This is a genomic window from Actinoplanes sp. NPDC024001, assembly GCF_040638955.1.
In the GTDB taxonomy this organism is placed as follows: Bacteria; Actinomycetota; Actinomycetes; order Mycobacteriales; family Micromonosporaceae; genus Actinoplanes.
In genome coordinates, this window is sequence record NZ_JBEZZB010000015.1 from 1 (window position 1) to 56,330 (window position 56,330).

General features: G+C 69.3%; 51 protein-coding genes, 2 tRNA genes and 1 pseudogene (1 of these 54 running past the window's edge). 32 read left to right on the forward strand and 22 right to left on the reverse strand.

Annotation, left to right across the window (positions count from 1 at the left end; all coding sequences use genetic code 11):
• Positions 1-110: 110 nt before the first annotated feature.
• Positions 111-935, reverse strand: coding sequence for a WecB/TagA/CpsF family glycosyltransferase (locus AB0F81_RS08255; protein WP_360192934.1), 825 nt, complete (start codon positions 933-935; stop codon positions 111-113).
• Positions 936-1,203: 268 nt separating this feature from the next.
• Positions 1,204-1,286, reverse strand: a tRNA-Leu gene (locus AB0F81_RS08260).
• Between the two features lie 265 nt (positions 1,287-1,551).
• On the opposite strand from AB0F81_RS08260, the gene AB0F81_RS08265 reads away from it, so the two are divergent.
• The 7 genes from AB0F81_RS08265 to pknB all read left to right on the forward strand — a co-directional run bounded on the left by AB0F81_RS08265 (position 1,552) and on the right by pknB (position 10,347).
• Positions 1,552-2,346, forward strand: a complete 795-nt coding sequence (locus AB0F81_RS08265; protein ID WP_360193146.1) for a DUF3662 and FHA domain-containing protein — start codon at positions 1,552-1,554, stop codon at positions 2,344-2,346.
• A gap of 5 nt (positions 2,347-2,351) precedes the next feature.
• Positions 2,352-2,834 carry an FHA domain-containing protein gene (locus tag AB0F81_RS08270; protein ID WP_196412347.1) on the forward strand — a complete coding sequence of 161 codons (483 nt, stop codon included), beginning with the start codon at positions 2,352-2,354 and terminating at the stop codon, positions 2,832-2,834.
• The gene (locus tag AB0F81_RS08275; RefSeq protein ID WP_360192937.1) at positions 2,831-4,213 is read left to right on the forward strand and encodes a BofC C-terminal domain-containing protein; all 1,383 of its coding nucleotides are present in this window, start codon (positions 2,831-2,833) and stop codon (positions 4,211-4,213) included. Before AB0F81_RS08270 ends, AB0F81_RS08275 begins: the two co-directional genes overlap by 4 nt.
• 75 nt (positions 4,214-4,288) lie before the next feature.
• Complete coding sequence (locus AB0F81_RS08280) at positions 4,289-5,743, forward strand: FtsW/RodA/SpoVE family cell cycle protein (RefSeq protein ID WP_360192939.1); 1,455 nt, start codon at positions 4,289-4,291, stop codon at positions 5,741-5,743.
• Entirely contained in the window at positions 5,740-7,242 is a 1,503-nt protein-coding gene (locus tag AB0F81_RS08285) for a penicillin-binding transpeptidase domain-containing protein (protein WP_360192942.1), read from the forward strand. Before AB0F81_RS08280 ends, AB0F81_RS08285 begins: the two co-directional genes overlap by 4 nt.
• Before the next feature lies 1 nt (position 7,243).
• Positions 7,244-8,584 (forward strand): serine/threonine-protein kinase, encoded by a 1,341-nt coding sequence (locus tag AB0F81_RS08290; RefSeq protein ID WP_360192945.1) that lies wholly within the window; start codon positions 7,244-7,246, stop codon positions 8,582-8,584.
• Positions 8,581-10,347 (forward strand): Stk1 family PASTA domain-containing Ser/Thr kinase, encoded by a 1,767-nt coding sequence (gene pknB, locus AB0F81_RS08295; protein WP_360192948.1) that lies wholly within the window; start codon positions 8,581-8,583, stop codon positions 10,345-10,347. The genes AB0F81_RS08290 and pknB overlap by 4 nt, the downstream gene beginning before the upstream one ends.
• 55 nt (positions 10,348-10,402) lie before the next feature.
• On the opposite strand, the gene AB0F81_RS08300 is transcribed toward pknB, so the two are convergent.
• From AB0F81_RS08300 to AB0F81_RS08315, 4 genes and pseudogenes are all read right to left on the reverse strand, one after another.
• Positions 10,403-11,053 carry an aminodeoxychorismate/anthranilate synthase component II gene (locus AB0F81_RS08300; protein WP_360192950.1) on the reverse strand — a complete coding sequence of 217 codons (651 nt, stop codon included), beginning with the start codon at positions 11,051-11,053 and terminating at the stop codon, positions 10,403-10,405.
• Between the two features lie 4 nt (positions 11,054-11,057).
• Positions 11,058-11,339, reverse strand: coding sequence for a hypothetical protein (locus AB0F81_RS08305; RefSeq protein WP_360192953.1), 282 nt, complete (start codon positions 11,337-11,339; stop codon positions 11,058-11,060).
• A 4-nt stretch (positions 11,340-11,343) separates the two neighbouring features.
• Positions 11,344-12,120, reverse strand: a pseudogene (locus AB0F81_RS08310) (class E sortase); the annotation flags it as partial.
• A gap of 2,366 nt (positions 12,121-14,486) precedes the next feature.
• Positions 14,487-15,260, reverse strand: a complete 774-nt coding sequence (locus AB0F81_RS08315) for a DUF881 domain-containing protein (protein WP_360193149.1) — start codon at positions 15,258-15,260, stop codon at positions 14,487-14,489.
• A gap of 230 nt (positions 15,261-15,490) precedes the next feature.
• Here AB0F81_RS08315 and AB0F81_RS08320 point away from each other — a divergent pair, with 230 nt between their 5' ends.
• Positions 15,491-15,757, forward strand: coding sequence for a cell division protein CrgA (locus tag AB0F81_RS08320; RefSeq protein ID WP_360192956.1), 267 nt, complete (start codon positions 15,491-15,493; stop codon positions 15,755-15,757).
• Positions 15,758-15,936: 179 nt separating this feature from the next.
• Positions 15,937-18,090, forward strand: coding sequence for a (Fe-S)-binding protein (locus AB0F81_RS08325; protein WP_360192959.1), 2,154 nt, complete (start codon positions 15,937-15,939; stop codon positions 18,088-18,090).
• Between the two features lie 50 nt (positions 18,091-18,140).
• Here the strand turns inward: AB0F81_RS08325 and AB0F81_RS08330 are convergent, their stop codons facing one another.
• Complete coding sequence (locus AB0F81_RS08330) at positions 18,141-18,848, reverse strand: GPP34 family phosphoprotein (RefSeq protein WP_360192962.1); 708 nt, start codon at positions 18,846-18,848, stop codon at positions 18,141-18,143.
• Positions 18,849-18,934: 86 nt separating this feature from the next.
• On the opposite strand from AB0F81_RS08330, the gene AB0F81_RS08335 reads away from it, so the two are divergent.
• The 7 genes from AB0F81_RS08335 (at position 18,935) to AB0F81_RS08365 (ending at position 27,201) form a co-directional block, all read left to right on the forward strand.
• Positions 18,935-20,269: a hemolysin family protein gene (locus tag AB0F81_RS08335; RefSeq protein ID WP_360192965.1), complete on the forward strand. Its 1,335-nt coding sequence runs from the start codon at positions 18,935-18,937 to the stop codon at positions 20,267-20,269.
• Positions 20,262-21,302, forward strand: a complete 1,041-nt coding sequence (locus AB0F81_RS08340) for a hemolysin family protein (RefSeq protein WP_360192968.1) — start codon at positions 20,262-20,264, stop codon at positions 21,300-21,302. Before AB0F81_RS08335 ends, AB0F81_RS08340 begins: the two co-directional genes overlap by 8 nt.
• Before the next feature lie 67 nt (positions 21,303-21,369).
• On the forward strand, positions 21,370-22,260 hold the full coding sequence (locus AB0F81_RS08345) for a hypothetical protein (protein WP_360192970.1): 891 nt from the start codon (positions 21,370-21,372) through the stop codon (positions 22,258-22,260).
• Positions 22,261-22,422: 162 nt separating this feature from the next.
• Positions 22,423-22,554, forward strand: a complete 132-nt coding sequence (locus tag AB0F81_RS08350; RefSeq protein ID WP_360192973.1) for a hypothetical protein — start codon at positions 22,423-22,425, stop codon at positions 22,552-22,554.
• A gap of 1,357 nt (positions 22,555-23,911) precedes the next feature.
• Positions 23,912-25,507 (forward strand): hypothetical protein, encoded by a 1,596-nt coding sequence (locus AB0F81_RS08355; RefSeq protein ID WP_360192976.1) that lies wholly within the window; start codon positions 23,912-23,914, stop codon positions 25,505-25,507.
• A gap of 321 nt (positions 25,508-25,828) precedes the next feature.
• Complete coding sequence (locus tag AB0F81_RS08360) at positions 25,829-26,695, forward strand: hypothetical protein (protein ID WP_360192979.1); 867 nt, start codon at positions 25,829-25,831, stop codon at positions 26,693-26,695.
• A gap of 275 nt (positions 26,696-26,970) precedes the next feature.
• Positions 26,971-27,201: a GntR family transcriptional regulator gene (locus tag AB0F81_RS08365; RefSeq protein ID WP_360192982.1), complete on the forward strand. Its 231-nt coding sequence runs from the start codon at positions 26,971-26,973 to the stop codon at positions 27,199-27,201.
• Positions 27,202-27,216: 15 nt separating this feature from the next.
• Here AB0F81_RS08365 and AB0F81_RS08370 read toward each other — a convergent pair whose 3' ends face one another.
• Positions 27,217-27,735 (reverse strand): GNAT family N-acetyltransferase, encoded by a 519-nt coding sequence (locus AB0F81_RS08370; protein ID WP_360192985.1) that lies wholly within the window; start codon positions 27,733-27,735, stop codon positions 27,217-27,219.
• Positions 27,732-28,511 (reverse strand): GntR family transcriptional regulator, encoded by a 780-nt coding sequence (locus tag AB0F81_RS08375; protein ID WP_360192988.1) that lies wholly within the window; start codon positions 28,509-28,511, stop codon positions 27,732-27,734. Before AB0F81_RS08375 ends, AB0F81_RS08370 begins: the two co-directional genes overlap by 4 nt.
• Positions 28,512-28,720: 209 nt before the next feature.
• Between AB0F81_RS08375 and AB0F81_RS08380 the strand changes: the two genes are divergently transcribed.
• The 8 genes from AB0F81_RS08380 (at position 28,721) to AB0F81_RS08415 (ending at position 36,483) form a co-directional block, all read left to right on the forward strand.
• Complete coding sequence (locus AB0F81_RS08380) at positions 28,721-28,966, forward strand: DUF6284 family protein (protein ID WP_360192991.1); 246 nt, start codon at positions 28,721-28,723, stop codon at positions 28,964-28,966.
• Positions 28,966-29,709 carry an ABC transporter permease gene (locus AB0F81_RS08385; protein WP_360192994.1) on the forward strand — a complete coding sequence of 248 codons (744 nt, stop codon included), beginning with the start codon at positions 28,966-28,968 and terminating at the stop codon, positions 29,707-29,709. Before AB0F81_RS08380 ends, AB0F81_RS08385 begins: the two co-directional genes overlap by 1 nt.
• Before the next feature lie 294 nt (positions 29,710-30,003).
• Positions 30,004-32,178 (forward strand): cell division protein FtsK, encoded by a 2,175-nt coding sequence (locus AB0F81_RS08390; protein ID WP_360193152.1) that lies wholly within the window; start codon positions 30,004-30,006, stop codon positions 32,176-32,178.
• A 142-nt stretch (positions 32,179-32,320) separates the two neighbouring features.
• Positions 32,321-32,569, forward strand: coding sequence for a hypothetical protein (locus AB0F81_RS08395; RefSeq protein WP_360192997.1), 249 nt, complete (start codon positions 32,321-32,323; stop codon positions 32,567-32,569).
• Entirely contained in the window at positions 32,566-32,904 is a 339-nt protein-coding gene (locus AB0F81_RS08400; protein WP_360193000.1) for a hypothetical protein, read from the forward strand. Before AB0F81_RS08395 ends, AB0F81_RS08400 begins: the two co-directional genes overlap by 4 nt.
• 35 nt (positions 32,905-32,939) lie before the next feature.
• Complete coding sequence (locus tag AB0F81_RS08405; RefSeq protein WP_360193002.1) at positions 32,940-34,889, forward strand: DUF3987 domain-containing protein; 1,950 nt, start codon at positions 32,940-32,942, stop codon at positions 34,887-34,889.
• A gap of 143 nt (positions 34,890-35,032) precedes the next feature.
• A complete protein-coding gene (locus AB0F81_RS08410) occupies positions 35,033-35,293 on the forward strand; it encodes a helix-turn-helix domain-containing protein (RefSeq protein WP_360193005.1) in 261 nt (86 codons plus the stop codon).
• Positions 35,294-35,295: 2 nt separating this feature from the next.
• Complete coding sequence (locus tag AB0F81_RS08415) at positions 35,296-36,483, forward strand: site-specific integrase (RefSeq protein ID WP_360193007.1); 1,188 nt, start codon at positions 35,296-35,298, stop codon at positions 36,481-36,483.
• 90 nt (positions 36,484-36,573) lie between these two features.
• On the opposite strand, the gene AB0F81_RS08420 is transcribed toward AB0F81_RS08415, so the two are convergent.
• Together AB0F81_RS08420 and AB0F81_RS08425 are read right to left on the reverse strand one after the other, a co-directional pair.
• A tRNA-Gly gene (locus tag AB0F81_RS08420) sits at positions 36,574-36,647 on the reverse strand.
• Between the two features lie 56 nt (positions 36,648-36,703).
• Complete coding sequence (locus tag AB0F81_RS08425; RefSeq protein WP_360193010.1) at positions 36,704-37,210, reverse strand: pyridoxamine 5'-phosphate oxidase family protein; 507 nt, start codon at positions 37,208-37,210, stop codon at positions 36,704-36,706.
• Between the two features lie 75 nt (positions 37,211-37,285).
• Here AB0F81_RS08425 and dcd point away from each other — a divergent pair, with 75 nt between their 5' ends.
• Positions 37,286-37,864 (forward strand): dCTP deaminase, encoded by a 579-nt coding sequence (dcd, locus tag AB0F81_RS08430; RefSeq protein WP_360193013.1) that lies wholly within the window; start codon positions 37,286-37,288, stop codon positions 37,862-37,864.
• A 12-nt stretch (positions 37,865-37,876) separates the two neighbouring features.
• Here dcd and AB0F81_RS08435 read toward each other — a convergent pair whose 3' ends face one another.
• Positions 37,877-38,347: a YcxB family protein gene (locus AB0F81_RS08435; RefSeq protein ID WP_360193016.1), complete on the reverse strand. Its 471-nt coding sequence runs from the start codon at positions 38,345-38,347 to the stop codon at positions 37,877-37,879.
• A gap of 130 nt (positions 38,348-38,477) precedes the next feature.
• On the opposite strand from AB0F81_RS08435, the gene AB0F81_RS08440 reads away from it, so the two are divergent.
• Positions 38,478-38,762, forward strand: coding sequence for a YciI family protein (locus tag AB0F81_RS08440; RefSeq protein ID WP_360193154.1), 285 nt, complete (start codon positions 38,478-38,480; stop codon positions 38,760-38,762).
• Here AB0F81_RS08440 and AB0F81_RS08445 read toward each other — a convergent pair.
• Positions 38,759-39,301, reverse strand: a complete 543-nt coding sequence (locus tag AB0F81_RS08445) for a phosphoribosyltransferase (RefSeq protein WP_360193019.1) — start codon at positions 39,299-39,301, stop codon at positions 38,759-38,761. The genes AB0F81_RS08440 and AB0F81_RS08445 overlap by 4 nt on opposite strands.
• A 124-nt stretch (positions 39,302-39,425) precedes the next feature.
• Here AB0F81_RS08445 and AB0F81_RS08450 point away from each other — a divergent pair, with 124 nt between their 5' ends.
• Positions 39,426-40,556, forward strand: a complete 1,131-nt coding sequence (locus tag AB0F81_RS08450) for a PP2C family protein-serine/threonine phosphatase (RefSeq protein ID WP_360193022.1) — start codon at positions 39,426-39,428, stop codon at positions 40,554-40,556.
• Positions 40,557-40,560: 4 nt separating this feature from the next.
• Here the strand turns inward: AB0F81_RS08450 and AB0F81_RS08455 are convergent, their stop codons facing one another.
• Complete coding sequence (locus AB0F81_RS08455; RefSeq protein ID WP_360193025.1) at positions 40,561-40,716, reverse strand: hypothetical protein; 156 nt, start codon at positions 40,714-40,716, stop codon at positions 40,561-40,563.
• Positions 40,717-40,999: 283 nt separating this feature from the next.
• Between AB0F81_RS08455 and AB0F81_RS08460 the strand changes: the two genes are divergently transcribed.
• Positions 41,000-42,856, forward strand: a complete 1,857-nt coding sequence (locus AB0F81_RS08460) for an acyl-CoA dehydrogenase (RefSeq protein WP_360193027.1) — start codon at positions 41,000-41,002, stop codon at positions 42,854-42,856.
• 98 nt (positions 42,857-42,954) lie between these two features.
• Here the strand turns inward: AB0F81_RS08460 and AB0F81_RS08465 are convergent, their stop codons facing one another.
• Entirely contained in the window at positions 42,955-43,467 is a 513-nt protein-coding gene (locus tag AB0F81_RS08465) for a histidine phosphatase family protein (RefSeq protein WP_360193029.1), read from the reverse strand.
• Positions 43,468-43,579: 112 nt separating this feature from the next.
• On the opposite strand from AB0F81_RS08465, the gene AB0F81_RS08470 reads away from it, so the two are divergent.
• Positions 43,580-43,861 (forward strand): DUF6458 family protein, encoded by a 282-nt coding sequence (locus AB0F81_RS08470; RefSeq protein ID WP_360193032.1) that lies wholly within the window; start codon positions 43,580-43,582, stop codon positions 43,859-43,861.
• A gap of 38 nt (positions 43,862-43,899) precedes the next feature.
• Here the strand turns inward: AB0F81_RS08470 and AB0F81_RS08475 are convergent, their stop codons facing one another.
• On the reverse strand, positions 43,900-44,574 hold the full coding sequence (locus AB0F81_RS08475; RefSeq protein ID WP_360193035.1) for a hemolysin III family protein: 675 nt from the start codon (positions 44,572-44,574) through the stop codon (positions 43,900-43,902).
• A 78-nt stretch (positions 44,575-44,652) separates the two neighbouring features.
• Here AB0F81_RS08475 and AB0F81_RS08480 point away from each other — a divergent pair, with 78 nt between their 5' ends.
• The 3 genes from AB0F81_RS08480 to AB0F81_RS08490 are packed head-to-tail and all read left to right on the forward strand — an operon-like array spanning position 44,653 to position 46,848.
• A complete protein-coding gene (locus AB0F81_RS08480) occupies positions 44,653-45,258 on the forward strand; it encodes an allophanate hydrolase subunit 1 (RefSeq protein ID WP_360193037.1) in 606 nt (201 codons plus the stop codon).
• Positions 45,255-46,088: a biotin-dependent carboxyltransferase family protein gene (locus tag AB0F81_RS08485; RefSeq protein ID WP_360193039.1), complete on the forward strand. Its 834-nt coding sequence runs from the start codon at positions 45,255-45,257 to the stop codon at positions 46,086-46,088. The genes AB0F81_RS08480 and AB0F81_RS08485 overlap by 4 nt, the downstream gene beginning before the upstream one ends.
• Positions 46,084-46,848, forward strand: a complete 765-nt coding sequence (locus AB0F81_RS08490; RefSeq protein WP_360193157.1) for a 5-oxoprolinase subunit PxpA — start codon at positions 46,084-46,086, stop codon at positions 46,846-46,848. Before AB0F81_RS08485 ends, AB0F81_RS08490 begins: the two co-directional genes overlap by 5 nt.
• Here AB0F81_RS08490 and AB0F81_RS08495 read toward each other — a convergent pair.
• The 6 genes from AB0F81_RS08495 to AB0F81_RS08520 form a co-directional block, all read right to left on the reverse strand.
• Entirely contained in the window at positions 46,836-47,720 is an 885-nt protein-coding gene (locus AB0F81_RS08495; protein WP_360193042.1) for a CU044_5270 family protein, read from the reverse strand. The two genes, AB0F81_RS08490 and AB0F81_RS08495, sit on opposite strands and share 13 nt — an antisense overlap.
• Positions 47,713-48,285: an RNA polymerase sigma factor gene (locus AB0F81_RS08500; RefSeq protein ID WP_360193045.1), complete on the reverse strand. Its 573-nt coding sequence runs from the start codon at positions 48,283-48,285 to the stop codon at positions 47,713-47,715. Before AB0F81_RS08500 ends, AB0F81_RS08495 begins: the two co-directional genes overlap by 8 nt.
• A gap of 55 nt (positions 48,286-48,340) precedes the next feature.
• Positions 48,341-50,125, reverse strand: a complete 1,785-nt coding sequence (locus AB0F81_RS08505) for an NHL domain-containing thioredoxin family protein (RefSeq protein WP_360193047.1) — start codon at positions 50,123-50,125, stop codon at positions 48,341-48,343.
• 58 nt (positions 50,126-50,183) lie between these two features.
• Complete coding sequence (locus AB0F81_RS08510) at positions 50,184-53,531, reverse strand: hypothetical protein (RefSeq protein WP_360193050.1); 3,348 nt, start codon at positions 53,529-53,531, stop codon at positions 50,184-50,186.
• A gap of 1,150 nt (positions 53,532-54,681) precedes the next feature.
• A complete protein-coding gene (locus AB0F81_RS08515) occupies positions 54,682-54,822 on the reverse strand; it encodes a hypothetical protein (RefSeq protein ID WP_360193053.1) in 141 nt (46 codons plus the stop codon).
• A 198-nt stretch (positions 54,823-55,020) separates the two neighbouring features.
• On the reverse strand, positions 55,021-56,330 hold the 3' portion of the coding sequence (locus tag AB0F81_RS08520) for a dihydrolipoamide acetyltransferase family protein (protein ID WP_360193056.1). 109 nt of this gene lie beyond the right edge of the window; the window shows 1,310 of its 1,419 coding nt (coding positions 110-1,419); its start codon lies beyond the right edge, outside the window — the gene reads right to left on this strand; it ends in the stop codon at positions 55,021-55,023.

The window sequence follows — 56,330 nt, forward strand, 5'->3', positions numbered from 1 at the left end:
GGGTGCCGATCAGGATGACGTCCACAGCGATGTCCACATCGACAGCGTTCACCGGAACGGCGCCGAACGAAACCGGGCAAAGCCCGGAACGAATCCCGTAGGGGTAGCCGTCACACGGCGAAGTCGTGCACCGGCTCGGTGGCCGGTGCCGGCGGGGTGGCCTTCCACACGCCCAGCTTCTGCGCGGCGAGCCGGCTCAGGTAGGCCGGGTTCAGCAGCACGTACCGCTTCCACAGGCGCTTGGGCTCCAGGCCGAGGCGCCACAGCCACTCCAGCGCGTACTTCTGCATCCACGCGGGCGGGTTCTTCAGCAGGCCGGCGTGGTAGTCGAAGGCGGCGCCGACGGCGAGCAGCGGCATGTCCAAATACGGCCGCATCGCGTAGGTGAAGATCTCCTGCCGCGGGCAGCCGAGGCCGACCAGCACGACCCGGGCACCGGACGCCTTGATCCGCTCGGCGATCTCGGCGGCCTCCCCCGGCTTCGAGCTGCGGAACTTCGACGCCTCCACCCCAGCGATCTTCAGCGCCGGGAACATTCCCTGCAGGGCCGGGACCAGCCGATCCAGCGTGGGCTGTGTCGACCCGTACAGATAGACCGGCAGACCCTCGGCCGCCGCCTGCTCGACCACCTTAAGTGTCAGGGTTGGCCCGTAGACCCGGTCCTGCAGCCCAGCACCGTGCAGCAGATTCAGCGCCCACCGCACCGGCTGCCCGTCCGGCGTAACCAGATCGAACGAGTTGAGCCGCGCGTTGTGCGCGCGATCCTGCACCCCGGTCATCACCCCGTGCACCGCGAGCGCCGTAACCGCGAACGGCCGGTGCTCCCGGGCCGCCTCGATGATCTGCGCGGTAGCGGTCGCGTAATCGGTCGCGTCGACGAGCACGCCGAGCACGTTGCGCTTACCCCGAGCGGTACCGGTAGGTGTGACGGACACCGACGACTCTCCAGCCCTGATGACAGTAAGGCGGCGAGCATAGCGCCACCCTCAACTCGACCCGACCGAGTGACAGGTGGATCTTCCACCCCCACGACGGATCTTTCTCCGTACCAAAAAGGTGTTAGACGCCCCACACAAGGGTGACGGAAGATGCCAAGCGCACCCACCGCAACGTGGGGGGTTCGGGGGGCTCGGCCCCCCGGCTAGCATGACGAGGCGCCCCCGGTCCGCGCTTTTTGCGGACAGAGGGCGCCTCGGCGACTCGTGGGGATGGGGGGAGTTGAACCCCCACGTCCTTTCGGACACACGGACCTGAACCGTGCGCGTCTGCCATTCCGCCACATCCCCATGTGACTTGCCTTCAAGATCATATACATGACCTCGTTGGCTTGAAGCGGGCCGGTCGGGCCTGCTTCTAGTTACTGGCTGCGACAGACTACGCTGTCGCACGTCACTAAGCGAGAGCAGTACCAAGCTTGTTGGAAAGCCCAGCGAGTTGATATCGCCCCGCGACGCAGGAAACATTAGCACGGCGTCGAGGGGCGTCATACGAGGGTCAGAAGTGCCGGCTGCTCTTGGGCTACGGATGCGCAAGCGGCCGCCGGATACCATCATGTCCTCGGAACCCGAGGAGGAGCCGGTGAGCGTGCTGCAACGCTTCGAAAAGCGATTGGAAGGCCTGGTCGAAGGGGCCTTCGCGAAGGTGTTCAAGGGTGTCGTGCACCCTGTGGAGATTCTGAATGCCATGCAGCGGGAGGCCGAGGCGCACAAGGCCATCCTCGCCGGTGGCCGCACTCTCGTGCCCAACCGCTATGTCATCGACCTGTCGCCCTATGACCACAGTCGGCTGGCGCCCTATGCGGCGGCACTGGCGCAGGAGCTCGCGCAGTCGCAGGCCGAGTTCATCGGTGAGCAGGCCTGGACCGTCTACGGCGACGTGATCGTCGAGATCGAGCGCGGGGACGGGCTGGACACGGGCATGTTCCGGGTCACGGCCGAGGTCTACACCGGTGGCGAGGTCGCCCCGGTGCAGCAGCCGGCCTACGACGCCGGCCCGCAGTACTCGCCCTATGACCAGCAGGGCGGCTACCAGCCGCACGGCGGTCACGGTGGCCATGGCGGGCCGCGCAGTGTGGGCCTGGTCTCCGGTGACGGGCGGACCTACCCGCTGCAGATGGGCTCGACCGTGATCGGCCGCGGCGACCAGGCGAACCTGCGCCTGCCCGACGTCGGCATCTCGCGCCGGCACGCCCGGCTCGACTACGACGGCAACCAGGTGGTGCTGACCGATCTGGGCTCCACCAACGGCACGATGGTCAACGGCCAGCGAGTGTCGGCCGTGGCGCTGAACCCGGGCGACATGATCCAGCTCGGGACCACCACGCTCACCTTCCGAGTGGACGGCTAGCGACCTTGCCCGAATTCGTCCTCACCGTCGCCCGTTTCGGATTCCTGATCCTGCTGTGGATATTCGTGTTCACCGTGGTCGGGGTCATCCGACGGGATCTCTTCGCGGGTTCCCGGTCCAAGAGCATCGTTGCCAGCCCTCGGGGGGTGGGTGGTGCGGTGCTCCAGGGCCGGCCGGCGAAGGCGAAGCGCGGTAAGGCGGCGCGGCAACTCGTCGTGACCGCCGGCCAGTTGGCCGGCACCCGGATCACGCTCGGTGAAGCCCCGATCACGATAGGGCGCGCCGAGGATTCGACGCTCGTCATCACCGACGACTTCGCGTCCGCCCGGCACGCCCGTCTGGTGCCGCGCGACGGGCAGTGGTTCGTGGAGGACCTCGGCTCGACCAACGGCACTTACCTAGATCGCGGTAAGGTCTCCGGACCCACTCCAGTCCCCCTTGGCGTTCCGATCCGGATCGGGCGCACTTCTCTCGAGTTACGGCCATGACCCTGACCCTGCGCTATGCCGCTCAGAGCGACCGCGGTCTGATCCGAGACCTGAACCAGGACTCCGTCTACGCCGGGCCGCGGCTTCTTGCTGTCGCGGACGGCATGGGCGGCATGGCCGCCGGTGACGTCGCGTCCAACATTGTCATCGCCGCCATGGCGCCTCTCGACGACGACGTCCCCGGTGACGCCCTCGTCGATGCCCTGCGGCACGCCGTCGGTACTGCGAATCAGCAGTTACGCGACACCGTCGACGCCAACCCACAGCTCGAGGGCATGGGCACCACGCTGACCGCGGTGCTCTTCTCGGGCAGCAAGTTCGGCATGGTGCACATCGGCGACTCCCGGGCGTATCTGTTGCGCAACGGCGAGTTCTCGCAGATCACCAAGGACGACACCTACGTTCAGATGCTCGTCGACGAGGGCCGGGTCAGTCCGGAGGAGGCGAGCAGCCATCCACAGCGCTCGCTGCTCACCCGGGCGCTGGACGGCCGCGACATCGACCCGGAGTACTCGGTCCGCCAGGTGCTCAAGGGCGACCGCTACCTGATCTGCAGCGACGGCCTCTCCGGTGTGGTGAGCGGGGAGACGATCGCGCAGACCATGCGGGAGCTCACCGACCCGAAAGCGTGTGTCGAGCGGCTGGTGCAGCTCGCGCTCCGCGGCGGTGGCCCCGACAACATCACCGTGGTGATCGCGGACGCGATCGACGACATCGTCGAGCAGTCGCCGATCGTCGGCGGGGCGGCCTCAATCGACCGCGGGAACACGACGGTGGCGGACAGCTCCACGTCCGCGGCCCGGGCGGCGGCGCTCAAACCGCCGCCGCGGCCGGCCCAGCCGGAGCCGGCCACCAACGGCTACGAACCGGAGCCCGCGGGCCACCCGGTGCGAACCACCCTGATGGTGCTGCTGCTCCTCGGCGTGCTCGGTGGCGGCCTCTGGGCCGGCTGGCAGTACACCCAGGATCAGTACTACGTGGGCGCGACCGAGGCCGGTCAGCTCGCCATCTTCCGGGGCGTTCCGGGGCAGATCGCCGGCCTGGACCTGTCGACCGTGAGTGAGACCAGCGCGGTCCAGCTCGACGACCTGACCACCGTCGCTCAGGATCGTGTCAAGCAGGGCATACAGGCCGACAGCCAGGCCGATGCGAAGAACGTGCTCGCCGACTTGACGAGCGAGGAACCGTCGAACCCGAATCCGAACCTGAAGCCGGTCTGCGTCCCGGGCGGAACCACCCCGAGCACCGCTGCGTCGAATCCCGCGGCGCCGCTGGCGTCCGGCGCCCCCGTCTCGAGTGCCCCCGCCACCCCGAACGCCCAACCGACCGCGAGTGCTCCGAGCGCCGACGACCCGGCCCTGTGCCGGACCGTCAACTGAGCACGGCCTACACGTCTGGGGATTTTCTTGACCGCGCCCGCCGTACCGGCTCCCACGCCCGCCTCCACGGGCGAGATGTCGCGTATCCCGACGGGATGGAAGACACGCCGTAACGCCGAGCTGGGTCTGCTCGGGTTCGCCATGCTGATCGTTCTGGTCTTCGGCGCCACGGTTGAGTTGCACCAGTTCGAGTCGCTGCAGCCCAACTTCTGGGTTCCGGCCGCGTTGCTCAGCGTGCTGTTCCTGAGCCTGCACGTGGTGGTGCGGTTCGCTGCGCCCTTCTCCGACCCGGTGCTGCTTCCCTCGGTGGCCCTGCTCAACGGGATCGGCGTGGCCTTCCTGCGCCGTCTCGACATGGCGCGGGCGATCGCTCAGGACAAGCCGATCCCCGGCATCTTCGCGGACACCGGCGGGCGTCAGCTGGCCTGGACGCTGCTCTCGCTGATCCTGGCCGCGGTGCTGCTGCTGGTGGTCCGGGACCACAAGATCGTCTCACGGTACGCGTACACGCTCGGCCTGGCCGGCATCGTGCTGATGATGATCCCGGCGGTGCTGCCCGCCAGTATCTCCGAGGTCAACGGCGCCAAACTGTGGATCCGCTTCGGCGGCGTCTCGATCCAGCCGGGCGAGTTCGCGAAACTGGCCCTGGTCTCGTTCTTCGCGTACTACCTGGTCCGCAAGCGTGAGGTGCTGTCGCTGGCCAGCCACCGGTTCCTGGGCATCGACTTCCCGCGCGGCCGGGACCTGGGCCCGGTCATCACGGTGTGGCTGTTCAGCCTGCTCATCCTCGTCTTCCAGAAGGACCTCGGCACCGCCCTGCTGTACTTCGGGCTGTTCGTGGTGACCCTCTACGTCGCCACCGAGCGCGCCAGCTGGCTGATCATCGGTTTGCTGCTGTTCTTCGGCGGCGTCTACGTGGCCTACCTGCTGGGCGCCTCGGTCGGCGGCCCGTTCGCGAACTTCTACGATCGCGCCGAGGTCTGGCTCAACCCGTTCGACGCGGAGAACTACGACCGAGTCGGCGGCAGTTACCAGCTGGTGCAGGGCCTGCTCGGCCTCGGAACGGGCGGCCTGTTCGGCAGCGGTCCGGGTGCCGGGTCTCCGGGTGAGGTGCCCGAGGTGCGCACCGACTTCATCTTCGCCGGGCTCGGCGAGGAGATCGGCCTGTTCGGCCTCTCCGCCCTGCTCGTGCTCTACCTGCTGATCGTGGAGCGGGGTCTGCGCGCGGCCCTCGCCGTGCGCGACTCGTTCGGCAAGCTGGTCGCCGGCGGCCTGGCCTTCACCCTCGGGTTGCAGGTATTCGTCATCCTCGGCGGTATCACCGGGCTCATCCCGCTGACCGGTCAGACCACTCCATTCCTCTCCGCCGGTGGCTCCTCGCTGATGGCGAACTGGCTGCTCATCGCCATGCTGTTGCGCATCTCCGACGCGGCTCGCCGCCCGGCCACCAGCAGTGGACCGGAACGGTCCGGGCCGAAGAAGGCACCCGCCCAGCTACACGGCGCCATGACGGAGGTGATCAAGCCGTGAACGCCCCTCTCCGCCGTGCCGGCGTGGTCGTCCTCGTCCTGTTCGGGATGATCTTCGCCAACCTCAACTGGATCCAGGCGTACAAGGCCGACGAGTACCGTACGCACGCCCGCAACGACCGCGTGATGATCGCCGAGTACGAGCGGCCGCGTGGCGTGATCGAGGCGAACGGCCAGTACCTCGCCGAGAGCAAGGAGACCACCGACAACCTGAAGTACCTGCGCGTGTATCCGAAGAAAGAGATCTACGCGCCGGTCCTCGGGTACAAGCCGGTCGGTCTCGGTGCGGTCGGCATCGAGGCGATCGAGAACGAGTTCCTCAACGGCCAGAGCGACAAACTGCTCGCCGACCGGATCAGCCAGATGTTCACCGGTGAGGAGACCAGCGGCGGCAACGTGCTGCTCTCGCTGAACACCAAGGCTCAGGAGGTCGCCTGGAAACAGATGACCAACAACGAGCGCGGAGCGAAGCGGGGTGCCGCGGTCGCCATCGACCCGCGGACCGGTGCGATCCAGGCAATGGTCTCGATGCCGAGCTTCGACCCGAACCCGCTGGTCACACACGACCAGGCAGCGGCGAAGAAGGCGTACGACAAGCTCAACGGCGAAAAGGATCAGCCGCTGCTGAACCGTGCGGTGGCCGCGACGCAGCCGCCCGGCTCGGTGTTCAAGGTGATCGTGTCGGCGGCGGCCCTGCAGAACGGCTACGACCTCACCTCCGAGATCGAGGCGGGCGCCGTCTACCGCGAGGGCGGGGCGACCATCCGCAACTCGGCCGACGAAGTCTGCCCCGGTGGCCGGATCACCCTGAAGGACGCGCTGCGGACCAGCTGCAACACCGGCTTCTCCCGGCTCGGTGTCGCCCTGGGCGCGGACAAGGTCAAGCAGACCGCGCAGGCGTTCGGCTTCGAGGACGAGGGCCTCAAGGCCGGCAACCTGGAGACCGGCGAGGGCCTCTCGGTCGCCGCCAGCCGCACCGGTGCCATCGCGAACCCGGACGGCAGCACCGACACCGCCGCGCTCGCCCAGTCCTCGCTCGGCCAGCGCGACGTCCGGATGACGCCGCTGCAGGGTGCGCTGATCGCCGCCACGGTGGCCAACAACGGTGAGCAGCAACGGCCGTATCTGGTGCAGAAGCTTCTCGGCCCGGACCGGCGGACCCTCTACACCGCGGAGCCGCAGACGCTGCGCGAGCCGATCTCGGCGGACGTCGCGACGAAGCTCAAGGAGATGATGGTCAGTGTCGTCGAGGACGGCACCGGCCGGAACGCGCAGATCGACGGCTTCGAGGTCGGTGGCAAGACCGGCACGGCCCAGAACGCGGAGGGCGCGGACAACCACGGGTGGTTCATCGGCTTCGCATTCAACTCCAAGGGTGAGGCGGTTTCGGCCGTCTGCGTCATGCTGGAGAACGTGCCCGGTAGCCGCAGCCCGAGCGCCGAGGCTGCCCGGATCGCCGGGCACATCATGAAGGCCGCGGCGGGCCGGGGAGGGGACTGACATGATCCGCCCGGGGGTCACGCTCGGTGGGCGGTACCGCTTGGAGGAGCGGATCGCCGGCGGCGGCATGGGCGACGTCTGGCGCGGCACCGACGAGGTGCTGGGCCGTACCGTCGCGGTCAAGATCCTGCTGCCCGCGCTCCTCGACGAGCCCGGCTTCGCCGAACGGTTCCGCGGTGAGGCGCGGACCATGGCGACCATCAACCACCCGGGTGTGGTCGACGTCTACGACTACGGCAGTGACCAGCAGATCGCCTTCCTGGTCATGGAGTACGTCGAGGGTGACGCCCTCTCCCGCACGCTGAGCCGGGTCGGCCGGCTGACGCCGGCGCGCACCATGGCGCTGGTCGCGCAGGCCGCTGACGCGCTGCAGGCCGCCCACGCCAACGGCATCGTGCACCGCGACGTCAAACCCGGAAACCTTCTGGTACGCCCGAACGGCACCCTGGTGCTGACCGACTTCGGCATCGCGCGCTCGGCCCTGGTCGGCCAGCTGACGGTGGCCGGCGCGGTGCTCGGTACAGCGTCTTACATCTCGCCCGAGCAGGCCGCGGGCGACGTGGCCACCCCGGCATCCGATGTGTACGCCCTGGGTGTGGTCGCCTACCAGTGCCTCTCCGGGCACCGGCCGTTCGACGGGGCCACCCCGATCGAGATCGCGATGAAGCACGTCCGGGAGAACCCGCGGCCGCTGCCCGGTGACATCCCGCCGGCGGTTCGCGCCATTGTGGAACGCGCGATGTCGAAGGACCCGTCGGCCCGCTGGCCGAGCGCCTCGGCGATGGCGACCGTCGCCCGTCAGGCCGCCTCCTCGCTCACCACCGCGGTGCAGCAGCCGGTGGCGCAGCCGCAGCAGCAGCCGGCTCGGGCCGCACGTCCGATCAGCCCGGCGCCGGCACGGCCACAGTCCGGTGCGGCGGCCCGGGCCTCGGTGCCGCGCCCGGTCTCCGGGGCCCGCGGCGCTGCTTCGGTGCCGTCCGCCCCGCCGCCTCCGATGGCGCCGCCGTACCGGCCGCAGTCGGGGGCACCGGTCAATGCGTACCCGCCGCCGGCCGCACCCGCCGCCAAGCCGGAGAGCACTTTCGGCCGGCAGGTGCTGGTGGTTCTGGCCGTCGTGCTCGCTCTTCTCGTCCTGCTCTGCGCCGGGGTCATCTCGTTCCTGTTACGACATGGCAACGGCAGTGCCGCCGCAGGGAACACGCTGGGCTATCACAGCAGCTCTGCGGCTATCCTCCGCTCGGGCGTGGTCGCTGACCCAGTGTTGGTGGCGTCGTACCGTCTTATGAAGGCCGATGCCCAGCTCGGCCGGATCCGACTGAACGAAGGACGACAGACGTTATGACGGCGCAGGCCCGCCTGCTCGGTGGCAGGTACCAGGTCGGCGAGCTGCTCGGCTACGGCGGCATGGCAGAGGTGCACCGGGGGCGCGATCTGCGTCTCGGCCGCGACGTGGCCATCAAGATGCTTCGCTCCGACCTGGCCCGCGACGCCACGTTCCAGGAGCGGTTCCGGCGTGAGGCCCAGAACTCGGCGGCGCTGAACCACCCGGCGATCGTCGCCGTCTACGACACCGGCGAAGAGGTGTCGGCCACCGGCGAGAAGCTTCCGTTCATCGTGATGGAGTTCGTCAACGGACGGACGCTGAAGGAAGTTCTCGCCCAGGAGCAGCGTATTCAGCCGCGCCGCGCGCTGGAGATGATCGCCGACATCTGTGCCGCGCTGGAGTTCAGCCACCGGCACGGGATCATCCACCGGGACATCAAGCCCGGCAACGTGATGATCACGCAGAACGGCCAGGTCAAGGTGATGGACTTCGGCATCGCCCGGGCACTGGCCAGCGGTGCCACCACGATGACGCAGACCAGCGCGGTGATCGGCACAGCGCAGTACCTCTCGCCGGAGCAGGCCCGCGGCGAGTCCGTCGACGCGCGTTCCGACGTCTACGCGGCCGGCTGCGTCCTGTTCGAGCTGGTCGTCGGGCACCCGCCGTTCGTCGGTGACAGCCCGGTCAGTGTGGCGTACCAGCATGTCCGGGAGGACCCTCGGCCGCCGAGCACGATCGTCCGCGACCTGCCGCCCGAGATCGACGCGATCGTGCTGAAGGCGCTCGCCAAGAACCCGCTGAACCGGTACCAGAGCGCCCAGGAGATGCGTGCCGACGCCCTGCGCGCGGTCTCCGGTCGCCCGGTGATGGCCACGCCGGTGATGAGCCAGGCCGAGACCGTCGCGATGACCGGCGCTCAGCGACAGTGGCCGCCGCAGGGCGCCACCACCATGCAGCAGTCGGTGCCGGCCGCGGTGGCCCCGCCGCGCAAGCCGGAGAACAAGTCGTCCTGGGTGATGGCCGCGCTGGCCGGGCTCGCCTTCCTCGTGGTGGTGGTGCTCGGTGTCGCGCTGGCCCTGCAGAACCGGGACGACGACACCCCCACCCAGCCGCAGACGGTGGCGATGCCGACGCTGGTCGGGTTGACCCCCGACCAGGCGAAAGCCGAACTCGCCAAGGTGCAGCTGACCGGGCAGCCGGGGGACCCGACGATCGACAAGGAGTGCGACGGCAAGATCGTCGCCCAGGATCCGCAGCAGGGCACCCAGGTGCAGCCGACCCAGACCGTCACCTACACGGTGTGCAACCCGCCCGAGCCGGTCGAGGTGCCGGAAGGCCTGGTGGGTGGCACGCAGGCGGCCGCCGAGGCGGCGCTGAAGGAGCGGGGCCTCGAGCCGCGCATCCGCGACGTCAACTCGGTCCAGCCGAAGGGCCAGGTCATCCGGGTCGAGAGCGAGGGCAAGGAGGTCGACCCGGGCACCGAGATCACCGTCGAGGTCTCGAAGGGCAACCAGGTCGAGATGCCCGACGTGGTCGGCAAGTCGGTAGAGGTCGCCAGCGCCCTGCTGGAGGAGCGCGGCCTCGACGTCTCGACCGAGGTGGTCCAGGGCGACGGTGAGCCCGGCGAGGTGGCCAAGCAGAGCGTGAAGGCCGGCAAGAAGGTCGACCGGGGCACGGTGATCGTCCTCGGCGTCATCGGGGAGAACACCGAGCCGAGCGTGCCGCCGTCCGCCGACGCGAGCGAGCCGCCCGGCACGGGCGGTGGCGGCGAGGAAGAGTAGGACCCGGAACACGAGAAAGGCCGGTCACCCCACGGGGTGACCGGCCTTTCCGGTGTCAGGCGGTGGCGAACGCCGAACGCCGGCGGGTCTCCACCTCGGCGGCCAGCGCCGGAGCCTTCTCCAGCGCCGACGGCAGACCGCAGGAGGCCAGCCAGTTCGCCAGCATGGTGTGCCCACCCTCGGTCAGCACCGACTCCGGGTGGAACTGGACGCCCTCGATCGGCAGCTCGCGGTGGCGCATCGCCATCACGACGCCCGACTCGGTCTGCCCGGTCACCTCGATCTCGGCCGGCAGCGTCTCGGGCAGGACGGCGAGGGAGTGATAACGCGTGGCGGTGAACGGGTCCGGGAGCCCGGCCAGCACGCCGTCGCCCCGGTGATGCACCTCGGAGGTCTTGCCGTGCAGCAGCTCGGGGGCCCGGGTCACGGTCGCACCGAACGCGGCACCGATCGCCTGGTGGCCGAGGCAGACACCGAACATCGGGAGCTTGCCGGCGTACTCCTTGATGACGTCCATCATGATCCCGGCGCGGGTCGGCTCGCCCGGCCCGGGCGAGAGCAGGATCCCGGCGGCGCCGAAGGTGCCGACGTCGGCCACCGAGATCTCGTCGTTGCGCCGCACCTCGCAGTCGGCGCCGAGCTGGCCGAGGTACTGGACCAGGTTGAAGACGAACGAGTCGTAGTTGTCGATCACCAGAATGCGCACGTCATCACCTGTTGGGGCTGGGCTCGGGCTGGTGGGAGGTGGTGCTGTAGGGGATTTCCTCGGGGGCGTCAGCGTCCGGGTCGGCGCTGCCGCCGGGGGTCACCGGGTTCGAGTCGGTCTGTTCGGTGCCGGCCTCGACCTGCACGTCGTCGAAGGGCAGCAGCGGGGTGGCCCACGGGAACACCACGTACCAGAGCAGCGCACCGATCGCCGAGACCAGCACGAGCGACAGGGTCAGCTTGCTCCAGACGGCACCCGGGAGCTTGCGCCAGATCCACGCGTACATCAGTTCAGGCCTTAATCTCCGCCGGCATACCGGCGTCCGGCAGCGACTGGTCGCGCGGCAGTGTCTGCGCCAGCTCGGCGTGCACGATCAGCCGCTCGTAGTTGTTGAACTTCGGGTTGCAGGTGGTGAGGGTGAGCAGCGCCTTGGTCGGTTTCGCCTTGGGCTTGCCGGGCACCGCGGCGACCACCTCGACCTGGTGCGGTTTGACGATCTGCAGGTCGTAGACGCGGTAGACGTACCAGTTCTCCCTGGTCTCCACGCCGATGACGTCGCCGTCCTGGAGCTCGTCGAGACGCCAGAAGATCTTCTTGATGCGGTGGCCGGCCACCGAGAAGTTGCCGACCTGACCGGGCTGCGCGGTCTCCGGGTAGTGGCCCGGCGCGTACTTGATGTCGTCCGGCTCCACGCCGTCGACGACCACCCACTTCTTGTCGAACTTCGGGATGTAGAGGCGGCCGACCAGCCCGGCCTTCGGGGCCTTCGGCGCCTTCACGTTGCTGCTCGCGCTCGGGGCGACGGTCGGATCGGCCCACGCCTCGTCCAGTTCCGCAGCGAGGTCGTCCTGCTCGTTCTGCACGGCGGCCGAGTTGCCGAAGACCTGATAGCCGGCGAACAGCAGCACAACCAGACCGAAAGTGATCATCAGCTCGCCGGAGGTCCGGATGCCGGTCCGGATCCGCGAACCGAGCGTCGGGCGGGTCAGCTCGGAGTAGACGCTCTTATAGCCCTCGTCGGTCTGCTCCGGCCTGAGCTTGACCACCCGCTCACCGCGTTTCGGCTTGATGGGCTCGGCGTCGTCGGCCGCCGGCTTGGCCTCGTCCGGCCCGCCGGGGCGGACCGCGGCGGTGGTTGCGGCGACCGAGGCCGCGCCGACCACGGCGTCCGGCCCGGCCGCTTCACGCGCGGCCTGAGCGGCCGCGCCGGGCGGGGGTGCGCTGGGCTTCCCCGCCGCCGGCGTGCCGGTGGGCACGGTGGGCAAAATTCCGGTCGGAGCATCGATCGTACGAAGGACGGCGGTCGCGCTGGGATCCCGCGGCGGAACGCTCCCGGCAGGGTCACCCGGCGTGGGCTGCCCGCCCGCCGCCCAGTCGCCGCCGGGCGATCCCGGCGTGCGCTGCCCACCTGCCGCCCAGTCGCTGGCCGGTGATCCGGGCGTGGGCTGCCCGTTCGCTGCCCAGTTACTAGCTGGTGATCCGGGCGGAGGCTGCCCGGCCGCCGCCCAGTCGCTGGCTGGTGATCCCGGCGTGGGCTGCTCGCCTGCCGCCCAGCTACCGCCCGGTGATCCGGGCGTGGGCTGTCCGGGTGGTGATCCGGGAGCAGGGTTGCCGGCCGCCCAGCTGCCGGCTGGTGAGCCAGGCGCAGGATGACTCCCCGGTGATCCGGGAGTGGGGTTGCCGGCTGCCGCCCAACTGCTGGCCGGTGAGCCTGGAGCGGGCTGGCTGACCGGTGCTCCGGGAGTCGGGCTGCCGGTCGCCCAACCTCCGGCCGGTGCACCAGCTGTGGCCGGGGTGGCATGCCCGGGCGCCCGGCCGTCTGCCGGTGACCAGGGAGCAGTCGTCTGCCCGGCGGGAAGCCAGGATTGTGTGCTGTCTTCGGCCTGCCACCTCGCCGGGGCGCGACCCGGCGCCATGTCGTCCGCAGCCGCGCTCGAATCGGCCTGCCACCTGGCGCCACCCGGACCTGATGCCGTGTCGGCTCCGGCCGGATCAGCCTGCCACCTCGCGGCGGCGCCCTGGCCCGGTGCCATGTCGGCTCCGGCGGGGTCGGCCTGCCACCTCGCGGGGACGTTGCCCTGGCCGGATGCCATGCCGGCTGCGGCTGCGGCTCCGGCCGGGTCGGCCTGCCACCCGGCGGCGGCGCCCTGGCCCGGCACCGCGTCATCCCGGCGCCGCCTGCCCGCAGGGCTCTCCCAGCCGCTGCCGCCCGATGGCGTCTGTTCCCTGCCGGCCGCGCCCGGAGCTGCCTCCTGGCGGTCCCAGCCGCCCGGGGACGGGTTCGCGTTGTTCAGCGGGCCGGCCGCGCTGGAGGTGTCGTTCCAGCCGCGAGGTCCACCCGCCGGGTTCGGCCGAATGCCGGCCCCGAACGGATCCGCAGTGCCAGCCGGCGGCCATGCGGCACCGCCCGGCCTCGGCTCATCCGGCGTAGACGGCCATCCGCGACCGCGCCGCGCCGCGTCGGCCGGCTCCGCGCCGCTGTCCGCCGCATTCGAAGCCCAGTCCGACGTCGTCCCCGCCGATCCCGATCGAGCCCGCCAGGCACTCTCACCAGCCGGAACGGCCGGTTCCGCGTGCGCGGCCGCACCCGAAGCCAGGAACGGCCTTCCGGCCTGGCGCCCATCCGGACGTGCCGACGGTGCGGAGAATTCGCCGCCCGGACCCGCCGGCGGTGCGGAGAATTCGCCGCCCGGACCCGCCGGCGGTGCGGAGAATTCGCCGCCCGGACCTGCCGGCGGTGCGGAGAATACGCCGCCCGGGCCAGCCGGAGGCACCGGGCCGTCGGGGCCAGCGGACGATGCGGGGAAGGTGCTGCTACTCGGGCTGGCCCGTCGCGCGACGAACGCGCCGCCCGGAGCGGCCGACGATGCGGAGGCGGCGCCACCAGCCAGATCGGCCGGCGGCGCGGAGAACGAGCCACCGCCCGGACCTGCTGGAGGCGCGGTGAACGCGCCACCCGGACCTGCTGGAGGCGCGGGGAACGCGCCACCGGGGGCGGCGGGCTGTTCCGGGAACGCGGCGCCCGAGGCGGCCGGCTGCGAGGGCGTGGCCGCGCTCCGTACCGGAAAGGGCTGTTCGCCGGCCGGGGAGGGCTGGCCGGCCGGGGACGGCTGGTCGCCGGCCGGGAAGAAATCGCCCTCGGTGGGCTGGGCTGCCGGCCGAAGTGATCGCCGGCGGGCGGCAGCCGCCGCGGCGCGCACCTCGTCCTGTCCGATTTCGATACCGCCGGGCGCGGCTCGATCGGCGGCCGGCGGCCGGCTGGGGCGTGGTTCGACGTTGCCGCCCAGGCCGACCGGGGGCGACAGCGGCCCGCCCGGCACGCCGTCGGGCGAGGTGTCGGAGATGCGGGGGATGAAAGCGGTCTGGGCGTCGGCGTCGGGAGCGCGATGGCGACCCTTGCCGGACGGGCTGACCGGCTGATCCGGGGGAACGCTCACTGGGCGGCCTGCGCCGATCGGAGGTCGGTCGATCCGTCGTACGCCCGCACTGTCACGTTTTTCTCCACCTTTTCCGCGTAACCGAGCCCGAAGTCGGCGACGGCCTCCCGGAACTGCCTGACTCCCTCTGACGAGTCCAACGCTCGACCCATGGCGGTGGGTTCGCCAATCGCGGTGATCTTGAAGGGTGGTGAGAAGACCTGGCCGTGAAGGAGCAGCGTGTTGCCGACACAGCGTACCGCGCTCGTGGAGATCACCCGGATATCCATGATCGTCATAGCCTCGGCCCCACCTGCCCAGAGAGCGTTGACAACGGCCTGAACATCGCCCTGGTGGACGACCAGATCGTCATTGTCCGGCGCGTTGTCGCCGAAGTCGGTGCCCCGCCTCGGCGAGTCGTTCAGAGTCACCGTGAGCCCGGGGCCGCGCAGCGCGGTGAAGCCGGCCGGCTCGCGCATCGCGTCCGCGTTCTCCCGGGCGATCTTGGTCGGCTCGTCCACCTCGGCCAGGTGCGCCGTCTCCTTGTCGACGTCGGCCAGCAGGTCGGCGGCCCGTTTCTCGCTCTCCGCGAGGCGCTCGCGCTTCTCGGTGATCAGTTGCGCCAGTTGCGGCCGCCGGTCGTCGCGCAGTGCCGTACCGTCGGCGGTTGTCGCGGAGGTGGTGAAGAGCAGACCCGCCGCCAGCGCGATCAGCGGGACCCCCGCTGACCAGATCGATCTGCGCTGGTCGCGGCGTGGCCGAAGGCCGCGTGCGGCCCGGCGCAGGACCAGCCGCCAGGGGGCCCCACGGGCGCCGTCGTCCACGTCTCCTCCCCCGAGAAATGCCACCCAGCCTCCTCAAGACCCGGCGCCGAGGTATTTTCCTGCCCCGGCGGGTGCCTGTGTCTGCCTCGCCTTGACTACGCTAGCTGTCGAACAGTATTCGCCACGGGCAGCATTCGGGGATCCCGGAGCCGCTCAGCGGTGGGTTGTTCACCACTTGTTGCCCTCAGGAGATCTCCGTGCCGAAGTCACAGGTTCGCAAGAAGAAGGTCTACACCCCGCCGTCGGACATCAGCCCGGCGGTGACGGCGGCTGCGTCCAAGAAGCCGAGTCCGGTCTGGTTGCCATTCACCGCGGTGAGCCTGATCGTCATCGGCATCGCCTGGCTGGTCGTGTACTACCTGTCGTCACAGCAGTGGCCGGTGGAGAGCTGGGGTTATTGGAACCTCGCGATCGGCTTCGGCTGCATGGTGGCCTCGCTGGGTCTCCTGTCCCGCTGGCGTTGACGTTTCGCGTCTCCGCTTTACTGCGGATTCGTGAAAATCATCGAAAGTGAGCGCACCCCCGCCCGGCGTGGGGTGCGCTTTCGCCTGAGGGGCTGCACTCCTTGACCTGTGGTGCGCGCCCGTCTATTACTCGTGGGTAACATGGGTGGCGCACCGCCGACCGAGGAGGCACAACGCAGATGGACATCGCGCAGATCGTCGCCACCGCATTAGCGGCGGCCATCACGGTGGTGGCCGTCTACCTCGCCGTGCGCGCCGTGCTGACCATCACCGCCGTGATCCGGCAGGGTCAGCCCGACCCGGCGCGCTTCGCCGACCCGAAGACCCGGACCAAGACGATGCTGGTGGAGACCGTCGGTCACACCAGGATGCTCAAGTGGAGCGCGATCGGCGCGGCCCACTGGCTGGTGATGGTCTCGTTCGTCATCCTGTCGCTGCTGGTCCTCGAGGCGTATTTCGAGGTGGTGGACCCGAACCTGGGCCTGCCGATCATCGGGCACTGGGTGGTTTTCGGCCTGGTCACCGAGTGGATCGGCATCCTCGGCATGATCGGCATCCTCTACCTGGTCTTCGTCCGCCAGCGGCAGAAGCCGGGCGCGGTGAAGCGGAGCCGGTTCCTCGGCTCGACCATGTGGCAGGCGTACTTCGTCGAGGCCGTCATCGTCGGCGTGCTGATCTTCGGCTTCCTGATCCGGGGCTTCAAGGTCGCCACCGACCACTTCGAGTACCCGGTGTGGGCCGCCCCGCTCAGCCACGCGATCGGCTCCGTGCTGCCGGCCTGGGAGGACGGCGCCACCTGGGCCGCCCTCGTCAAAATCATCATTTCGATGACCTGGCTGATCACCATCTCGCTGAACCCGACGATGGGTGTCGCCTGGCACCGGTTCCTGGCGTTCTTCAACATCTACTTCAAGCGCAGCCCGGAGAAGCCGGCCGGTTCCGGTCTCGGCGCGCTGAAGCCGATGATGAGCGAGGGCAAGCCGCTCGACTTCGAGGAGGCCGACCCGGAGAAGGACCTGTTCGGCGTCAACCAGGTCGAGCAGTTCACCTGGAAGGGCCTGCTCGACTTCTCCACCTGCACGGAGTGCGGTCGCTGCCAGTCGCAGTGCCCGGCGTGGAACACGGCCAAGCCGCTCTCGCCCAAGCTGCTGGTGCTGTCGCTGCGTGACCACGCGTACGCCAAGGCGCCCTACCTGCTGGCCGGCGGCGGCAAGGATCTGATGGGTGAGGAGAAGGCCACCGAGGCCCAGCTCGCCCACATGGACGTCCTGGCGCTCGCCGAGGGCAACCGCCCGCTGATCGGCGGCGTCGACGAGAACGGCGTCATCGACCCCGACGTGCTCTGGTCCTGCACCACCTGCGGCGCCTGCGTCGAGCAGTGCCCGGTCGACATCGAGCACATCGACCACATCGTCGACATGCGCCGTTATCAGGTGCTGATCGAGTCGAGCTTCCCTTCCGAGGCCGGCGTCATGCTGCGCAACCTGGAGAACAAGGGCAACCCGTGGGGCGCACCGCAGAACACCCGGGAGGACTGGACCAAGGGCCTGGACTTCGAGGTGCCGCGGGTCGGCGAGGTCGAGGACTTCGAATACTTGTTCTGGGTCGGCTGCGCCGGCGCCTTCGAGGACCGGGCGAAGAAGACCACCCGCGCGGTGGCCACGCTGCTCAACGAGGCCGGCGTCAAGTACGCGATCCTCGGTGAGGGCGAGACCTGCACCGGTGACCCGGCCCGCCGCATCGGCAACGAGTTCATCTTCCAGATGCTCGCCCAGCAGAACGTCGAGACGCTGACCGAGGCGCTCGGGGAGAACACCACGAAGAAGATCGTGGCGACCTGCCCGCACTGCTTCAACACCCTCGGCAACGAGTACGAGCAGCTCGGTCTCAAGGTCGAGGTGGTCCACCACACCCAGCTGCTGGCCCACCTGGTCGCCACCGGGAAGCTGACGCCGGTGCAGCCGGTCGACGGCGGTGTCACCTACCACGACCCCTGCTACCTGGGCCGGCACAACCGGGTCTTCGAGGCGCCCCGCGAGGTTCTCGGTTCGGCGATCGCCAACGAGGTCGTGGAGATGCCGCGCAACTCCGAGCGTTCCTTCTGCTGCGGCGCCGGTGGCGCCCGGATGTGGATGGAGGAGCGGATCGGCAAGCGGATCAACGTGGAGCGCACCGAGGAGGCCCTGGCCACCGGCGCGAAGACGATCGCCGTGGGCTGCCCGTTCTGCTACACGATGATCGGCGACGGGGTCACCGGTAAGGGCAAGCAGGAGGAGGTCGAGGTCGTCGACGTCGCCACGGTCCTGCTCCGGTCGCTCAAGCAGGAAGCTTAGGAAGCGTCGAGTCGATGGCCGGTCGTGATCACGACCGGCCATCGGCCGTTTCAGGAGCCGCCGCCACCCCCGCCACCGTCGCCTCCGCCGCCACCCCCACCGTCGCCGCCTCCGCTCCCGCCGTCGGCGACCACGGAGATGGTGACGGCCATCTGGACGATCTGGATGGTCTTGCGCACGGCCTCCCCGGCCCAGTCGCCCTCGGTGATCTCGGCGAGCCGAGCCTTGACCTGCTTACGGTCCAGGTCGGCGAAGAGCTTGCGGTCCATCCCGGTGGAAGCGACCAGTGCGCAGAGCGCTCCGGTACGCGGCTCCACCGGCCCACTGCGCAGGATCGCGCCCCGCATCCGCTGCAGCGCGTCGCTGCGGGCGGGCGGCTCCGTCCCGTACGCCGAGGGGTATCGCGTCCGCGGGAAGATCAGCAGGACCGTGCTCCGCTCGGCCCGCAGCACCTCGGCGGCGACCAACCGGTCCAGGACGGCCTTCCGGATGCCGCTGACGAACTTGCTCACCCAGTGCGAGGCCTTGCGCGGGCGGGAATCGTCACCGATCTTGATCAGCGCCTCGTCCACCACCGGGTCGCCGGTGGGGTCCCGATTGAGAATTACGACCTCTTTGTCGTCGATGTCAATTCGCTCATTCAGTGCGAGTTCCATCAGCACCGCGCCACCGAGCCCGTGATCCAGCCGGGTGGTGTCGATGATCCGCGCCCCGCGGTCGTCATGCGCCAGGAGTGCGAACTCTTCCAGCAGGCTCATCCCTTGACGGTAGAACCCCTTGTCATCGACACGGTTAGTGCCGGATGGTCCCGGTCCGGCACAATGAGGTCCGAGGTGAAGCGATCATGGACGGCCTGTTCCTGACCGCGGTGCTCCCACTGGCGGCATTCGCGCTGCTCACGGGTGGCAACGCGTTCTTTGTGGCCGCCGAGTTCGGGCTGGTCACCGTCGATCGGGCCGAGATCGACGCGCGGGCGGCATCCGGCGACCGCCGTGCCCGGACGGTCCGCAACGCGCTGCACGGCCTCTCCTTCCAGCTCTCCGGCGCCCAGCTCGGCATCACCCTCACCGCCCTGCTCACCGGTTACCTGGCCGAACCTGCGCTCTCCGAGCTCTTCACCCCGGTGGTGGAGCCGCTCGCCGGCTCGGCCACCGACACGGTCACGCACGTGTGCGCGCTCGTCGTGGCGACCCTGCTGTCGATGCTCTTCGGCGAGCTGGTGCCGAAGAACGCGGCGCTGGCCCGGCCGATGCGGGTCGCCCTGCTCACCGCCGCACCGCTGCGGGCCTTCTCCACCCTCTTCAAGTGGCTGATCGCGGCACTCAACGGCACCGCCAACTGGCTGGTCCGCCGGCTCGGCATCGAGCCGCAGGAGGAGCTGGCCAGCGCCCGCTCCCCGGAGGAGCTGGGCCTGCTCGCCGCGATCAGCGCCCGGGCGGGCGCGCTGCCCAACGAGACCGCGACGCTGCTGCGCCGCACCATCCGGTTCGGCGAGAAACGCGCGGCCAAGGCGATGACGCCGCGCGTCGACGTGGTCGGCCTCAAAACCACCGCGAGCGTCGCGGACCTGATCACGGTCGCGCGCGAGACCGGGCACACCCGATTTCCGGTGTACGAGAACACGCTCGACCACGTGACCGGCGTGGTGGGGGTGAACGAGGCGCTCGGCGTGCCGCTGGAGCGCCGGGCCGCGATCCGGGTCTCCGCCATGGCCCGGGAGCCGGTGTACGTACCGGAGAGCCTCAGCCTGGACAAGGTGCTGGCCGCCCTGCGCGCGGCCGACGCGGACCTGGCGATCGTGGTCGACGAGTACGGCGGCACCGACGGCGTGGTCACCGTCGAGGACCTGATCGAGGAACTGGTCGGTGAGATCGCCGACGAGTACGACACCGACGTCGGCGAAACCGGCAGCCAGGAGCTGACCGCGCCCGGCGGCGAGAAGACCTTCCTGGTCGACGGCCTGCTCCGGGAGGACGAGGTGCTGGAGCAGACCGGTTTCCAGCTGCCCGAGGGCCCGTACGAGACGCTGGCCGGCTTCCTGCTCGCCCGGCTCGGCCACATCCCGGTGGTCGGTGAGTCGCTGGAGGAGCACGGCTGGGAGTTCACCGTGATGGAGGTGGACCGGCACCGTATCGAGCAGGTGCGTGTGGTCGCCCCGCCGGAGCCTGCCGATGACTGAGCTGCTGTTCGTCGCGGTTCTGCTGATCGGGAACGGTCTGTTCGTGGGCGGCGAGTTCGCGCTGATCGCGTCCCGGCGTACCGCGCTGGAACCGCTCGCCGAGACGTCGAAGGCGGCCCGCTGGGCGCTCTCCGCGATGAGCCAGATCCCGCTGATGATCGCCGGCGCCCAGCTCGGCATCACGATCTGCACGCTGGTGCTCGGCGCGATCGCCGAGCCGACGATCGCGCACCTGCTGGAGGGCCCGTTCGCGGCCACCGAGCTGCCGGCCAACCTGGTGCACCCGGTCGCCTTCGTGATCGCGCTGATGATCGTGACGTTCCTGCACACGGTGATCGGCGAGATGGTGCCGAAGAACATCACGCTGGCCGGCCCGGAACGGTCCGCGCTCTACCTCGGCCCGTTCATGCTGGCCTTCTGCACGGCGACGAAACCGCTGCTGACCGCGATGCGCTGGGCCTCCCGGAACATCCTCAAGCTCTGGAAGATCGAGACGACCGACGCGGTGAAGACGGTTTTCACCGCCGAGGAGCTGGCCGGCATGGTCACCCAGGCCCGCAGCGAGGGCCTGCTCGGTTCCGAACAGTACGCGCGGATCCACGCCGCCCTCGGCCTGAACAGCCGGACCGCCGCTGACACGCTGCTGCCCTGGTCGCGGGTGACCACGGTGGCTGCCGACGTGTCGCCGGCGACCCTGGAGGCGGTGGCGACCCGCAGCGGCCGCTCGCGCTTCCCGGTGGTGCAGCGGGACACCCGGCGGGTGCTGGGCTTCGTGCACGTCAAGGACGTGCTGGGGTACGCGGCGACGCAGCGCCGGTTGCCGATCCCGGCCGAGGTGATCCGCCCGCTGGCCGTGGTCGCGCCGGAACGGAGTCTCGCCGACCTGCTGCTGACGATGCGGCGGGACCGGCTGCACATCGTGCTGGTCAGCGACGGGCGGCGGCCGCTCGGTGTGATCACTTTGGACGATGTGCTGCACGCGGTGGTCGGGGAGCCGGCCGGGGCGGCCCATCCGGTGACGCGGAGCCGCTGACGCATTTCCGTCATAATGGCGCGGAGTTTCCATTTGCCGACTAAGCGGCAATATGGACAATAGCCCCATGTTCCACTCTCGGCGGCGTGCCGTACCGCTCGGTGCCCTGTCTGCAACGCTCGCTCTGGTCGGCGCTCTCGCCGTCACCCACCACGCCCACGCCGGCCGCACCCCACCGGCCGGCGGCGTGCTCGACAATATCGGCGATCTTCCCGCGCCGGTCCCGCCCGGGCGGATCCGCGTGGCCGAGGCGCCGCTGACCCTCCGCTACACCTTCGACCACGGCGTCGGCCGGCCGATCGCCGACGTGACCGGGCGCTACCGCCTCTGGCCGGTGGGTCAGAACGGTGGGCTGCTCCGTCTCGTACCCCAGCGCGGCGGCCTGGCCGTCGCCTACCCCGACCGGTGCTCGCTGCCCCGCGAGCGCGACTGCCCGCGGGCCATCCTGGAGGGCGTCCGCGACGACTCCCTCAATCCCGGCCGCCGCCCACTCCGCTACGGCGCGTCGATCATGATGACCCACGCCGACCTGGCCGACGGCGCGAACGTCCTCCAAAAGGGATACTCCGTCGGCGGCGTAAGCCAGTTCAAGCTCCAGGTCGACCACCGGCAGGGCCATCCGAGCTGCGTGATCGCCGGCCAGCGGGCCCGAATCTACCGCGCCGAACCCCTCATCGACGTAGCCGACGGCATGTGGCACGACCTGGAGTGCCGCCGCACCCCCAACCGCCTAATCATGATTGTTGACGGCCTGCCTCGCGCCTGGGTGCCGGTCCCCCCGATGCTCTCCATCGCCAACGCCGAACCCCTGCGCGTCGGCGGCAAGGGCCCCGGCCGAGGCAACGACCAGTTCGCCGGCGCGATCGACGACGTCTTCCTCAGCATCGGCGAGCTGCCCCAGGTCAGGACCGGTGCCACCGCTGGTCCGGTCAACGACGGACCGTCACCCTGCTGCTGATCGCGGCCGTCCCGGTAACCGGCCTTCACCGCGATCACCGTGACGGTCAGCTTCTTGTTCCGCATCGACTTGGTGAGCTTCAGCTTCGCCTTCGTCGCACCGCGGATCAGCTTGCCGTTGATGCGCCACTCGTACCGGTAGGAATCCGCCTTCATCGACCACGTGCCGACGGTGGCGCGCACCGTCCGGCCTACCTTCGCCTTGCCGGTGATCTTCGACTTCCTGGTCGCTGTCGCGGCCTTGCCCTTGGCGACCGCGGCAGACGCGGCGGACGCCGCGGTTCCGGCCGGATGACCGGCGCGCTTCGCAGTCACACGCACGCTCAGGCGCTTCCCGGCCATGCTCGCCGGGATCGCGTACGCCGATCCGGTCCAGCTGCTCCACAACGTCGAGCCCCAGACCGCCGCACCGACCGGCTCCCGCTCGGCCAGCACGACGCCGTTGGTGCCTGGTGGCGCCGGTCCGGTAATCCGTCCACAGCAGCCGCTCGTCACCCTCCTGCAACCACAGAAAGCCGGTCCCGCCCGCGTTGAGGATCATGATGGCCCGCGGCACCGCACGAGCCGCCGCCGGCAGCACCAGTTCCCCCGACGCCACAGCGACCCGCTCCATCGGCGACCCCGCTGCCACCGCCGGCGTCACGTTCTAAGCGAGCCCGATGGCAGCCGCCACAGCGACCCCGACGGTGATGTGCGAGCCGCTGACCGCCACTGCGTCCTCCCTCAGGCGTGCAACGCAGCGACGAAACGGCCCCGTCCCCACCCATGCGCGGCGCAGACAGTAGCCCTCTTGTCGATCAACCTAAATAGCCTGGCGCTGTCCCCAGCCAGTAACCCGAGAGGCCCGGTTCGCCGGTGGCCAGCCGGCACCCACTCGCGAAGGGCGCCCACCCTAGCCGTTGGGCAGCCGGCACCGACTCGCGAAGGGCACCCACCGTAGCCGTTGGGCAGCCGGCACCGACTTGCGAAGGGCGCCCACCCTAGCCGTTGGGGCAGCCGGCGCCGACTCGCGAAGGGCGCCCACCGTAACGCGGGGTCTGGGGGCTCGGCCCCCAGGCAAAAATGCGAGAGAGGCCCGGTCCGCGAACTCCGCGGACACAGGCCTCCTCCGAACGAGCGGGTGACGGGAATCGAACCCGCACTGTCAGCTTGGGAACCGTACAAGGTCATCGATGTGTTGAACGCCGATGCAGATCGAACCTGTGTCGAGTGGCCTGGAGTGACCTCTCGTGGCCTCCCCGAATGGCACGCTAATGGCACGCGCCGGCGACCCCCGCTCAGCGCGGAAGGAAGGCGGAGGCAAGCCATGCTGTCACGTCGGCCGGCGCGCTGTCGCCCCTACGGAGGAGGAGGTCGCGGGGAGCTACAGATGATGATGGATGCTCGTCCTCCCGGACCGCGTAGAACTCGACGACCACCGATTTCCGGGCTTGAGCGTTGTGCGGCGCTGAGCTGCCGAAAGATGAGTTACAACGCTGACGATGTCGTCCTACGTCGCAGCGCACGATAGATCTTGTACTGGCACGGGATCGTGGGCTGACGGCTGAGCAGTCGCCCGGCTGCCATGAACCATCATGAATGGTCACCTGATGAGGTCGTATAGTGACACTGGGCCGTGTTGATGTGCTGGGCAGACGAGGGGGATATCGAAGGTGCCGGAGTCGCTTCTCAGTGATCGTCATTTCATCAGTGCCGTCAGTAACATAAAGCCTCGATCCGAGCGGCAACGTGATGTTGCCGTATTGCAGCGGACTTATGTAGAGACCGGCGTCTTCCCGCAGCTGAATAATACTAATAACCAGATCCTTTATGGCCGTCGCGGAACTGGGAAATCTCACGTCTTGCGCATTCTGGAGCTTGAAGCCGCTAGCCGCGAGCGTGCTGCCTCCCTCTATATTGATGTGCGAACCATCGGTAGCGCCCACCTTATGACTGATGACAGTCAGCCGCTGGTTATTCGCTGCGTGGGTGTTTTTAAAGACATTCTAGGGCTTGTGCAATCGGAATTGTTGGACTTCGCAACCGATCCGAGTCATGACGGTTCAGGTTTGGAAGAGGTCAGCACCCTTGCTGACATTATTCAATCGCGAACTGTTAGTGTCGCGAGTGCCGAGTTTGAGGACTCCACCCAAGATAAAGTCGGATCTACATCCAAGGTTGGGGCGAGGGTATCGCAAAATCCCCGTGCTACAGCTGAAGCGGGCAAAACTAATGAGCGAACGACTGGTAGCAAGGTAAAATTCACTGAGGTTTACCGTGAAACCGTAGTTTTCGCTGAAATCGGAAATTTCCTCGACAAGGCCCTAGAGGCGCTCGGGATCGAGGATCTATTCATTCTTATCGACGAGTGGACCGCTATCCCCCCGGACGTCCAGCCGTATGTTGCCGAGTTCATCAAGCGCACGTTCTTCCCGTGCAATCGAGTCGTGGTTAAGATCGCTTCGCTTGAATATCGGTCGAATTTCACCATTGGCGTGGACAGGGGAAACCCGACTGGCTTTGAGTTGGGGAGCGATATTAGCGCGAACCTGGACCTCGACGACTACTACGTTTATGACCGCAACCCAACGAATGTAGTCAGCATATTCTTGGAGCTGCTGTTTAAGCACGTAGAAGCGGAACTCCCGCCAGGCATGCTTTCGGCGAATGGCATCGAGGCGCCAGTCAACCTCCGCGCACGGCTATTCACCGAGCCCGAGACATTCGTTGAGCTGGTTCGAGCGGGCGAGGGCGTAGTTCGCGACTTTTTGGGAATCTTCTCGCAAGCCTTCTTCCGGGCGCAGCGAGAGGGGCGGCAGAAGATCGACCGATCGTCGGTCGAGGAAGCCGCGCGTGACTGGTTTGAGACTGACAAGTCGACCACTCTCTCGCCTGAACTGCGAAAGGCGCTGAACACGATCGTTAGTGACGTGATCGGGACGCGCCAGACCACTATGTTCATGTTGGCTCGTGAGCACAGCGACAATCCGGTTATCCAGTCCTTGTTTGATCAGCGGTTGATTCACCTTATCTCGCGTGGTTACAGTGATAAGGAGAATCCGGGATTGCGATACAACATTTATTCTTTGGACTACGGTACGTATGTAGATTTGAAGCGAACCAAGGCAGAGCCTGATCGGTTCACGCTCTTCGATGACTTGGATGTCGATATAATCGAAGGAGCTGACGAAGCGAAGGATCGTGTCGTTCCATTCGCCGACAAGCGGAGCATTCGACGAGTGATCCTGACGCCGACGGCACTCGATTAACCTCCGTGCACCCCAACCTGGGCGCCAGCTTAAGGTGCGAAAGATGAAACCCGGTGCAATATGCCTGCTCCGGGCCTTCATCTCGACTACTGGCAAGCGGTGTAATTGTGGTAGCTCGCCTCGTTATCGAAGGTTTCCTGGTGCCAACCGAGGCGTGCCCTAAAACAACAGCGCCGACCATCGTTCCCGCAGTCTCACCTGCGCCTTCGCAAGACTTGCTAAGGCAATCCCTCGCGAGATGCTTCCGTGTGGCCCGCGCGATCCCTTCCGCAGGTTGCACTCATGCCCGCCTTGTCATACCCATAGGTCATCCTGATACGCATGAGTTCCTACGTCGCGAACAAGGTCTACAACCGGGCTGAGATCCACGCTGCCGCCAAGCAAGCTGGCTTGAAGCCGGGGAATGACACTGCTGGCATCACCGTCGTGGGCACTGAGCTCTGCGTGTTCTGGAATCCCTACCGTGGCCTCTACGCCAACCGCTGGATCAAGGAGCCGGACGAGTTCATCTACTCCGGTGAGGGTAGCTCCGGCCCGATGCGCGACACCGCTGGTAATCGACGGCTCAAGGACTGTCACGGCGATGGAACTCCGGTACCTGTGTTCTACAAGGTGCAGAAGACCGGGTCGCATTGGCTCTGCCTTGGCGAATTTACGGTTATGGAGGTCATCGCCGGGGTTAGCCGTGGCACGGACAAGGTTCTGCGGGACGACATCCGCTTTCGCTTCCAGAGGATCGCGCAGGAGGAGATCTCGCAGCCCCTGCCTGACCTCCCGGAGCCTTCACCGCCGCCGGCGCCGACCGAAGACGAACTCTGGGCCTTGGTTGAGGCACGTGCCAAGAAGACGGCGGGCAAGAGGAAGCGTGCGACGAAGACGAGCCGCGACCGGCGAGTTTCGGATCCGTTGCTGACGGCCTACGTCATCCAGCGCGCAATCGACAACGGCGGCACGTGCGAGTTGTGTGGGGTGGAACCCGGGTGGTTTGACGACTTTGGTCGTCCGCACTTCCAGGCGCATCACATCGATCCTGACATCGATCTGGTGGACTGGATTGCTGCGGTTTGCGGCACCTGCCACGACCGGCTTCACCATGGAAGCGACCGTCTGGATCGGGCGGTAGGCCTGCGCGCAACCGTGCGTGCGCTGCAAGTTGCTGCTGGTCGAGCAGTCTTCGATCCGGAGTGATTGAGCAGTTATGCCCGCTCATCGAGCGGGCGCCTCAGAGCGGTGCGTGTGTTTCCGTACGTGCCGCGTAAGGTTCGCAAAGGCGAAGGCCCGGAGCACTATGCCTGCTCCGGGCCTTCGTCTCGACCACGGGTGACCGGTATCCGATCGCCGCGCTGTCTGGGCCGCCTAAGCGCCAACCAAGGAGACCCACCGCCAACCTGCCATAGCAAGCGTTGGCTAGTCAATGGCTAGCTATCGGTGATCTACTCGGGTAGCCAACCGAGGAGAGCATCGTGCCGCCGCGTTACCGATACGAAGAGATCGCCGATGATCTGCAAAAGCGGATCGAGGACGGAGAGTTTCCGCCGGGTTCTCGCTTGCCGAGCCGTCGGGAGTTGACCTCGCACTACGAGGTGACTGCTCCGGTCATCGACCGTGCGATGCAGATTCTTAGAGTCAAGGGGATCACGGAAACGCTCGCAGGTGTAGGCGTGTACGTCCGCGACTCGCCAAGCGACTCCTAGCTCCGGACATCGGAGCTACCTGTGGGTGCGGACGGCCCGCTCAAAGAGAGCGCCAGAACCGCGATGAGGCAGACTGACGATCCGTACGAGGTCGAGGCCCTGCCGCATGTAGTACTCGTGCAAGGGCTTGTTGGTGCGCCACGCATCGAGCCGTAGCCGCTTCTTGCCGGCCCGCGCCGCTACCTCTTCGGCGTAGTCCAAGAGCCGGCCGCCGATGTTCTGCCCGGCCGCCGAGCGATCCACCATCATCCGGTGCACGTAGAGCGCGGATTCCGGTTCGTCGTCGCTCCAGAACTCCGGATCGGCGAAGTCGTCAACCGTGATGGTGCCGACGATGCCGTTCCGATTCTCGGCCACGAAGCATTCACCGCGCTCCACCGCCTGAGTGAGCTTGGCGCGCACCCGCTCAGCCGTGTTCGTCGCCCACTGGTTTGAGCCTTTCTCGGCAAGCCATTGCTGAGTTGCCTGGTACATGACCACGAGCGCATCAAGGTCGGCGGGGGAGGCCGCGCGGATGGTGAGGTCGTCTGTCATCGGTCGGCAGCGTTCATGCCGTTGCGTTCGTAGACGATGACGTGCCGGTCGCCTGGCAAGATGTTGACCACCACGCGGACAGGCGTCCCATCAGGGCAAACGCCTGTACAAATGTGGCAGGACACTGGCGTGCCCGGCGCCAACTTGAGCCGCTGGATCTCGTCCGGCGACGGCATCCGCACGTAAATCTCGTCCAGCAATCGCACCTGCGGGTAGCCGGCCTCGGCCAGGACCTCATTGGCGCCGCGCGCGATGTCGGCCGGCCGCATGATCTCGGTGTTCTGCACCATGGACAGCGGGAAGTAGCTGTCATTGGTGTTGAAGGGTTCGCCGTCTAGGTAGCGGACCCGCCGGCGTACGGCGGCGAGTTCGCCGTCACCCAGCTTGAGCCGCTTCTTGACGTCGGCTGGCGGATCGACGATCGAGACCTCGATGTCCTGCCTCGGCTCTCGACCCTCGGCCGAGTGCTCCATCATGAAGCGGTCCATTTCGGGCGTTTCGGGCTGCGGCCGGAACTCCTGTTGTGGCCGGTAAAACAGCGGCTGGCGATGCCGGACAAAGTATCCGCGCGGTGCCCGGGGCACGATCAGTCCCTCATTGACCAGGGCGGTCAACGCCTGGCGAACCGTGGCCCGAGCGACACCGTGCCGAGCGGTCAGCTCAGCCTCGGTCGGCAGTTGCGAGTCCGGCGCCAGCGTGCCATCCGTGATGCGCGCACGCAGCTCGTCTGCGATCTGGGCCCAGACGGGCCCTCTCCCTTGCCTGGTGGCGGCCATCCTCAACTCCTACGACGGGGCTTTGTCTAGACAGTTTAGGCATTGGTCTTGACATTCGCATCGACCGTTCGGCATATTCGGTTCTGCGCCACTGTCTAGACAGTATGTACCGTCTAGCCGATGGCGCTGCCGAGTGGCGTCTCGGCACGGAACGTCCTTATCCGCTGACCACTGCGCTACGCGCTGGTCAACCGTGTTGGAGGAAAGCCGTGAGCCTGCTTCACCGAGTACCTGACGAGCCGTCGGATGCCGAGCTGGACGCGATCGAGGCGGAGTGGCCGCTGATCGCCGCCGAGCTGGACCTGCTCGACGCGGAGATCTCGATCCTCAACGCCGACGACCGGGGCGGCCCCACCGTGCTGGACTGGCGTCGGCTGCGCCGAGCTGAGGCGCAGGTTACGCGGGTCGCCGTTGAGCTCGCGTCAACCGCCACCGTGCGGAAGGCGGTGGCCTGATGACCGCGACGATGACCACCCGTAGCGCGTATCCGCGCGCGGTCGCCGAGCTGCTTCCGCACGCTCGGGACCTTGCTGCCGAGCTGGGTACGCTGCCGAGCCGCAACAAGCTGATGACGACCTTCAACGTGGGTGCGAAGAAGGCCAACGAACTGCTGGTTGAGCTGACGACCTCTCCGGCTGACCCGCCGAGCGTGCCCGACGCGAATCCCTCATGTGGGCCGACTACGCGGGAGGTCTCACCGGCGGAGCAGGCCGTTGATCCGTCGGTCGTCGAGCTGGCCGCCATCACTGAGGCGGCACCGGGCACGGTCGCTGCGGTGCGTCGCCCGGTGACCTGGCCGGTGCTGGTTCTCTGCCTTCCCGCATTCGTGGCGGTGTGGGGTGGCTGGGTTGGCATGGGTGAGATGACAGGGTTCGGGCTGGTCAAGTTGCTGCCCGGTATCGCGGACGACTTCCTGATCAACTCCGCGATCACGCTGCCCATCGGCGTCGAGACGTACGCCGCGTACGCGCTCTACGTCTGGCTGTCGGGCCGAGTCAACGCCTCTGCGCAGAAGTTCGCGAAGTGGTCGGCGATCGGCTCGCTGCTGCTGGGCGGGATGGGACAGCTCACCTATCACCTGATGGTCACCGCTGGCTGGCAGACCGCCCCTTGGCCGATCACCGCGGCCGTCTCCTGCATCCCGGTGGCCGTGCTCGGCATGGGTGCCGGCCTTGCGCACCTGATGCACCGCCGGTAGCTACGCCCGGCGGCACAGCCCACAGGCCTGAGAAACCGTGCTGTGCCGCCGGCCCTCCGTCAGTCCCGCAAGACCAAGGGAGAGGTCTGTTCATGCTCTCGCACATCCCGTGTCCCGTCACCCGGACTGTCCGGTGAACGGCATCGTCCCGCCGGACACCGGCGACAGCCCCGACTCCTGCGCGAAACCGCTGACCAGCTACCCCGCGAACCTGGGCACGCCCGCCCGATCGGAGGCCCGTCCGTGAGCACCAACCCCAACGAAGAGTTCGACTGGACCAAGGCGGAGGCGGAGATGGCCGAGGCCGATGTTGTTGACCTGGACGCGGCCCGTGCCCGCCGGACCGGTGAGGCGGACTCGGACGCAAACCGGACCGAGACCAACGACATGGACGACGCCGAAGACGGCCCGGTGTTGGTGGACAGCCTCGCCGCGCAGCGTCGGCCGCGGTTCTCCCTCGCGGCGTTCCGCGACGCCGAGCGGGTGCCGATCGTCCCGTCCTGGCTCAAGTCGAGCGCGGAGTTCGGCAAGAACGCGGCATGGGCGTCCGGGTTCGGCCTGCACTCGCTCGCCTTCCACGGTGCCCGTACCCCGGCCTACGCCGCCAAGCTGCTGTGGCGGGCGCCGCGCGGATACGTGCGTCTGATGTCCGGCTACAACCGGTGGCTGTTCGACCTGGAAGGTGAGCCGGTGCGTCAGTCGGTCGTGCGGGCTGCGATCGACAAGCCGGAAGAAGCCAAGATGTATGACCGGCTGTCCAGCAAGCGTGACCGCCGGGTGCGCTGGCGTGGGTTGCTAACCGTGTTCGCGGTGCTCCCCGCGTTGATCGCGGTCGGTGTGGTGCTCGCGTTCTTCGTCCCGGATTGGGTGTACTACGCGGTCACCGTGGCGCTGATCGCGTTGTTCGGCTACCTCGGCACCCCAGCGGACAAGCCGCTGTTGGGCACGGCCGTGGTGCGCCACGACGCCGCGCCGCTGACCAGCGCGGAGGTGTTCACCGCCCTGGCGGCGCTGAACATCAAGGGGATCAACGACGCGATCCGCCGCGGCGATGACGGCAAGCGCTGGTTCCCCGCGCCGATTCAGCGGGAGAACGGTGTCGGCTGGCGCTGCGAGGTCGAGCTGCCGCGCGGCGTGGTCGCCTCGGCCGTGGTCGAGAAGCGCGAGGAATTGGCCGCCGCGCTGACTCGCCCGCTCGGCTGTGTGTGGCCTGAGGCCAACGCCGAGGTGCACCCCGGCCGGCTGGTGCTGTTCGTCGCCGATAAGGACATGTCCCGGGCCAAGCAGCGGCCGTTCCCGCTGTTGAAGTCCGGAACGGTGAACCTGTTCAAGGCTGCACCGTTCGGTACCGACCCGCGCGGTGCGCTGGTCACCATCACCCTGATGTACGCGTCGATGATCATCGGTTCGCTGCCGCGGTTCGGTAAGACGTTCGCGCTGCGGTTGGCGCTGCTGCTGGCCTGTCTGGATTTGCGGTCACAGATCCTGGCGTTCGATCTCAAGGGCACCGGTGACCTGTCGCCGCTGGAGCCGGTCAGTCACGCCTACCGGGCCGGCGATGACGAAGAGGACATCGAGTACGTGGTGACCGCGCTGCGGGAAATCCACACCGAGATGCGGCGGCGGACCAAGGTGATCCGGGACTTGCCGCGTGATCTGTGCCCGGAGAACAAGGTCACCGACGAGCTAGCCAGCAACAAGAAGCTCGGCCTGCATCCGATCGCGATTGGCATCGACGAGTGCCAGCGCGGGTTCGAGCACCCGAAGTACGGCGCGGAGATCGAGGAAATCTGCGAGGACCTGATCCGCCGCGGCCCGGCTGTCGCGATCTTCCTGCTGCTGGCTACCCAGCGCCCGGACGCCAAGAGCTTGCCGACGGGCATCTCCGCGAACGCGGTGCTGCGGTTCTGCCTCAAGGTCATGGGCCAGACCGAGAACGACATGGTGCTCGGCACGTCGATGTACAAGAACGGTATCCGGGCGACCATGTTCGCTCGCCGCGACAAAGGCATCGGCTACCTCGCCGGCGAGGGTGACGAGCCGGTCATCGTCAAGACGTTCGAGATCGACGGTCCGGCGGCCGAGGTGATCGTGGCCCGTGCCCGCGCAGGCCGGGAGCGGTACGGCAACATCACCGGCCACGCTGCCGGCGTCACCCTGGACACTACGGCGGTCCGGCGGGACACGATTCTGGAAGACGTGCTCGCGGTCATGGCCGAGGCCGAGCCGAAGCTGTGGTCAACCGTGATCGTCAAGCGGCTCGCCGCGCTCCGGGCGGATGTCTACGCCGGGTTCACCGCGGACCAGCTCCGCGAAGCGCTCAAGGTTCACAAGCTGTCCACGAAGCAGTGCTGGGGCGAGGACACCGACACCGGCGGGTCCGGTAACCGCAAGGGCTTTCACCGCGCCGACATCCTTACCGCACTCACCAAGCGTGACCGCGAGAACGGGAACGGCAAGACCACCTAGGCCAAGATTCGCCGCTAGGTCTAGCGGCCGTCCCCGCTAGACCTAGCGGCACCGCTAGCGCCCCAAACATTTCCTGATCAGCGCCCTAGCTCCTAGCGGCGCCGGCCGTTCACACCCTCAAACAGGCTCTGGAGGCAATTCCGTGACCGCCCTTGTGCTGCAAGCTAGCCTCATCGCCCTTGGTTACACAGCGTTGTACGCCCTCGGATGCATGATCTTCCCGTTCGGCCGCTGCCGGCGTCACCGCTGTGAGAAAGGCCGGATCTACTCCCGCCTGTCCCGCAAGGTCTTCCGCGACTGCCCGCGCTGCGAGGGCACCGGCAAACGCGTCCGCATCGGACGGCGGATTTACGAGTACCTGCGCAGTGAGCAGAAGGCAGGCAACCGATGAGCCGCCGGACGATGGCCCGCTTCATGCGGCCGGAAACGCCGCACACCGACTGGTGCGCTCGTGACCACCGTTGCGGTGTCGCCGAGCACCGCAGCCCCGACATCACCGCCGACGACATCGGTGGCCGGGCTTGGCTCACCCGCGTGCGCGCTGGTCACCGCGAGTACATCGAGATCCGGGCACGTGTCCCGCTGCACTCCCGCGAAGCGGTTGCCCGCTGGCAACTCGCAACGGCGCTGGAGATCATGCGCGAACTGCTAGCCGAGGTCGCACCCCGCCTGATCCGGCTGTCCGGCCGTGACCAGCAACGCGCGATCGGCCGCCGCTCCGCGTAGCCCGTACCCGCCGCCCTCTGGAGAGGAGCTGTTGCATGACCTCTGCCGGGTACGACCTGGCGGCCGAGCAGGCCGTCATCGGTGCCGCCCTACTCGCCCCCAACCTGATGCACGATCTGGCCGCCGTCCTGGCCCCGGACGACTTCGGCCGCCCCGCACACAGCGTGCTGTGGTCGGTGATGTGCGCGATGCACGCGGCCGGCATCCCCACCGATCCGATCACCGTCACCGCCCATCTCGCCGAGGCCGGCGACCTCGGCAAGATGGGTGGGGCGCCCTACCTGCACACCCTCACCGCCGAGGTGCCCACCGCGGCGAACGCCGGACACTATGCGGGCATCGTCGCCGACCTGGCCCGGCGGCGAAAGGTCGCCGACCTCGGTACTCAGCTCACCCGGCTCGCCGCTTCCAGTGCCGACACAGCCGAACTGGTGGCGACCGGCCGCGCCATGCTCGACGACGCCGAAGTGCCGGGCGGGTGGCCGGCGTTGATCCCGCTCGGCCGAGGCCGGCACCTGCCCACGTTCCCGGTCGAGTTACTGCCCGAGTGGTTGGCCGCGCAGGTGGGCGCGGTCGCTGAGTTCACCCAAACGCCGGCCGATCTAGCGGGAAGTCTGGCTCTGGCGTGCCTGTCCACCGCGGCCGGCGGCCGAGCCGAGGTGGAAGTGCGCGGATCCTGGCGCGAACCGACCAACCTCTACACCGTCGTGGTGCTTCCGCCCGGATCTCGGAAGTCGGCGGTATTCGCGGCGATGGTGGCGCCGATCCTCGCCGCCGAGAAAGCCCTGATCGAACGCACCGCACCCGCGATCATCGAAGCCGAACTGTCGGCGAAGGTGGCCGGCAAAGCGGCCGAGAAAGCCGCACTCGCCGCCGCCAACGCCGATGCGGCCGGCAGGGACACCCTGATTGCCGAGGCCACCGCCGCCGCGATGAACGCCGAAGCGATCACCGTCCCGGTCAAACCGCGGCTAGTCGCCGACGACGTGACCAGCGAAACCGCAGCATCGCTGCTGGCCGAGCAAGGCGGCCGGCTTGCCGTGCTCTCCCCGGAGGGCGGCATCTTCGCGACCATCGCCGGCCGCTACTCCGGCACCCCCAACCTGGAAGTGTTCCTGAAAGGACACGCGGGTGACCTAATGCGGGTTGACCGGCGCTCCCGCGAAGCCGAACACGTCGACAAACCGGCGCTGACCATGGGACTCGCGGTGCAGCCGGAGATCCTGCGCGACATCGCGAACATGCCTGGGTTCCGAGGACTCGGCCTGCTCGCCCGCATCCTGTTCGCGCTACCGGAGAACACCGTCGGCCGCCGCAAGGTCGGCACCGACCCGATCCCCACCGAGGTCGCGGCCGAGTATCACGCCAACCTGCACGCCCTAGTCCTCACGCTCGCCGAGTGGACCGATCCGGCACTGCTCATGCTCACCCCCGACGCCAACGCACGAGTGTTGAACATCGAACGGGAGGTAGAACCTCGGCTTGCCCCGGGCGGGGCATGGGCGCACATCGTCGATTGGGGCAGCAAGTACACCGGCGCGGTGGTGCGCATCGCCGGCCTACTCCACCTCGCCGAGCACCCGCGCCACGGATGGGGCAGCACCATCAGCGCCGACGCCATCGACCGAGCCGCCCGCATCGGCGAGTTCTACGCCGCTCACGCCCTGGCCGCGTTCGACGACATGGGCGCGGATGCAGCCACCCGCAACGCCCGCCACGTGCTCGCCTGGATCGAACGCACCCACACCAGCGCGTTCACCAAACGCGAGGCGTTCCGTGCCGTGCAGTCCGCGCAGATCAAAACCACAGCGGACCTCGATCCGGCGCTGGCCGTGCTGGAAGCCCACGGCTACCTCCGGCAACTCGACCCTCCCGCACCGAAACGCGCGGGAGGCCGACCGCCGTCGCCGAGCTTCCTGGTCCATCCCGAGGTCCACCAACCGGCCGCGACCGTGCACCCGCTCGGCGCGCGCCGCGCCTCATAAACCGGCCTGACAGAACTGACACAACTGACACAACCCCTGCCCGACCGAGGTTCTGTCAGTTCTGTCAGTTCTGTCAGCCGGACATCTCAGCGTCGCTCGCTCTCACCGCGATCCCCTCACACCGGCCCGGAAAGGACACCCGATTGCCTAAGCGGATCAGTGCCCAGCCTGCAACGGTCCCGGCGCTGCCCACAGAGTTGCTGACCATCGAAGAAGCTGCCGACCGGCTCAAGATGAGCGTGCGCTACCTCCGCCGCGCCGTCGCCGAGCGCCGCATCGCGTTCCACCGCCTCGGTCGGTCCATCCGCTTCGACCCTGCCGACCTCGCCGCCTTCGTGCAGGCGAACCGAGTCGAGCCCATGACCGCCGAGACCGTATGGCGCGGACTGAGGAGCGTTGCCTGATCATGGCGAACAAAGACGGACACCGACGTTTCGGCAGCGTGCGCAAGCTTCCCTCAGGTCGCTACCAAGCTCGCTACCTCGCACCGGACGGCACCATGCGATCAGGTGAACAGACGTTCGCGCGCAGGGTTGAGGCCGAGCGATACCTGACGCTGGTCGAGTCGTCGATGACTCGCGGCGAGTGGATCGACCCTAATCGCGGCAAGATCCAGTTGCAGGACTACGCCGAGCGGTGGATCGCCGAACGGCCGAACCTGCGACCGCGCACGATCCACCTCTACGGATGGACGCTGGGCAAGCACATCACGCCATATCTGGGCAAGGCGTCACTCAACCGGATCGACACACCGATGGTCCGAGAGTGGCGGTCGCGGCTGCTCGCCGACGGCGTTTCAGTGACCATGACCGCGAAGGCATACCGGTTGCTTCGGGCTGTCCTGATGACAGCCGTCAAGGAGGACGAGCTGATCAGGGTCAACCCGTGCCGGATCAAGGGTGCGGATCAGGAGAAGCCTGCGGAGCGGCCGGTGTTGTCCGTCCCGCAGGTATTCGAGCTGGCGGAGCGGATGCCCGCCCGGTTCCGCGCGCTGGTTCTCGTCGTGACGTTCGGATCGCTTCGGTGGGGCGAGGCGGTCGCTCTGCAGCGGACCGACGTCGATGCTGCGGAGGGCACCGTGCGCGTGCGACAGGCGTTCGTGGAACACCGTGGGACCGGTCTGATCCTTGGCCCACCGAAGTCGCGGGCCGGCGTGCGGACGGTCGCACTGCCGAAGGCGGCCCTTCCGGTGCTGAGACACCACCTGAGCGAGTACGTCGGCGATGCGCCGGAGGCCTTCGTGTTCACCAGCGAGAACGGGCGCACCCTCTGGCGCGGCAACTTCAACAAGCTGGTCAATTGGTCTGAAGCGGTTGCTGCGGTCGGTGCGCCCGGCTTGCACTTCCACGACCTGCGGCATACCGGCAACGACCTTGCCTCGCGGGCGCCGGGCGCGAGCCTGCGGGACATCATGGCGCGGATGGGGCACGACAGTCCGCGAGCGGCACTGATCTACCAGCACGCCAACCGGGAGGCGGACCGAGGGATCGCGGACGCGATGGATGCGGCGGTCAAGGCAATCCGGCGCAAGCCGAGCAAGCGGAAGGCGAAGCGGCCCGATGCGGGCGAGGAACCGGCCGCTGAGGCGAGCTAATGGCACGCTAATGGCACGTGAGCCAGTTTTAGTCAGCTAGAACGACGGAAGCCCTGGCGGGACATATGTCCTGACCAGGGCTCCGGCACGTGGAGCGGGTGACGGGAATCGAACCCGCACTGTCAGCTTGGGAAGCTGATGTTCTGCCATTGAACTACACCCGCAAGCGGCCCCACTGTACCTGATTATCCGGCTCGGTGGCGGGACCGGCCCCGGGAGTTCAGCTGGCGACGGCGAGTGGTCGGCGTAACTTGCGCGGGGCGCGCCACGTCTGGGCGTACGCCGGGGCGAACGGGGTGGCGGCCAGCGGGAGGGCGCCGGCGGGGCCGTGCTGTCGCAGCATCGCGGTTTCGATGGTGAGCTCGTAGAGCCGCCAGTCGACGTCGGGGGAGGCGTGCAGGGCGCCGGCCAGGCGGGTGATCGTCAGCGGGTCGTGGACGGGCTCGGCGCGGCCGGTCAGGCAGGCTTCGTCGTCGTTGTCCTCCGGAGGGTACGAATGCAGGGCGTAGCGCCCGTCGCGGTCGAGATCGCGGCGTTTCGGCGAGTCGACGATGAAGCAGTAGAGCCCGTCGTCGGTGATGACGGGTGAGACCGGATGCACGCGTGGGCCGCCGTCGGGGCGGATGGTCGCCAGGTAACCCATGCCGGGACCGTACTGCTGGAGGAGCGCACGGATGCCGGCGGCGAGCATCGGCTCGGCGGCGGCGAAATCGGACCAGGAAGCCATGCGTGCATTCTATCGAACATACGTTCGAGACGGCCACCGAACACGCCGATCCGGGCAGGTCGGTATGGTGTTGCGATGCTGCTCTCCGACCGTGACCTGGTCTCCGAGATCAAATCCGGGGACCTCTCGCTGGAGCCGTTCGAGCCGACGCTCATGCAGCCGTCCAGCATCGACGTTCGGCTGGACCGCTTCTTCCGGGTGTTCAACAACCACCTTTACACCCACATCGACCCGGCGGAGCAGCAGGACGAGCTGACCGCCGCGGTGGAGGTGGAGGATGGTCAGCCGTTCGTGTTGCATCCGGGCGAGTTCGTGCTGGCCTCGACGCTCGAGGTGATCAGCCTCGGTCAGGGTCTCGCCGCCCGGCTCGAGGGTAAGAGCAGCCTGGGCCGGCTCGGCCTGCTCACGCACTCGACCGCGGGCTTCATCGACCCGGGGTTCTCCGGGCACGTCACGCTGGAGCTGTCCAACGTGGCGAACCTGCCGATCAAGCTGTGGCCGGGGATGAAGATCGGCCAGCTGTGCATCTTCCGGCTGTCCAGCCCGGCCGAGCATCCGTATGGTTCGGCGGTCTACGGCTCGCGGTACCAGGGCCAGCGGGGGCCCACGCCGAGCCGGTCCGCGCAGAACTTCCGCACCTGGCCGACCCGCTGACCGAGCCCTGAGTCAGGGGCGCTGGACGGCGACGCCGTTCGTCGCGGCCAGGGCCAGGACGTGTTCCACCTGGCCGGGCGTCAGCCCGGCGGTGGGCACGGGCAGGTACTGCGTGTCGCTGCGGCGGAAGACCAGCTGGCCGGGGAGCCGCTCGACGGAGCGGAAGGCGCGCCAGGCGTACGCATGGCTGCTCTGCGCGCTGGAGCTGGCCACGCCGCTCTCGCTGATCTGGTAGGTGGTCGCGGTGCGTTCCGCGCCGCGCGCGGAGATGTTGATCAAGAGCATCGGCACGAGTACGGCCAGGCCCACGCCCCCGGCCAGCAGGAACGGGGCGAGCCGCCCGGTGGTGAGCTGCACGACCAGGGCCGCGAGCAGGACCGTCCAGCCGGCGTAGCGGAAGGCCAGGACCGGGCGGCGCAGCCCGCGCCGGACGGCGGCCGCGATCAGAGCCGGGTCGGGGGTCGCCGTGATCTGAATCTGCACGGGTGAAACGTAGCTTTTGCCCCGGGCAAATCGGATCAGTCGGGCGGCCGGACTGTTCACCGACGGGGGACGGCGCTGTCACCTGATCGGGCGATCGTCGATCCGGATTTACGATGACGGCGTGTACCTGATGATTTCGCAGTACCTGAAGCCGCTGGCCGAGGTCGACGAGGCCCGCGAGGACCACCTGAACTTCGTGGCCGACCTGGAGAAGCGTGGCTTCTCGGTGACCGCCGGCCGCCAGGACCCGCCGCTCGGCGGCATCATCCTGCTGGACGTGGACACCGAGGCCGAGGCGCAGGCGCTGATCGCCGACGACCCGTACGTGCAGCGTGGCCTCGCCAGCTACACCGCGACCGGCTGGATCCCGACCCGGGGCGCCCTGGCCGGGTACCAGCGGGTCCGCCCCGCCTAGGGGTCCAGATCGGCCCCGCTCAGCAGGCTGCGGATGCGCAGCTCGGCCGTCACCGTGGGCGGGCACTCGTCGACGATCACCGCCGTGCCCAGGTACCGGCTGCCGAAAAGATTGCGCAGGCCGCGTGCCTGGGCGCCGGTCGCGGCCCAGTCGTCGACGACCAGCACCCGGTCGTCGTCGCCGACCAGCCGGCTCCGCACGCCCAGATGCTGCGTCTCGCCGCGGTGATCGGCCGGCACCTCGGTCCAGATCATCGGCTCGGCGATCGGCCGGCGCGCCCCGGCTCGGTAGGCCTCCACGAAACCCACGCCGAGGGCCCGGGCGACGAGCGGGCCCAGCATGAAACCGGTGACCTCGGGCGCGACGACCACGGTCGGCCGGTCGGCGCGGAAGAAATCGCCCAGCGCCGGGCCGAGTCCTTCCAGGATCCTCGGTTCACGCCACCAGCCGGAGCGGTCACTGACCAGATATTCGCTGTCCGGGCCGGGGTTGGTCCAGCGGAACTCGGAGCGCAGGAGGTCACGGAGATCGACGGTCACGGGGACATCGTGTCACCGTCGCGCCGCCCTTCGTGGACCGACCGAATGACCTCAGAACTAACAGGTGGACAGACTCGGCTCAGCCTAGGGGTCAAGTTGATGCCCGACGTAGGGCCGATCGGGCATGCTGTTCCGCGGAACCATGCCTAAATTCGCGCCGGGCGGTCGCCGCCCGATGAGCCCAGGGAACCGCGCCGGACTCGGCGCGGCCCTCGTGCTGCTCGCTGTCGTGTCCGCCGTGGAGCTGGTGGACGGGCCGTCGGCGCACTTCGTCGGCCTGCTGGCGGCCGTGCCGTTCGTCGCGGCGGTCTTCGCGGCCTGGCAGATGGTCGTCGGTGTCGGGGTGCTGGCGACCGTGGTCGGGGCGGTCTTCGTGGGCGCGGCCGGCACGGACGACGTCGCCGGTCTGGTCAACCTGATGGGCATCATCCTGGCCACCGGCGTGGCCGCGGCCGGCGCCACGATCCGGGAACGGCAGGCCGACCGGATCGCCGAGCTGCTCCGCCTGGCGGCGGTTGCGCAGCAGGCGGTGCTGCGACCGATCGGGCCGCAGGTGGGCTCGCTGGCGATCGCCGGCCGCTACATCTCGGCGACGGCCGCGGCGGACATCGGTGGAGACCTCTACGAGGCCCTCAACACGCCGTACGGCGTCCGGATCATCATCGGAGACGTACGAGGCAAGGGCCTGGACGCAGTCCGGCTGGCGAGCATCGTGCTCGGGTCGTACCGGCACGTGGCGTACGAGCGGGCCGACATCAAGTCGATCGTGGCCGACCTGGATCGCGCGGTGGCCCGCAGCGTCGGCGACGAGGACTTCGTGACCGCGGCCCTGGTCGAGGAACGCGGTGGCACGCTGACCATCGTCAACTGTGGACATCCGGCCCCGCTGCTGTTGCGGCGGGGGCAGGTCATCCCGCTGGAGCCGCCGGCCCCCGCGCCCCCGCTCGGGTTCATGCCCGAGGTGAAGGCTCGGGTGGAGCGGCTGGAGCCGGGCGACCGGCTGCTGCTCTTCACCGACGGCCTGGGCGAGGCGCGCCGGGAGGGCGAGTTCTTCCCGACCGCGGACCGGGCGTGGCGGCTGCTCGGCCACGGCACCGTCGGGGACGGGCTGGCGTCGCTGGAGACCGCGCTGCACGACTGGGTCTACGGCCGTCTCGAGGACGACATCGCCCTGGTTCTGTTGGAGTACGCCGGACCGGACGGCGGCGCTGCCGTGTCGGTGCCGAGCTGGGAAGTCGGAGCTGCCGGGAGCTGACCGCTCAGGCGGCGGCCGTCTCGTCCGGCTCCACCGGGGCCGGCGAGATCGGCGCCGGGAGCGGTGGCACCGGCTCGGGCTGACGGTGCCGCCCGACGTAGTTGCGGGGCTGGCTGGCCTGGCGCGGCTCCGGGATCAGGTTCTTGATGGTGGCGAACATCGCGTCCCCCTGGGTCTTCGGCGAAACGTTCTCCGCTGTCTATCCGGTGAAACGAACCTTCTTGGCCCGCGATACGTGGTCTGAGTGTCGAAGTCCGCAAATGGCCGAACGGCTGTACCGCAGGCCACCTGATCGGAGACGTTTGGCCCCCGATCCGACGGACAGGGGGCCCTTCGTGGTGGGTTCGGCCGGAAACCCTGCCCGGGTTGTCGCTGCCTACCGATGAGTAATACAGTGGGGTTACTGACGGGTAACTCGCGTCCGGAGAGCGGGGCCAAGCAACATGACGCACTACAAGAGCAACCTTCGTGACCTCCAGTTCAACCTGTTCGAGGTCTTCGGAGCGGAGAAGGCGTTCGGCCAGGCGCCGTTCGACGAGATCGACGTGGAGACTGCCCGCGACGTGCTCGCGGAAGTCAACCGGCTGGCTCGCGAGGACCTCGCGGCAAGCTACGCCGAGAGCGACCGCAACCCACCGGTCTTCGACCCGGCGACCCACACCGCGCCGCTGCCGGAGTCGTTCAAGAAGTCCTACGAGACCTTCATGGCCTCCGAGTTCTGGCGGCTCGACCTGCCGTCCGAGCTGGGTGGCACGTCGGCCCCGCGCAGCTTCTACTGGGCCATCGCCGAGCAGATCCTGGGTGCCAACGCCCCCATCTGGATGTACTCGTCGGGTCCGTCCTTCGCCAACGTCATCTGGCACGAGGGCACCGAGGAGCAGAAGGAGTGGGCCAAGCTCTTCGTCGAGAAGCAGTGGGGCTCGACCATGGTCCTCACCGAGCCGGACGCCGGCTCGGACGTGGGCGCCGGCCGGGCCCGCGCCATCCCGCAGCCGGACGGCTCGTGGCACATCGAGGGCGTCAAGCGCTTCATCACCTCGGGTGAGCACGACCTGAGCGACAACATCATCCACTACGTCCTGGCGCGCCCGGTGGGCGTCGAGGGCGCCGGTGGCCCCGGCACCAAGGGCCTGTCGCTCTTCATCGTGCCGAAGTACCACTTCGACCCGGCCACCGGTGAGCTCGGCGAGCGCAACGGCGTCTACGCCACCAACGTCGAGCACAAGATGGGCCTCAAGGTCTCCAACACCTGCGAGATGACCTTCGGCGAGCACGGCACCCCGGCCAAGGGCTGGCTGCTGGGCGAGGTGCACCAGGGCATCCGGCAGATGTTCATGATCATTGAGAACGCCCGGATGATGGTCGGCACGAAGGCGATCGCCACCCTGTCGACGGGTTACCTCAACGCGCTGGAGTACGCGAAGAACCGCGTCCAGGGCGCCGACCTGGTGCAGAACACCGACAAGGCGGCCCCGCGCGTCACGATCACCCACCACCCTGACGTACGTCGCTCGCTGCTGCTGCAGAAGTCGTACGCCGAGGCCCTGCGTGCCCTGGTGATCTACACCGCGACCTGGCAGGACAAGGTCGCGATCGCGACCGCGGCCGGCGACGAGAAGGCCGCCAAGAACGCGGCCCGGATCAACGACCTGCTGCTCCCGCTGGTCAAGGGCGTCGGCTCGGAGCGGGCGTACGAACTGCTCGGCCACGAGTCGCTGCAGACCTTCGGTGGTTCCGGCTTCCTGCAGGACTACCCGCTGGAGCAGTACGTCCGGGACGCGAAGATCGACACCCTATACGAGGGCACGACCGCGATCCAGAGCCTCGACCTGATCTTCCGCAAGATCGTCAAGGACAACGGCCGGGCGCTCGCCGCCGTCGCCTCCGAGATCCAGGGCTTCGTCGAGAGCGAGGCCGGCAACGGCCAGCTCAAGGAGGAGCGGCTGGGGCTGGGCAAGGCCCTCGCTGAGATGCAGCAGATCCTCGGCACCACGCTGGGCTGGCTGCAGGCCGTCCAGGAGGGTGAGGCCCGCGAGCTCTACAAGATCGGCCTGAGCTCGCGCCGGATCCTGCTCGCCCTCGGCGACGTCGTCCTCGCGTGGCTGCTGCTGCGCCAGGCCGAGGTGGCGCTCAACGCGCTCAACGGCGAGGTGTCGGAGGCGGACAAGGCCTTCTACACCGGCAAGGTGGCCGCGGCCCGCTTCTTCGCCCGCGAGATCCTGCCGCGGATCGGCGCCGACCGCCGCATCATCGAGAACACGAACCTGGACGTGATGGAGCTGTCCGAGGACGCGTTCTGATCTGAAGCTTTTCCCACTCTCCTGAAAAGACGAAGGCCGGCGGACAATGGCGTCCGCCGGCCTTCGTCGTCGTCCACCAGGCCGGTAACTCGAAGGGCTCAGCCGCGGGCGGTGTGCTGCCGGACCAGGGGCATCGCCCCGGGTTCGGCCTGCGCCCACGGAATGTCGGCGGTGTGCACGGCCAGGCCGGCCGTCTTCAGTTCGGTGATCACGCCGGTGAACTGCTCGTCCGGCATCAACAGAGCGGACACTTCGGACATCGTCGGGTTGTGGCCGACGATCAGGACTGTCCTGATCTCGTCGGGCACGGCTCGGAGCAGGTCGAAGACCTCGGTCCGGCCGCCCCAGTAGAGGTCTTCCTCGTAACGCACCTCGGGCGCCGGCCGGGAGTCGTGGGCCAGGGTCAGCGACGCGGCCTGCCAGGTCTGCCGGGTGCGCTTGGCCGAGGAGCAGATCACCAGGTCGGGATGGAGTTTCTCGTCGGCGAGCCAGGACCCGGCGGCGCCGGCGTCGGACTCGCCCCTGGGGATCAGCGCCCGGTCGTAATCGTCGAAGTCGCCGGGCGTTTCCGCCTTGGCGTGGCGCAGCAGGATCAGCGTCCGCGAGGTCATGGGAACAGCTTGCCTGATTGGAACTTCACACGGGCGGGTAAACGGTCGATCGACGCATTCACCACGGTCGACCGGGCCGCCCGGCCGCGTGGACACCATCGAGGAGGGTCCGATGGGCATCGGAGCAAGTATTTTCCTGCTCGCCCTGGGGGCGATTCTGGCCTTCGCCGTGGAGGCCGACATCAGCGGTCTCGACATCGGCGTGATCGGCTGGATCCTGATGGTCGCCGGCCTCGCCGGGCTGATCATCACGCTCTGGTTCTGGAACAGCCGTCGTCGCACGGTGGTGACGCGGCAGGCCGAACGTCCGGTCGCCGCCCCCGGTTACACCACCGAGTACCGCGAGGTTCGCCGGGACGACGTCCCGCCGCCGCCCCCGCCCGCATACTCCTGAGCGGACGGTGGCCCGGGCCGGCGCCCGGGCCACCGTTGTCAGGCGTAGAGCGCGAAGTAGACCGCGATGTGGTGACAGATCGCGGCGACCAGCGTGCAGGCGTGGAAGAACTCGTGATGGCCGAAGATCTCCGGCCACGGATTGGGCCGGCGCAGCGCGTAGAAGACCGCACCGACCGTGTAGGTGACGCCGCCGGCGATCAGCAGCACCAGGCAGGTGACGCCGCCGGCCAGCACGTCCGGCAGGATCGCGACGGCGGCCCAGCCGAGGGCCACATAGAGCGGCGCACCGGCCCAACGGGGCAGGTGCGGCCAGATCAGCTTGAGCGCGACGCCGCCGAGGGCGCCGCCCCAGACCAGGCTGAGCATCAGCGTGGCCTTCCCGGGGTCGAGCAGGAGCACGCAGAACGGCGTGTAGGTGCCGGCGATGAAGATGAAGATCATCGAGTGATCCATCCGCCGCATGATCTGGTAGCCGCGTTCGCTCCAGACTCGCCGGTGATAGAGGGCGCTGATCCCGAACAGTCCGCAGACCGTGACGCTGTAGATCAGGCAGCTGATGAACGGCGCGATGCCGGGCCGGCTGAGCGCGATCGAACACAGCACGACGCCGCAGACCAGGGCGACGAAGAACGCGTACTGATGCAACCGGCCGCGCAGACGCGGCTTACCGAGATCGGCCGGCTTCATCCGGAACGGGGCTGAGGTTGTCACGCGATCCAGGTTACGGCACCGTAGGTTACCGGTAGGTAGTGATGCCGAATACGGTTGGCGGTCACGGATGATTTCCTCATGAAGCTACGACGGGTGGGCGCTACGGCGCTGCTGATCGAGTGTGCCGACTCCGAGCGGGTGGAGGCGTGGCGCGCCGAGCTGTGGAGCCGTCGTGAGGCCGGGGAGCTGCGGGTGGCCGAGATCGTTCCGGGCGCCCGTACCGTGCTGCTCGACGGCATCGACCCGGCGGTGGCGACGCGCCTCGCGGAGTGGGAGCCGGGGCCGGGCGCAGCCCGAGCCGAGGGCGACCTGGTGGAGATCCGGACCGTGTTCGACGGCGCCGACCTGGAGTCGGTTGCCGGCCTCTGGGAAGTCACCCCGGAGGAGGCCGTGCGCCGGCTCGTCGACACCCCGCTCACCGTCGCCTTCTGCGGCTTCGCGCCCGGCTTCGCCTATCTGCGCGGCCTGCCCGAGGCCTGGGCGGTGCCCCGCCTCGCCGCTCCGCGGCCTCGGGTGCCGGCCGGCGCGGTCGCGCTCGCCGGTGGCTACGCCGGCATCTATCCCACGGCCTCCCCGGGCGGCTGGCAGCTGGTCGGGCACACCGATCAAAACCTCTTCGACGTACGGCGGAAGCAGCCCGCCCTGCTCTCCCCGGGCACCCGGGTTCGACTGGTGGCCCCATGATCACCGTGCTGCGGGCCGGTCCGCTCACCACGGTGCAGGACCTCGGCCGGCCCGGTTTCGCGCACCTCGGGGTGCCCCGGTCCGGCGCACTCGACGTCCCGGCGCTGACCAGGGCGAACCGTCTGGTCGGCAACCCCGTTGACGCGGCCGGGCTGGAGATCACGCTGATGGGCTGCAAGCTCCGCTTCGAGGCGGCGGCCACGGTCGCGCTCACCGGGGCGCCCGCCGTCGTCAAAGTGGACAAAGAGGTCGTCGAGGGCCCGGTCGTCGCGGTGCCGGCCGGCGCGGTCCTGGAGGTCGGCCGGGCGACCCGTGGCCTGCGCTCCTACCTGGCGGTGGCCGGTGGGATCGCGGTCGAGCCGGTGCTCGGCAGCCGCTCCACCGACACACTCTCCGGCCTCGGCCCGGAGCGGCTGGCCGACGGCATGACGCTGCCGATCGGGCCGGACGTGCACGAGCCCGCCGCGGATCCCGGCACGGACGAGCAGCCGCCGGGCGGGGAACTCGTCCTCGGCCTGCGACTCGGGCCACGGGACGACTGGTTCGAGGTGGCGGGACTGTTCACTCAGACGTACGAGATCAGCCCGATGAGCAACCGGGTGGGTGCCCGGCTGGCCGGCACCGCCTTGACCCGCACCCAGGCCGGCGAACTGCCCTCCGAGGGCGTCGTGCTCGGTGCGGTGCAGGTCCCGGCCAACGGGCAGCCGATCATCTTCCTGGCCGACCACCCCACCACCGGTGGATATCCGGTGATCGGCGTGGTCGACGACGTGACGCCGCTGGCGCAGGCGCGTCCGGGGACTACGGTGAGATTTCGTGAGCTGGATTGACCTGAACGCGGACCTCGGCGAGGGCTTCGGCGCCTGGCGCCTGGGCGACGACGACGCCCTGCTCGACGTGGTGACCTCGGCGAACGTGGCCTGCGGCTTCCACGCCGGCGATCCGTCCACGATGTACCGGGTGTGCCGGCTGGCCGCCGAGCGGGGTGTCGCGGTCGGCGCGCAGGTGGGATATCGGGACCTGGCCGGGTTCGGGCGGCGGCGCATCGACTACGACCACGACGAGCTGCGCGACGACATCCTCTATCAGATCGGGGCACTGGAGGCGTTCTGCCGGACCGCCGGTGACCGGGTCCGGTACGTGAAGCCGCACGGCGCCCTCTACAACACCGCCGCGGTCGACGTCGTCCAGTCGTCGGCCGTGGTGGACGCCGTGCTCGCCTACGATCCCGCGCTGCCGGTGCTCTGCCAGCCCGGATCGGTGCTGGCGCAGCGGGCGGTGGCCGCCGGGCTGACCGTGATCGGGGAGGGTTTCGGCGACCGGGGATATCTGCCGGACGGGCGGCTGGTGCCGCGGTCGGCGGCCGGTGCCCTGGTGCACGAGCCGCGGCAGGTGGTCGAGCGGGTGGTGCGGATGGCCGCCGACGGTTCCGTCACGGCCGTCGACGGTTCCGAGGTGGCCTGCCCGGTCCGGTCGATCTGCCTGCACGGCGACACCCCCGGCGCGGTGGAGCTGGCCCGATCCGTGCGGGACGGACTTCACGCCGCTGGGCTGGAAGTCCGTCCCTTCGCCGTGGGTCAGGGCCGCTGACCGATCCGGTCGACGATGACCGGCAGCCTGTCGTCGAGCAGTTGATAGGTCTTGGGATCGAAGATCAGCATCACCTTCGCCTCGCCCTCACCGGGATGCGCCCAGGCGAGGCCGGTGCCGACCCGGCCGTCGTCGGTGCGGGTGTTCGGGGCCAGTTTGATGCCCTCGATCTTCGCAGCCACCCGGTAGAGCGCGGCCCGCTGCGCCGGCCGCAGCCAGTAGCCCCCGGCGAGCTCGCCGATCTCCTTGCCGACGGCGCTGACGTTGACCGTGCCGTCCACGCTCACGTTGCGCTTCTTGAGCCAGGCGGCCAGGGCGTCCGGCTCGGTCGGCATGTCGGGCAGGTAGCGAGGCTCGGGTTCGCACTCGACCGTGATGTTCCGGCCGGCCGAGTCGACACTCGCCTGCTTGCCGTTCTTGCACCCGGGCCGGTCCTCCTTGCCCTCCGGGGTGATGACCACGCCGTCGCGTTCGCCGCTGACCGAGAGCCAGGAGCGGTAGACGAACTCCGGAGTCCTCGTTTCGAGGTAGACGTACTGGTCGGCGCGGGGGACGACGTCGTCGTCCTGGCCGGCCACGACGGCGGCCTCGTCCAGGAAGGTGCCCACCGGGATCAGGACCGGCGTGCTCGCGGCGACCGGCGGCGGCCCGGTGGGGCTCGGCGCGGGATCGCCGGGCACAGTGATCGCGGCGACGGCGGCCAACCCGGCGGCCACGGTCGCCCCGGCGATCGTCCACCGGCTGCGGCCCCGGCGGCGCGTCTTCACCGGTGCCATCTCGGCCAGCAGCAGGGCACGGGCCGGGGCCAGCCGCTCCGGCGACGCGAGCGGGGTCTCCCGGCCCAGCTCACGAGTCAGCGTGATCTCATCCATGGCGAACCCCTTCCTCGACGTCGCTCAGCGGGTTGCTGCCGCCGAGGGCGGCACGCAGGGTGGTCCGGGCTCGGTGCAGCCGGGAACGCACGGTTCCCACCGGGATGGCGAGAGCGGCGGCGACCTGGTCGTACGTCAGCTCCTCCTGCACGATCAACAGGAGTACGTCGCGGTCGCCGTCGGTCAGATCGGCGAGAGCCGCGGTGAGGGTGTTGCGCAGCGCGGCCGCGGTGACGTCGGCGGCCACCCGGTCGGCGTGGCACATCTCGTCCGGCTGGGGCGGGACGGCCAGGTGCAGCCGCAGCCGGCGTACCTCGTCGCGGCGGTGCTGGGCGACCAGGTTGGTGGCGATCCCGTAGAGCCACGGGCGGGCGTCCCGGTGATCCGGACGGAACGTCTCCCGCCGCCGGAACGCGGTCAGGAACGTCTCGGCGACCAGGTCGTCGGCCTGCTGGTCGCCGAGACGGCGCGCCAGATAGCGGTGAATGTGCGGAGCGTGCCGGTCGAACAACGCCGCGAAGTCCGTATGGATCAACGCGGCGTCGTCCGGTTCGCTGCTGTGCATGAACCGTCCTCCCCGAGTCGTGACGATGGTTATCCGTCACTCGGGAGGAGAAGGTTCACGCGTCCATGCCTCGCAGGATCAGCGGGAGCCGGGACGGCCCGGCCGGGTCGATCACGATCGGCACGCCCCAGTCCTGCCGGGTCAGGTGGCAGGCGCCGAACTCAGCGTCCACATCGCACGTCGCGGCCTGAGCCACGACCTGCAGAACACCCTTCGGTACGTCAGGGTTGAGCACGATTTTTCGCGACAAGTCGGTGGTGGTGCCCTCGCCCTCCAGGAGCAACTCGGCCGGGGAGGCCGACACCACCAGCCGCAGCGGGGAACCGAACTGGCTGTCCAGCTTCTGCCCCGGCGCCGGCGTGAAGATCACATCGAGGGTGACCTCGCCCGGCGCCAGATGCGACGGCGGGCGCTCGGTCTTGTGCCGCTCACCGGTCACGGTCGTGACGACACCGGGCGCCAGCCGGGTCAGCCGGTGCGCGGCCGACTCCACCACGATCACGTCGCTGTTCGCCGTGACCAGGATGTCGCTCGGCTCGGCCAGACCCGAATCGACCGTCGACACCGCGTTCGCCGCCGGGTCGAAACGGCGCACCGCCCCGTTGTACGTGTCCGCCACCAGCACCGAACCGTCCGGCAGGGCGGCCACCCCGAGTGGATGCTGGAAGAGCGCCTCGCCGGCCGGGCCGTCCACGTGCCCGAAATCGAACAGGCCCTGGCCGACCGCGGTGTGCAGCACACCGTCCTGGACGTAGCGCAGGGCGGACGTCTCGCTGTCGGCGATCCAGAGTCGGTCTCCCCCGACCGAGAGGCCGCTCGGCTGGGCCATCCAGACGTCCGGGAGCGGGCCGTCACGCAGGGCCTCGACGGTGGTGCCGGCGTAGACGCCGACGGTCCGCTTGATCGGGTCGAACCACCACAGCTGGTGGATGCCGGCCATGGCGATGACGACCTTGTCGTCGAACCAGGCCAGGTCCCAGGGGGAGGACAGATCGGCGGCGAGGGCGTCGTGGGCGTGGCCGTCCACGGTGGAACGCCACGGGCGGCCGGAGCCGGCCACCAGGGTGATCTCCCCGGTGCTCAGGTTGAGGCCGCGCAGCTGGTGGTTGACGGTGTCGGCGACCACCACGTCGTAACCGGCGGTCTCGGCGACCTTCGGCGGCAGCAGGACCAGGCCCTGCGGCTCGTTGAACGGGTCCTTCCGGTCGCCGCCGAACCGGCGCACCAGGGACTCGCCGTCCGCGGACAGCTCGACGATCTGGTGCCGGGCCGAATCGGAGACCAGCAGGTTGCCGCTGGGCAGCTCGATCGCCTTGCCGGGGAAGCGGAGCAGGCCGTCCGGGGCGGGGGGCGGGACGTACGGGCCGTCGCCGCGGTGCAGGGTGCCGTCCGCCTCGTGCTTGACGATCAGCTCGTCGATCAGGCGGGACAGGCCCTCGGCGTGGCCCTCGCCGGCCATCGAGGCGACCAGGTAGCCGGTCGGGTCGACGACGGCCAGGGTGGGCCAGGCCTTCGCGGCGTACTGCTGCCACAGGTGCATGTCGCCGTCGTCGACCACGGGGTGGTGCACGCCGTAACGCTCCACGGCGGCGGCCAGGGCGACCGGGTCGCGTTCGTGCTCGAACTTCGGCGAGTGGACGCCGATGACGACGAGGGCGTCGCCGTACTTCTCCTCCAGCGGCCGCAGTTCGTCCAGGACGTGCAGGCAGTTGATGCAGCAGAACGTCCAGAAGTCCAGAACGAGGATCTTGCCCCGCAGGTCGGCCAGGGTGAGGGCCTTGCCTCCGGTGTTGAGCCAGCCGCGACCCTTGAGTTCGGGCGCACGCACGCGAGAGTTCATGATCCCATCGTGCCTCAGAGCCCCGGTCCCGCTCGTGCGGGACCGGGGTCGGGGTTGGTCAGGCGTTCGGCTTCAGACAGAGAACCTGGGTGCCGTCGCCCTTCGGGACGACGATGTAGGGCTGGGCCGGGTCGGCGCACTGCTCCTTCGCCGGGACGATCGACACCACCTTGAAGGTGCCGGACTCGGAGCACTTCGCCACCACCGGGGTGTCGCCGTCCCGCTTGACGCAGTCGTTCTGCGCGACCTTGAACTCGTCGTCGCCGGAGATCAGCCAGGTCAGGCCGAAGACCAGCGCGAGCAGCAGGCCGGCGCCGAGCACGACGGCGAGGGTGACCGGCACGGTACGCACGTGCACCTTCGCCGGCTTGGCCGGGTCGGCGGACTCGCTCGCCTTGAACTGGTCGAACTTGCCCTGGTCGTCGGCCGGGCCGGGCCAGCTCGTGGTGTCCTCCGGGCCCGGCGGGGTCACGGTGGCACGGGCTGCCGGGCTCTCCGGGAACGGGTTCGGGCTCTCCGGGAACGGGTTGCTGCCCATCCGCGGATCCGGCTCGCCGGGCATCGGCGGCAGGGCGGGGGCCGGAACGTACGGCGAGCCGCCGCGGCCGGAAACGTCCGTGGTGTGCTCGTTGTACTGGTCCGGCCCGTTGAAGTCCGGGTAGGGCGGGCCGGCCGGCGGCCCCGGCTGCGCCGGCGATCCGAACGGCGGCGCACCGGCGCCACCGGGAATCTGCGGCGAACCCGGCATCGAGTAGGGACCCGGAGCGCCGGGCGTCTCCGGCGGGCTCACGCGGGCGCTGGCCGACGCGCGGGCGGTGGCCCGGGCGGGTGACTGCGGTGCCACGCCGGGGGCGTCCGACGCCGGGACGGCCCCGAAGGCGGCAGTGCCACCCGGTCCGCCCGCACCATCCGCACCGCCTGCGCCGCCGAAGCCTGGGGTGCTGCCCGCAGCGCCTGCGCTGCCGAAGCCCGGGGTGCCGCCCGGTCCGCCGAAGCCGGCGTTGCCGCCCGGTCCGTCTGCGCCGCCGAAGCCCGATCCGTCTGGGCCGCCGAAACCTGCGCCCGGCTCCTCGCCGGGCCGCGGCCCGAAGGGGTTCGTCTCGTCCGGGCGCGGGCCGAACGGGTTGGTCTCATCCGACCGGCCCCCGAAGGGATTGGCCTCATCCGGCCGCGACCCGAAGGGGTTGTTCTCCTCCGCGCGCGGGGCGTAAGGGCTGCCTTCCTCCTCGCGCTGCGGTGCCGGGACCCCGTAGGTGCCGCCGGGACGCGCGGCGTCCTCCGGCTTACCCGCGGCCGACCCGTATGGGGAACCCTGCTGGTCGTTCTCCCGCCGGGCCGGCGGGAACGGGATGCCGGTCAGGCCCCCGTGGCCGGGCTTGTCGTCATCCGGCCGCCCCGGGAAGCCGGCGCTGCCGCGCTCGTCGTCGCGCTGTGGGCCAGCCGGGTAGCCACCGTCGCGCTGGGCCGCGCCCGGGAAGCCGCCCTCGCTCTGAGGTGCGCCGGGGAAGCCACCGTCGCGCTGGGCCGCGCCCGGGAAGCTACCCTCGCTCTGGCCTGCACCCGGGAAGCCGCCATCGCGCTGGGCAGCTTCAGCGAAGCCGCCTTCGCGCTGCGATGCGTCGGGGAAGCCACCTTCGCGATGGGCAGCTCCAGGGAAGCCGCCTTCGCGCTGCGATGCGCCGGGGAAGCCACCCTCGTTATCGGTGCCGCCAGGAAAGCCGCCCTCACGCTGGGAGGCTGCGGCGAAGCCGCCGGAGTTGCTCTGCGAACCCGCCGGGAACCCGCCGGACGGGTCACGCTGCGAGTCCGCGGGGAAACCGCCGGGGGTCTCGCGCTGCTGGGCTGCGGCGAAACCGCCGGACGAAGCCGGGAACCCGCCGGACGGGTCGCGCTGCGACTCGGCGGGGAAACCACCGGAGGCGTCACGCTGCGGCACCGCGGCGAAGCCGCTGGGAGCACCCTGCGAGCCCGCCGGGAAGCTGCCGGACGGGTCACGCTGCGAATCCGCCGGGAATCCGCGCTGCGGAGACGCCGCGAAGCCACCGGAAGGACCCTCGGAACGGCTCGGAAGCTCGTCCGCGGGCTCGTCGTCGTCGGGCGCGGCCGGGCGGCCGTAGACCCGGGCCTGCGGCGCGGCTGCAGGCGGCGGCATCTCGGTGGCGTCGGGCGGCGTCACGCGGACACCCGGCACCGACGCGCTGGCCGTCACCGGACGAGCCGAACCCATCGCGGGCCGCTCGGACGGGTCACGCGGCTGCGGCACCGCGCCGCCGGAAGTCGGAGCGGGCTCGGGGACGCTACCGCCGCTGCTCAGCGCCGCACCCGGCACACGCTGCGGGAAGCCCGAGCTACCGGCCGGCGGCTCATCCGCCTCGCTGGCCGCGGACGCGCCGAAACGCTCAGCGGACGCGCCGAAGCGCTCACCCTGCCCACCGAAGCGCTCACCCGGCTGCCCGGGACGATCAGCGGACGGCCCGGAAGCCGACTGCGCGGAATGTTCGAAAGCCTGGCCGGAGCGGTCGAACGGCTCGCCGGAACCGGACTGCCCGGGCTGACCGAAAGCCTGGCCGGAGCGGTCGAACGACTCGCCGGAACCCGGCTGCCCAGGCTGGCCGAAAGCCTGCCCAGAGCGGTCGAACGACTCGCCCGAATCCGACTGCCCAGGCCGATCGAAGTCCTGGCCCGCGCCGGGCCGGTCAAAAGGCTGCCCGGATGCCGGCTGAGCGGGACGGTCAAAAGGCTGCGCGGACGCCGGCTGAGCCGGACGGTCGAAGGACTGACCCGATGCCTGCCCCGAGCGGCCGAACGGCTGCGCGGACGCCGGCTGGGCCGGGCGGTCGAAGGGCTGCCCGGAGGCCGCGCCGAACGGCTGCTGGCTGCGCACCGGCAGGTCCAGACCGGGCGATGCCGCGCCGGGGTCGACTGTCGGGCCAGCTGGGGCGCGCAGCGGGAAACCGCCGCTGTCGCCGCGGCGCGACGGGAACGTGTCGGGCGTCTGGCCGGTCTCGGAGGAGCGGGCGTTCTGCTCGAGCCAGCTGTTCTGCGCCGGGCCGCCGGTGAGGCTGCCCTCGGCGCCGCGGGTCGGGGCGTCCGGAAGGTCGGAGAGCGACGCGCCGGGAACACGAACCGGCTGGTCGCCGAAGGCGGAGAAACCGGGCGTGCGGCTCGCACCGAACTCGTCCACCGGCGTGGTGGCACCGGGCGTGCGGGTCGGCAGACCACTCGGGCCGGTGTTGGCGGCCGGCGCTGAGTCGGGCCGGGCGAACGGGTTGTCCGGCGCACCCGCCGGCGAAGACTGAGTAGCCGGCGACGGGACCGCGGCCTGCGCGCCGCGGCCGGGCGGCGGGAAGCTTGCGGGACCGAACGGGCTCCCGGCGGCAGCGCCCTGACCAGCCGGTGCGGGCACGGCGGACTCCTGCGGAGCCCACGGCGACTGCGCCGCCTGACCGTTCTGCCCGTTGGCCGAGTCGGCACCGAACGGCGAAGCCGAGCCGGAAGCAGGCGCGGCGCCGTAAGAAGCACCGGAAGCAGGCACAGCACCGAAAGAGGAGCCGGAGGCGGGCGCGGCGCCGTAGGACGAGCCGGAAGCAGGCGCGGCACCGAAAGAAGAGCCGGAGGCGGGCGCAGCACCGAAAGACGAGCCCGAATCGGGCGCGGCACCGAAAGACGAGCCGGAAGCAGGCGTGGCACCGGCAGCGGCGCCGAAGGACGAACCGGAGGCAGGCGCGGCACCGTAAGACGAACCGGAAGCAGGCGCGGAGCCGGAGGACGGGCCGGAACCAGGAACAGTCGCGGCACCGAACGGCGCGGCAGACCCGGACACTGAGGCCGCACCCGAGACCGACGCGGAACCCGACGCCGGCGCGGCGCCGTATGACGAGCCGGCACCCGACCCGTACGGCGAGGCGCCACCCGCGTTACCGGGAGACACCGACCCGTACGGCGAGGCTTCCTCGGCCTGCGGCACCCGAGCCGAACCGTACGAAGTACCGGTGGCGGGACCGGCACCGAAGGTGGAGACGGCCGGGACGACGAACGGCGAGCCGCCGTTCGGAGTCGCCTGCGGCGGCGGCCCGTACGAGTGGGGGAATTCCTCGCCGGGAGCAGGGGCCGAGATCCGGCCCGGAACTCGCTGACCGTCACCGTCGGGCGTGAAGTTGCCCGACGTGGGTCCGCCCGACGTGGCCTCGGCCGGCTGACCGGCGTGCTGCCCCTCGGACGTCATACGCGCCTCCTCATCGATGCGGCCGTGCCAGCTTTGCACGGACGCGACCCCACCGGCGACTTTCCGCCGAAGGGCCGTGCCAGCTTTCAGGCCTGGCCGTGCTGGGCCCCGTCGGGGAGTGGGGGCCCTGGTCACCCGCCCCGACCGGCCGTGCCGGTTTGGGAACCGTGCCCAACCGTACCGGGCGGGCGCGGCAGCCGGAATCCCGGTGTACGCCACGGAGGGACGAGTGCCCGATCTTCAGGAGTGGTATTTGACACGAAACGGCCCGCCCGGGTGATCCGGGCGGGCCGTTCGTCGTTACCTATGCGCCTGAGCGGCAAATATCGCCTCAGAACGGCATTCGCCGCTGGGCGAAGATTGCGATTTCGTCGCGCAACGCCTGCGTGGGCGCCGCCTGCCAGGCCTTGTTGATGGCCCGGTTCTCACGGCTGACCATCCGACGCCGGCGGATCCGATCGATCATGCTCATGACAGTGCCTTCCCCCCGGCTCGTTGCCGGTCCGACTCGACGAGCGTCGCCGGCCCGCTTGTGGCGGTCACCCTCGGCGCACGTCCCGCTGTTGATCCAAGTATGCGCTTCTGGATAGCCACTAAACAAATTATCCGGGGGTGAGCTGGGTCATCTGCCTAAGGATCGAAGGTCAGCCGCCGATTAGGCCGAATGACCCTAGGTCCAGGAGAGCATCGCCGCCTCCGGGTCCTCCAGGAACGTGCCGATGTCACGCAGGAACTTCGAGCCCAGCTCGCCATCGATGATCCGGTGGTCGAAGGAAAGCCCCAGCGTGGTCACCTGCCGGGCCTTGATCTTGCCCTTGTGCACCCACGGCGTCGGCCGGATCGCACCGAACGCGAGGATCGCCGACTCACCCGGCGGCAGGATCGGCGTGCCGGTGTCCACCCCGAAGACGCCGACGTTGGTGATCGACAGGGTGCCGCCGGCCATGTCGGCGGGCGGGGTCTTGCCCGACTTCGCGGTGCGGACCAGCGCGTTCAGCGCCTCAGCCAGCTCGCGCAGGGTGAGCCGGCCGGCGTCCTTGATGTTCGGGACGATCAGCCCGCGCTCGGTCGCGGCCGCGATGCCGAGGTTCACGTACTCCTTGACGACGATCTCGTTGGTCGCCCCGGACCACGCCGAGTTGACCATCGGGTGCCGCTGCACCGCGAGCAGCACGGCCTTCGCCACCAGCAGCAGCGGGGAGACCCGCAGCTCGGCGAACTCGGGACGGGCCTTCAGCTTGTCGAGCGCCTTCATCGAACGGGTGACGTCGACCGTGAGGAACTCGGTGACGTGCGGCGCGGTGAACGCCGACGCGACCATGTTCTCCGCGGTCAGCTTCCGCACGCCCTTGACCGGGATGCGCTGCTCCCGCGAGGCGTCGAAGACCGCGGTGGGCGCGGCGGGCACGACCGCCGCCGGCTTGGCTGCGCCTTCGGCGGCCTGGTGTACGTCCTCGCGCGTCACCGAACCCAGCGGCCCGGTCCCGTTGATCGTGGCGAGGTCGACGCCGAGGTCCCGGGCCAGCTTGCGCACGGGTGGCTTGGCCAGCACCGGACCGGTCCGCACGGCCGGGGCCGGTGCGACGGGCGCCGGCGACACGGGTGCCGGTGCGGTGAGAGCCGTCGCCCCGGCCGCAGGCACGGGCGGAGTGGTTGCGGTCGGGGAGGTGGCGGGCGTACCGATGCGGGGTCGCCGTTTGGCGCTGGTGGTCCGCGGGCCGTAACCGACGAGCACGGCCGTGCGCCCACCCGGGGCCGGGCCTCCGATGAGGCCGGCCTCGGCCTCGTCGGTGGCCGGCGCCGAGGAGGCGGCCGGAGACTCCGCCGGTGCCGGGCCGGCGCCGGGGTCGGTGTCGATCGAGATGATCGGCTTGCCGACCTCGACCACCGTGCCGGCCTCGTGGAAGATCCGGGTGACGACGCCGGCCCACTTCGCGGGGATCTCGACGGCCGCCTTCGCGGTCTCCACCTCGACGATCG

What these genes read in the sequence shown, in the direction of transcription:
- AB0F81_RS08370 (WP_360192985.1), bottom strand. Translation starts at nt 27,735, where the DNA reads ATGACAGACGACCTCACCATCCGCGCGGCCTCCCCCGCCGACCTTGAT.
- AB0F81_RS08290 (WP_360192945.1), top strand. Translation starts at nt 7,244, where the DNA reads ATGATCCGCCCGGGGGTCACGCTCGGTGGGCGGTACCGCTTGGAGGAG.
- AB0F81_RS08500 (WP_360193045.1), bottom strand. Translation starts at nt 48,285, where the DNA reads ATGCACAGCAGCGAACCGGACGACGCCGCGTTGATCCATACGGACTTC.
- AB0F81_RS08375 (WP_360192988.1), bottom strand. Translation starts at nt 28,511, where the DNA reads ATGGCCGCCACCAGGCAAGGGAGAGGGCCCGTCTGGGCCCAGATCGCA.
- AB0F81_RS08280 (WP_360192939.1), top strand. Translation starts at nt 4,289, where the DNA reads ATGTCGCGTATCCCGACGGGATGGAAGACACGCCGTAACGCCGAGCTG.
- AB0F81_RS08305 (WP_360192953.1), bottom strand. Translation starts at nt 11,339, where the DNA reads ATGTACGCGTGGATCTGGCGCAAGCTCCCGGGTGCCGTCTGGAGCAAG.
- AB0F81_RS08405 (WP_360193002.1), top strand. Translation starts at nt 32,940, where the DNA reads ATGACCTCTGCCGGGTACGACCTGGCGGCCGAGCAGGCCGTCATCGGT.
- AB0F81_RS08390 (WP_360193152.1), top strand. Translation starts at nt 30,004, where the DNA reads ATGGCCGAGGCCGATGTTGTTGACCTGGACGCGGCCCGTGCCCGCCGG.
- AB0F81_RS08505 (WP_360193047.1), bottom strand. Translation starts at nt 50,125, where the DNA reads ATGAACTCTCGCGTGCGTGCGCCCGAACTCAAGGGTCGCGGCTGGCTC.
- AB0F81_RS08335 (WP_360192965.1), top strand. Translation starts at nt 18,935, where the DNA reads ATGGACGGCCTGTTCCTGACCGCGGTGCTCCCACTGGCGGCATTCGCG.
- AB0F81_RS08480 (WP_360193037.1), top strand. Translation starts at nt 44,653, where the DNA reads ATGAAGCTACGACGGGTGGGCGCTACGGCGCTGCTGATCGAGTGTGCC.
- AB0F81_RS08470 (WP_360193032.1), top strand. Translation starts at nt 43,580, where the DNA reads ATGGGCATCGGAGCAAGTATTTTCCTGCTCGCCCTGGGGGCGATTCTG.
- AB0F81_RS08330 (WP_360192962.1), bottom strand. Translation starts at nt 18,848, where the DNA reads ATGAGCCTGCTGGAAGAGTTCGCACTCCTGGCGCATGACGACCGCGGG.
- AB0F81_RS08465 (WP_360193029.1), bottom strand. Translation starts at nt 43,467, where the DNA reads ATGACCTCGCGGACGCTGATCCTGCTGCGCCACGCCAAGGCGGAAACG.
- AB0F81_RS08440 (WP_360193154.1), top strand. Translation starts at nt 38,478, where the DNA reads ATGATTTCGCAGTACCTGAAGCCGCTGGCCGAGGTCGACGAGGCCCGC.
- AB0F81_RS08265 (WP_360193146.1), top strand. Translation starts at nt 1,552, where the DNA reads ATGTCCTCGGAACCCGAGGAGGAGCCGGTGAGCGTGCTGCAACGCTTC.
- AB0F81_RS08460 (WP_360193027.1), top strand. Translation starts at nt 41,000, where the DNA reads ATGACGCACTACAAGAGCAACCTTCGTGACCTCCAGTTCAACCTGTTC.
- AB0F81_RS08275 (WP_360192937.1), top strand. Translation starts at nt 2,831, where the DNA reads ATGACCCTGACCCTGCGCTATGCCGCTCAGAGCGACCGCGGTCTGATC.
- AB0F81_RS08485 (WP_360193039.1), top strand. Translation starts at nt 45,255, where the DNA reads ATGATCACCGTGCTGCGGGCCGGTCCGCTCACCACGGTGCAGGACCTC.
- AB0F81_RS08455 (WP_360193025.1), bottom strand. Translation starts at nt 40,716, where the DNA reads ATGTTCGCCACCATCAAGAACCTGATCCCGGAGCCGCGCCAGGCCAGC.
- AB0F81_RS08360 (WP_360192979.1), top strand. Translation starts at nt 25,829, where the DNA reads ATGAGTTCCTACGTCGCGAACAAGGTCTACAACCGGGCTGAGATCCAC.
- AB0F81_RS08515 (WP_360193053.1), bottom strand. Translation starts at nt 54,822, where the DNA reads ATGAGCATGATCGATCGGATCCGCCGGCGTCGGATGGTCAGCCGTGAG.
- AB0F81_RS08400 (WP_360193000.1), top strand. Translation starts at nt 32,566, where the DNA reads ATGAGCCGCCGGACGATGGCCCGCTTCATGCGGCCGGAAACGCCGCAC.
- AB0F81_RS08495 (WP_360193042.1), bottom strand. Translation starts at nt 47,720, where the DNA reads ATGGATGAGATCACGCTGACTCGTGAGCTGGGCCGGGAGACCCCGCTC.
- AB0F81_RS08385 (WP_360192994.1), top strand. Translation starts at nt 28,966, where the DNA reads ATGACCGCGACGATGACCACCCGTAGCGCGTATCCGCGCGCGGTCGCC.
- pknB (WP_360192948.1), top strand. Translation starts at nt 8,581, where the DNA reads ATGACGGCGCAGGCCCGCCTGCTCGGTGGCAGGTACCAGGTCGGCGAG.
- AB0F81_RS08425 (WP_360193010.1), bottom strand. Translation starts at nt 37,210, where the DNA reads ATGGCTTCCTGGTCCGATTTCGCCGCCGCCGAGCCGATGCTCGCCGCC.
- dcd (WP_360193013.1), top strand. Translation starts at nt 37,286, where the DNA reads ATGCTGCTCTCCGACCGTGACCTGGTCTCCGAGATCAAATCCGGGGAC.
- AB0F81_RS08450 (WP_360193022.1), top strand. Translation starts at nt 39,426, where the DNA reads ATGCTGTTCCGCGGAACCATGCCTAAATTCGCGCCGGGCGGTCGCCGC.
- AB0F81_RS08345 (WP_360192970.1), top strand. Translation starts at nt 21,370, where the DNA reads ATGTTCCACTCTCGGCGGCGTGCCGTACCGCTCGGTGCCCTGTCTGCA.
- AB0F81_RS08415 (WP_360193007.1), top strand. Translation starts at nt 35,296, where the DNA reads ATGGCGAACAAAGACGGACACCGACGTTTCGGCAGCGTGCGCAAGCTT.
- AB0F81_RS08325 (WP_360192959.1), top strand. Translation starts at nt 15,937, where the DNA reads ATGGACATCGCGCAGATCGTCGCCACCGCATTAGCGGCGGCCATCACG.
- AB0F81_RS08340 (WP_360192968.1), top strand. Translation starts at nt 20,262, where the DNA reads ATGACTGAGCTGCTGTTCGTCGCGGTTCTGCTGATCGGGAACGGTCTG.